Annotated in this window: 44 protein-coding genes, 1 pseudogene and 1 riboswitch (1 of these 46 running past the window's edge); of the genes and pseudogenes, 15 read left to right on the top strand and 30 right to left on the bottom strand. The window is 63.2% G+C overall.

The features are described 5' to 3' along the window. On the top strand, positions 1-187 hold a 187-nt coding region (locus tag P0D73_RS10695), incomplete at its 5' end, for a hypothetical protein (protein ID WP_408431323.1). 469 nt (positions 188-656) lie between these two features. After that, positions 657-2,654, top strand: coding sequence for an RNA polymerase sigma factor RpoD (gene rpoD / locus P0D73_RS10700; RefSeq protein WP_132383981.1), 1,998 nt, complete (start codon positions 657-659; stop codon positions 2,652-2,654). Positions 2,655-2,711: 57 nt separating this feature from the next. On the opposite strand, the gene P0D73_RS10705 is transcribed toward rpoD, so the two are convergent. Continuing rightward, a complete protein-coding gene (locus P0D73_RS10705; protein ID WP_408178618.1) occupies positions 2,712-3,098 on the bottom strand; it encodes a hypothetical protein in 387 nt (128 codons plus the stop codon). Positions 3,099-3,613: 515 nt separating this feature from the next. On the opposite strand from P0D73_RS10705, the gene P0D73_RS10710 reads away from it, so the two are divergent. Beyond that, entirely contained in the window at positions 3,614-4,090 is a 477-nt protein-coding gene (locus P0D73_RS10710) for a PRC-barrel domain-containing protein (protein ID WP_408178617.1), read from the top strand. 186 nt (positions 4,091-4,276) lie between these two features. Here P0D73_RS10710 and P0D73_RS10715 read toward each other — a convergent pair whose 3' ends face one another. From P0D73_RS10715 to P0D73_RS10770, 12 genes are all read right to left on the bottom strand, one after another. After that, a complete protein-coding gene (locus P0D73_RS10715) occupies positions 4,277-5,338 on the bottom strand; it encodes a M48 family metallopeptidase (RefSeq protein ID WP_408178616.1) in 1,062 nt (353 codons plus the stop codon). A 13-nt stretch (positions 5,339-5,351) separates the two neighbouring features. Beyond that, positions 5,352-6,458, bottom strand: coding sequence for a YjgN family protein (locus P0D73_RS10720; RefSeq protein WP_408178615.1), 1,107 nt, complete (start codon positions 6,456-6,458; stop codon positions 5,352-5,354). 290 nt (positions 6,459-6,748) lie between these two features. Next, positions 6,749-7,564 (bottom strand): YfaP family protein, encoded by an 816-nt coding sequence (locus P0D73_RS10725; RefSeq protein ID WP_408178614.1) that lies wholly within the window; start codon positions 7,562-7,564, stop codon positions 6,749-6,751. Positions 7,565-7,586: 22 nt separating this feature from the next. Beyond that, positions 7,587-8,393, bottom strand: coding sequence for a YfaP family protein (locus tag P0D73_RS10730; protein ID WP_408178623.1), 807 nt, complete (start codon positions 8,391-8,393; stop codon positions 7,587-7,589). Positions 8,394-8,473: 80 nt separating this feature from the next. Continuing rightward, the gene (locus P0D73_RS10735) at positions 8,474-10,249 is read right to left on the bottom strand and encodes a DUF2300 domain-containing protein (RefSeq protein ID WP_408178613.1); all 1,776 of its coding nucleotides are present in this window, start codon (positions 10,247-10,249) and stop codon (positions 8,474-8,476) included. A gap of 16 nt (positions 10,250-10,265) precedes the next feature. Continuing rightward, positions 10,266-15,083: an alpha-2-macroglobulin family protein gene (locus P0D73_RS10740; protein ID WP_408178612.1), complete on the bottom strand. Its 4,818-nt coding sequence runs from the start codon at positions 15,081-15,083 to the stop codon at positions 10,266-10,268. Next, positions 15,080-15,736, bottom strand: a complete 657-nt coding sequence (locus P0D73_RS10745; protein WP_408178611.1) for a DUF1175 domain-containing protein — start codon at positions 15,734-15,736, stop codon at positions 15,080-15,082. Before P0D73_RS10745 ends, P0D73_RS10740 begins: the two co-directional genes overlap by 4 nt. Before the next feature lie 45 nt (positions 15,737-15,781). Beyond that, positions 15,782-17,566: a DUF2138 domain-containing protein gene (locus P0D73_RS10750; RefSeq protein WP_408178610.1), complete on the bottom strand. Its 1,785-nt coding sequence runs from the start codon at positions 17,564-17,566 to the stop codon at positions 15,782-15,784. A gap of 457 nt (positions 17,567-18,023) precedes the next feature. Next, positions 18,024-19,220 carry an aminotransferase-like domain-containing protein gene (locus tag P0D73_RS10755; protein WP_408178609.1) on the bottom strand — a complete coding sequence of 399 codons (1,197 nt, stop codon included), beginning with the start codon at positions 19,218-19,220 and terminating at the stop codon, positions 18,024-18,026. Between the two features lie 122 nt (positions 19,221-19,342). Beyond that, complete coding sequence (locus P0D73_RS10760; protein WP_408178608.1) at positions 19,343-20,515, bottom strand: NAD(P)/FAD-dependent oxidoreductase; 1,173 nt, start codon at positions 20,513-20,515, stop codon at positions 19,343-19,345. A 130-nt stretch (positions 20,516-20,645) separates the two neighbouring features. Further along, the gene (gene amaB, locus P0D73_RS10765; RefSeq protein ID WP_408178607.1) at positions 20,646-22,145 is read right to left on the bottom strand and encodes an L-piperidine-6-carboxylate dehydrogenase; all 1,500 of its coding nucleotides are present in this window, start codon (positions 22,143-22,145) and stop codon (positions 20,646-20,648) included. A gap of 340 nt (positions 22,146-22,485) precedes the next feature. Continuing rightward, a complete protein-coding gene (locus tag P0D73_RS10770; protein WP_408178606.1) occupies positions 22,486-23,373 on the bottom strand; it encodes a LysR family transcriptional regulator in 888 nt (295 codons plus the stop codon). Between the two features lie 447 nt (positions 23,374-23,820). On the opposite strand from P0D73_RS10770, the gene P0D73_RS10775 reads away from it, so the two are divergent. Next, on the top strand, positions 23,821-24,189 hold the full coding sequence (locus P0D73_RS10775; RefSeq protein WP_132383951.1) for a response regulator: 369 nt from the start codon (positions 23,821-23,823) through the stop codon (positions 24,187-24,189). A 177-nt stretch (positions 24,190-24,366) separates the two neighbouring features. On the opposite strand, the gene P0D73_RS10780 is transcribed toward P0D73_RS10775, so the two are convergent. The 6 genes from P0D73_RS10780 to P0D73_RS10805 all read right to left on the bottom strand — a co-directional run bounded on the left by P0D73_RS10780 (position 24,367) and on the right by P0D73_RS10805 (position 31,490). Then, positions 24,367-25,746: an MFS transporter gene (locus P0D73_RS10780; protein ID WP_132383949.1), complete on the bottom strand. Its 1,380-nt coding sequence runs from the start codon at positions 25,744-25,746 to the stop codon at positions 24,367-24,369. Positions 25,747-25,990: 244 nt separating this feature from the next. Continuing rightward, the gene (locus tag P0D73_RS10785; RefSeq protein WP_408178605.1) at positions 25,991-26,803 is read right to left on the bottom strand and encodes an HpcH/HpaI aldolase/citrate lyase family protein; all 813 of its coding nucleotides are present in this window, start codon (positions 26,801-26,803) and stop codon (positions 25,991-25,993) included. Further along, on the bottom strand, positions 26,800-28,188 hold the full coding sequence (locus tag P0D73_RS10790; protein ID WP_408178604.1) for an MmgE/PrpD family protein: 1,389 nt from the start codon (positions 28,186-28,188) through the stop codon (positions 26,800-26,802). Before P0D73_RS10790 ends, P0D73_RS10785 begins: the two co-directional genes overlap by 4 nt. A gap of 68 nt (positions 28,189-28,256) precedes the next feature. After that, a complete protein-coding gene (locus tag P0D73_RS10795) occupies positions 28,257-29,435 on the bottom strand; it encodes a CaiB/BaiF CoA transferase family protein (RefSeq protein WP_408178603.1) in 1,179 nt (392 codons plus the stop codon). 18 nt (positions 29,436-29,453) lie between these two features. After that, positions 29,454-30,617 (bottom strand): acyl-CoA dehydrogenase family protein, encoded by a 1,164-nt coding sequence (locus P0D73_RS10800; protein WP_408178602.1) that lies wholly within the window; start codon positions 30,615-30,617, stop codon positions 29,454-29,456. 30 nt (positions 30,618-30,647) lie between these two features. Then, a complete protein-coding gene (locus tag P0D73_RS10805) occupies positions 30,648-31,490 on the bottom strand; it encodes an HTD2 family dehydratase (RefSeq protein ID WP_408178601.1) in 843 nt (280 codons plus the stop codon). 289 nt (positions 31,491-31,779) lie between these two features. Between P0D73_RS10805 and P0D73_RS10810 the strand changes: the two genes are divergently transcribed. After that, positions 31,780-32,598 carry a 2OG-Fe(II) oxygenase gene (locus tag P0D73_RS10810; protein ID WP_408178600.1) on the top strand — a complete coding sequence of 273 codons (819 nt, stop codon included), beginning with the start codon at positions 31,780-31,782 and terminating at the stop codon, positions 32,596-32,598. 313 nt (positions 32,599-32,911) lie between these two features. Next, complete coding sequence (locus tag P0D73_RS10815) at positions 32,912-34,831, top strand: FUSC family protein (protein WP_408178599.1); 1,920 nt, start codon at positions 32,912-32,914, stop codon at positions 34,829-34,831. Positions 34,832-35,032: 201 nt separating this feature from the next. Here the strand turns inward: P0D73_RS10815 and P0D73_RS10820 are convergent. From P0D73_RS10820 to P0D73_RS10845, 6 genes and pseudogenes are all read right to left on the bottom strand, one after another. Then, positions 35,033-35,285, bottom strand: a pseudogene (locus P0D73_RS10820) (PAAR domain-containing protein). Further along, positions 35,285-36,046 (bottom strand): hypothetical protein, encoded by a 762-nt coding sequence (locus P0D73_RS10825; RefSeq protein WP_408292551.1) that lies wholly within the window; start codon positions 36,044-36,046, stop codon positions 35,285-35,287. Before P0D73_RS10825 ends, P0D73_RS10820 begins: the two are co-directional and overlap by 1 nt. Beyond that, positions 35,955-37,286 carry an N-acetylmuramidase family protein gene (locus P0D73_RS10830; protein WP_408178597.1) on the bottom strand — a complete coding sequence of 444 codons (1,332 nt, stop codon included), beginning with the start codon at positions 37,284-37,286 and terminating at the stop codon, positions 35,955-35,957. The genes P0D73_RS10825 and P0D73_RS10830 overlap by 92 nt, the downstream gene beginning before the upstream one ends. Before the next feature lie 100 nt (positions 37,287-37,386). Next, on the bottom strand, positions 37,387-40,143 hold the full coding sequence (locus P0D73_RS10835; RefSeq protein ID WP_408178596.1) for a type VI secretion system Vgr family protein: 2,757 nt from the start codon (positions 40,141-40,143) through the stop codon (positions 37,387-37,389). A gap of 915 nt (positions 40,144-41,058) precedes the next feature. After that, a complete protein-coding gene (locus P0D73_RS10840; RefSeq protein WP_408178595.1) occupies positions 41,059-41,799 on the bottom strand; it encodes a CbtA family protein in 741 nt (246 codons plus the stop codon). Between the two features lie 11 nt (positions 41,800-41,810). Then, entirely contained in the window at positions 41,811-42,032 is a 222-nt protein-coding gene (locus P0D73_RS10845; protein WP_408178594.1) for a CbtB domain-containing protein, read from the bottom strand. A gap of 2 nt (positions 42,033-42,034) precedes the next feature. Further along, a riboswitch (adenosylcobalamin (AdoCbl) riboswitch) is annotated at positions 42,035-42,188 on the bottom strand. 88 nt (positions 42,189-42,276) lie between these two features. On the opposite strand from P0D73_RS10845, the gene P0D73_RS10850 reads away from it, so the two are divergent. Then, the gene (locus tag P0D73_RS10850) at positions 42,277-42,864 is read left to right on the top strand and encodes a histidine phosphatase family protein (RefSeq protein WP_408178593.1); all 588 of its coding nucleotides are present in this window, start codon (positions 42,277-42,279) and stop codon (positions 42,862-42,864) included. 18 nt (positions 42,865-42,882) lie between these two features. On the opposite strand, the gene P0D73_RS10855 is transcribed toward P0D73_RS10850, so the two are convergent. The 5 genes from P0D73_RS10855 to P0D73_RS10875 all read right to left on the bottom strand — a co-directional run bounded on the left by P0D73_RS10855 (position 42,883) and on the right by P0D73_RS10875 (position 47,973). Next, positions 42,883-43,323 carry a hypothetical protein gene (locus P0D73_RS10855; protein WP_408178592.1) on the bottom strand — a complete coding sequence of 147 codons (441 nt, stop codon included), beginning with the start codon at positions 43,321-43,323 and terminating at the stop codon, positions 42,883-42,885. 66 nt (positions 43,324-43,389) lie between these two features. Further along, positions 43,390-44,394 (bottom strand): alpha/beta hydrolase, encoded by a 1,005-nt coding sequence (locus tag P0D73_RS10860; protein ID WP_408178591.1) that lies wholly within the window; start codon positions 44,392-44,394, stop codon positions 43,390-43,392. Between the two features lie 19 nt (positions 44,395-44,413). Beyond that, positions 44,414-45,772, bottom strand: coding sequence for an MFS transporter (locus tag P0D73_RS10865; RefSeq protein WP_408431331.1), 1,359 nt, complete (start codon positions 45,770-45,772; stop codon positions 44,414-44,416). Continuing rightward, positions 45,769-46,845 (bottom strand): alpha/beta hydrolase, encoded by a 1,077-nt coding sequence (locus P0D73_RS10870; RefSeq protein WP_408178588.1) that lies wholly within the window; start codon positions 46,843-46,845, stop codon positions 45,769-45,771. The genes P0D73_RS10865 and P0D73_RS10870 overlap by 4 nt, the downstream gene beginning before the upstream one ends. 75 nt (positions 46,846-46,920) lie before the next feature. Then, positions 46,921-47,973, bottom strand: coding sequence for a porin (locus P0D73_RS10875; protein ID WP_408178587.1), 1,053 nt, complete (start codon positions 47,971-47,973; stop codon positions 46,921-46,923). A 164-nt stretch (positions 47,974-48,137) separates the two neighbouring features. On the opposite strand from P0D73_RS10875, the gene P0D73_RS10880 reads away from it, so the two are divergent. The 8 genes from P0D73_RS10880 to P0D73_RS10915 all read left to right on the top strand — a co-directional run. Next, positions 48,138-49,040 carry a LysR family transcriptional regulator gene (locus tag P0D73_RS10880; RefSeq protein WP_408178586.1) on the top strand — a complete coding sequence of 301 codons (903 nt, stop codon included), beginning with the start codon at positions 48,138-48,140 and terminating at the stop codon, positions 49,038-49,040. A gap of 84 nt (positions 49,041-49,124) precedes the next feature. Then, positions 49,125-50,642, top strand: a complete 1,518-nt coding sequence (locus P0D73_RS10885; protein ID WP_408178585.1) for an ATPase domain-containing protein — start codon at positions 49,125-49,127, stop codon at positions 50,640-50,642. Positions 50,643-50,645: 3 nt separating this feature from the next. Continuing rightward, positions 50,646-52,304 (top strand): response regulator, encoded by a 1,659-nt coding sequence (locus P0D73_RS10890; protein ID WP_408178584.1) that lies wholly within the window; start codon positions 50,646-50,648, stop codon positions 52,302-52,304. A 117-nt stretch (positions 52,305-52,421) separates the two neighbouring features. Beyond that, positions 52,422-53,024: a MarR family winged helix-turn-helix transcriptional regulator gene (locus P0D73_RS10895; protein WP_408178583.1), complete on the top strand. Its 603-nt coding sequence runs from the start codon at positions 52,422-52,424 to the stop codon at positions 53,022-53,024. Between the two features lie 6 nt (positions 53,025-53,030). Continuing rightward, a complete protein-coding gene (locus P0D73_RS10900) occupies positions 53,031-55,133 on the top strand; it encodes an FUSC family protein (RefSeq protein ID WP_408178582.1) in 2,103 nt (700 codons plus the stop codon). A 55-nt stretch (positions 55,134-55,188) separates the two neighbouring features. Further along, on the top strand, positions 55,189-55,398 hold the full coding sequence (locus tag P0D73_RS10905; RefSeq protein WP_115778589.1) for a DUF1656 domain-containing protein: 210 nt from the start codon (positions 55,189-55,191) through the stop codon (positions 55,396-55,398). After that, positions 55,395-56,405 (top strand): efflux RND transporter periplasmic adaptor subunit, encoded by a 1,011-nt coding sequence (locus P0D73_RS10910; protein WP_408178581.1) that lies wholly within the window; start codon positions 55,395-55,397, stop codon positions 56,403-56,405. The genes P0D73_RS10905 and P0D73_RS10910 overlap by 4 nt, the downstream gene beginning before the upstream one ends. Beyond that, positions 56,402-57,671 carry the 5' portion of an efflux transporter outer membrane subunit gene (locus P0D73_RS10915; protein WP_408178580.1) on the top strand. The gene runs 257 nt beyond the window's last position, so the window shows 1,270 of its 1,527 coding nt (coding positions 1-1,270); the start codon lies at positions 56,402-56,404; its stop codon lies off the right edge, out of view. Before P0D73_RS10910 ends, P0D73_RS10915 begins: the two co-directional genes overlap by 4 nt.

Consider the following 57,671-nt stretch of genomic DNA (forward strand, 5'->3'; position numbering starts at 1 on the left):
TCCCGAAGGACCCACCTCGCGTCGCGCATCAAGCGCCCACACTTATCGGCTGTTAATTTTTAAAGATCGGTTACGCATTCACCACCGGACCGGCACCGCGCGTCGTCAACATCACAACCACCCGGCACCGCTTCGTTCTGCGTCGCTGCATCAGCAGCAGAGAAACGAGATTATGGAGAACGACTGACACGTCGTCAACCCCCTTTTGTGAATTTTCTTTTGACCAGACGCCGATCGACGCCAGAAACAGGCGTCCCCTATATATAGGGAGAGTGGTGCAAACGCGACCCCGTCGTGTCAGGACGACCGAACTCCTCTATAGTGAGAAGCTTGAAATCAGCGAATGTGCACGCACCTAGATGCATCGAACCGGCGACCGCTCTACGCCCGACCAGCGGCCCAAGGACGAACCTGCGACAAACGCGCATGATGAAATGATGTGCACAGGATGAGCGCGAAGCCCCAAGCTCGTATATAATGCGAGCCGCGCGAATTTCGCACATTTCTATCGGCCCGCTTCGAGCGGGCTCATCTTTTTTGCTCCCCAGAGCACAGCCAAACAACCGCGTTGAGTCACTCAGGTGATGTTGAGCCATGCTCGAAACGCCTGACGGTCGCGTCTTGCGTCTCATAGCGAAGCCTCTAGAGGAGAATACGTGAACCCTTTTGATCGCGAAGATTCGCAACACGAAACCGCCGCCTACACCGCCAAAGCCCCCTCGGGCCGTACGGCCAAGGGCAAGGGCGCCGGTAAAGCGATCCCCGTGGCGGCCGAACTGCCGCCGCAGCAAGCCGAAGAACGTCAGCGCCAGATGCGTGCGCTGATCCAGCTGGGTAAGGAGCAAGGCTACCTGACCCACGCGCAGATCAACGACCATCTGCCCGACAACTTCGCGCAAACGGCCGCGATCGACAGCATTGTCAGCGCGTTCAACGACATGGGCGTGCAGGTCTATGAACAGGCCCCGGACGCCGAAACGCTGCTGCTGAACTCGAACGCCCCCGCCGTGGTGTCGGACGATCAGGCGGACGAGGAAACCGAAGTCGCCCTGTCGACCGTCGATTCCGAATTTGGCCGCACGACCGACCCGGTGCGCATGTACATGCGCGAGATGGGCGCGACCGAGCTGCTAACGCGCGCGGGCGAAATCGCGATTGCGAAGCGCATCGAAGACGGCCTGCATGAAATGGTGCAGGCGATTGCCGCTTGCCCGCTCGCGATCTCGGCTATTCTGGCGAGCGCCCAGCAGGTTGCCGACGGCGAGCTGCGCATCGACGAACTGGTCGACGGTCTGAATGAAGACACGCTCGCCGCCGAAGAAGACAGCGCAAGCGCAGACGCATCCGCCGACGTCGACGCGGACACGGACAGCGACGACGAAGAAGACAGCGACGACGACGTCGGCCCGGCCGACTCCTCGGCCGCGGACGAAGCGCGCCTGAAGCAACTCACGAGCGACTGCCTCGAAATCTTCGCCCAGGTCGGCATGCTGTCCGACCAGATGAACGCGTCACATACGCGCGGCGATGTCACCTCGAAGGCGTATCAGCGCGCGCGCGAAGAGATCCAGCAGCACCTCGCGAAGATCCGCTTCACGGCGCGCACGATCGATCGCCTGTGCGGCGACGTGCAGCAACAGGTTGCGCAAGTTCGCGCGATCGAGCGCAACATTCTGCAAATCGTCGTTTCGAAGAGCGGCATGCCGCGCGAGAAGTTCATCGAGTCGTTTGCCGGTCATGAGGCCGACCTCGGCTGGACGGAACGCGCCGCGCGCCCGTCATCGTCGTACGGCGCGGCGCTGGAGCGCCATCTGCCGGCAATTCAGTCCGAACAGCAAAAGCTGATCGAAATCGAAGCAACGGTTTCGCTGCCGCTGAAGCATCTGAAAGAGATCAACCGCCAGATGGTCGCGGCCGAATCGAAGATGCGCAAGGCGAAGAGCGAGATGATCGAGGCGAACCTGCGTCTCGTGATCTCGATCGCGAAGAAGTACGTGAACCGCGGCATGCTGTTCCTCGACCTGATCCAGGAAGGCAACATCGGCTTGATGAAGGCGGTGGACAAGTTCGAATACCGTCGCGGCTGGAAGTTTTCCACGTACGCAACGTGGTGGGTCCGCCAGGCCGTGACGCGTTCGCTCGCCGACCAGGCTCGCACGATCCGCGTGCCGGTGCACATGATCGAAACGATCAACAAGCTGAACCGCATTTCGCGCGAAATCCTGCAGCAGACCGGTCAGGAAGCGCATCCGTCCGTGCTCGCGGAACGCATGGAACTCTCGGAAGAGAAGGTGCGCGGCATTCTGAAGATCGCGAAGCAGCCGGTGTCGATGGAAACGCCGGTCGGTGACGACGGCGATGCCACGCTCGGCGACATGATCGAAGACTCGGCAGCGTCCTCGCCGGCCGACGCAGCGATGCAAGCCGACTTGCGCGCCGCCATCGACGACGCGCTCGACTCGCTGTCGCCGCGCGAAGCCAAGGTGCTTCGTATGCGCTACGGCATCAACACGAAGTCGGACCACACGCTCGAAGAAGTCGGCAAGCAGTTCGACGTGACGCGTGAGCGGATTCGTCAGATCGAGAGCAAGGCCATGCGCAAGCTGATGCATCCGAGCCGCGCTGATCGCCTGAAGTCGTTCCTCGACCGCTAAGCCAGCAATAGCGCTTGTCGTGCGTCACGCACGGCAAGCGCATTCTTTCTCCCTCTCTCAAGCAAGCAGCGAAATGATCCCGCCGATCGTGATGCCCGCTGCCAGCCACCGCCCCGCCGTATAGAACGCGTTGTGCGCTTCCTGAGGCTGATCCGGACGCTCGAGCCCGAGCGTGCCGTACGCAAACGATTTCACCGCTGAGACGCCGGATGCCGGTGTGCCCTCGCTTGCAGAATCGCTGACTGCGTCGCCCTGGCCCGTATTGCCTTCTTGAGCCGCCGTCGCCGTCGCCGCGCCTTCCGCGGAGATATGGACGGCGTCATCCTGCGTGGGTGCATCCACCGTCGATGTCTGCATGACGGCGTCGTCCGCTGCGGACGGGCTTTTCGTCGTCACGCGGTCCGGTCCCGGCAGTGTCGACGACAACGCACTGTCGATTTGCATAGCAACCTCCGTTGATTTCGCTTATTCGATGCGCCGGCCGCCTTCCGCTAGCGGCGAATCGAGCACCTATGCAATAGCGCCGCAAACAGCTTGTGGACGACGCACGGCCGGCTACAACACCTATCGACCCCAGTGCGTCGAAACTTGAGCTCCGGTAAGAAAGGGTAAGCGCTTTCCTTTGGATCGCTGCGTCCTCGCGCCGCCGGGCTCGGCATCCCACCTCGCGCTGAACAGCCCGACAAGATCCGTTTGCGCAAGCTACGCGGCGAAACGCGGCTCGGCCCATTGCGTCGAGCCGTGGCGTCACCCGCCGCGGTCGCGCAACGTTCGCCGGTCACGCTTCCCACAATTGCGTGATTCCAGGTGCGCACCGCCGCATGGCCGAGCAACCCACGCCTGCCGGGCGGCAACGGGCGGCGGCAACCGTCAGAAGGCGCTCCCGCGCCAACCATTCCCCAGGTAACAGGCATAGTCGTTGCGCGCTCCCCATGTACACTTTTTACGAGGAGCACATCATGACCACGTTCGATCCCCAAGTCCCGGCATCCGCCCGCGCACAGGGCGCAAATATTGTTGGAGTCGGCATCGGTGATGGACCCGGACCGGATGTCATGGCGGCATCGACGCTCGATGGAAACAAGGTGATGTCGTCCGACGGCGAACATGTCGGCAAGATCTCCGACATCATGCTCGACGTACGCGGCGGCCGAATCGCTTACGCGGTGCTATCCACCGGCGGCTTTCTAGGCATAGGCGACACGCTTCACGCGATTCCCTGGAGCGCGCTCACGCTCGACACGGACGACAAGTGCTTCGTGCTCGACGCAAGCGCCGAACGCATCAAGAACGCGCCGGGCTTCGATAAGGATAACTGGCCTTCGATGGTGGACATGCAATGGGGCACGTCCGTGCACGAGTACTACAACCGTCCGCCGTATTGGGCGGCCACGCGTGACGTCATCGAAGAGCGGAGATTGGACTCCGACCTTTGATCGTCCAACGACGTGCATCGAGCATCACGAGCCGCCTTCTTGCTGAGGGCGTGCTCGCGATCGAACCAAGTCCACAGCATTTGTCCACAGAAACTGTTCGCAAGGCTGTGGACAACCTGCGCATGACTCCTCCAACTCCTTGAACGCATTGGCTTTCATCGCTGCGCTCTCAATGAGTCGCGTGGCTCACGGCTTGCCGCACATCGAGCGGACAGCGGCCCATTCGCTCGGCGTCAACGCGCTGTCACCGAGCGGTGACCCTTGGCTTTGCTTTTGCCGCTCGCTCGTCCGCGGATGATCCGAAAGGAATTCCACCGCAGCGCCGGCATTGCCGTTGCGCGGGCCGTTGCGCGTGTCAGTCAGCGCAAAAAAACCGGCGAGCCCGTCGCTGCGCAAGCCGCTTGCTTGCAGATAGGCGACGCCGTTCGCATCGGCGAGACGCTCCATATCGCGGCTATACGACAAACCCACAAGTCGCCCAGCCAGCGACGACACATCGGCAAAGCCGAGATTGATGCCGAGCGTTGCGCTGATCACGCCGATACCAGCGCCGCGAAACAACGCGACCATCGGATCACGCCGCGCGATATGTCCGGTCTCGTGCGCCATCACGCCGGCGAGTTGATCTGCATTGCCGACTCGCTCGATCAAACCGCGCATGATCACCATGCGTGCGCCAGGCAGCGTCAGCGCATTGACCATCTTGCGGTCGACCACCTCCAGGTGGACCGGTTGCGCGATACCCGCAGCATGAGCGAGCCGCGCTTCGAGTCGCTCTAGCGCGCGCTGTCCCTCTTCACCGCGACACACTTTGTGCTTGCCGACGACGACCGCCTCCACCATCTCGCCGAGCCGGTTTTCGGCGCTGCGCGGCACCAGCGCCGCGCCCACCGCCGGCAGTCGCACGACGAGCACGAACGCGAGCACCAGCGCCACCACGCCGACCATCAGCCAGCCGAGATAGTGCCGCCACTTCATGCGCCGCGGCATGATCTGCGCCGGCAACGTAGCAGCATCGGTCGACACGCGGCCCGGCTCGCCTTTGCACGACAACGCGACTCGTCCTTCCGGATCGGGTTCGCCGACGACCAGCCGCGCTCGCGGCCACACCGCCAGCTCACCCGCTTCGCCGTCGATGGAGAGAAACGCGTCGCTCCAGCGCAGCGTCACCGCATGAGCAGCGGCACTGCGACCGTCGTAAAAGCGCGTGCCCGTCGAGTGCGTGCCCTCTGAATCGGAGAAGGTCAATGCCGCCTCAGAATCAGAACGCGCCGCCGTGATCGAGCAGGTTCAGCATGCCCTCGCCGGTACGCGGCGCCGCCTGATCGCTTTGAGCCAGCGTCTGCGGATCGAGCTGACCGGACACTTGCAGCGTATCCGCCGCGAGTCGCATCACCCGATGCAGCACGATCGGCAAACCCAAGCCCAGCGTGAACACGACGATGGCCAGATTGCCGAGGATCATGCCGAGCAGACGCCCCGCGGTGATGCTGCTGCCGAAGCGCAGTTGCGAGCCCAGCGTCGTATTGCCCATGACATGGCGCGTGAGCAGCGCCAGGTAGAAGCACTGAATCAGCAACGCGCCGACGATGAACAGCACGTAAAACAGAAACACCGAGCCGACAGCGGCGAGCGCCGCGGGATCGTTTCCCTTCAGCGGAGCGTGGCCAATCGGCAGCAGCGCCATGAAGCTCTTGAAGAAGATCGCCCCGAGTACGACCAGCAGCGCGACCACGCCGACAAACGTACCGACGAACGCGGCATACAACGCGCGGGCGCGGCCTTCAAAGTGAAACGGCAAGCTGCCGAAACTGCTTGCGTTGATGCGGCGTTCCGCGAGGCGCATCGACACCCACGGCACCAGCTGACCGAGCGTGACGATGCACAGCAGGCCATACAGCAACACATACACGCCGTAGACGAAGGACGAACCGGTCATGCCGCCGCGAATCCCGCACCACTGCGTGCGACTCAGGCGATAACGCTGCGCGCTGAAATACGCGCCCGCCGCGACCACTGCGATCACGACGTAAAGCGCAAGAAACGGCAACGCGCCCAGCAACGCACTTCCCGTAACGGCGCGCAGAACCGCGCTGAGAATGCCCGCGCCGATAACCGCGCCGATCATAATCGCGATCGCCAGCAAAAACCCTTTGAACAATTCACCGCCGGTCCCGGTGTATTCAAACCGCTCACCTTGAAAACGCATGCGCGACCAGATATATCGGCGAGTATTGGTGGTCGCCCAAAATCGATAAATGCCTAACGTGATGATCTGCAGCAGCAGATTTTTGATGAAGATCCCGTACAACTCCCCAATCTTGCCGTCATAGGTCAAGAGCGGCTGCTTCTGGTCGAGTGAATTCATTTTTCTTCTGCCCCATTCGCGAACTGACGTTTTTATGGCCCGCGCTGGCGTAGGCGTTGCGGGCTAGCGACGGCCCCGCGCAAAACTGGCTTACCTCGCGCAAGCATTTGAAAACCGGCTGACGAAAAAGCAAGCCGATGAGCGCGATCATTACACGCTTTTGTTGATTTATAAACACTCTTCCTACTTAATGAAAATCTCGCCTTTATTAAGTGAAGGTTTATCAACAAATTAAGCCATTTCGCATCGTCGCACTCAGAAAAATCATAAGCCGCTCGCGTCCGCTGCTTTTACGGCAAGACAAACGTTTTCACGAGCGTCAATTCACCAGCCTTGCGCATGGGCACGCGAATCGTTTCGCTCTTTTCGTTCGGCGTATTCTCGTTCGTGATGATGGTCACCTGCGCGACGGTCATATCAGCGCCGCTATTACCGCTGCCGTAGTAATTCACATAGACCAGATACGTGCCCTTCAACGGCGCCGCGGACGAGTAAATCTCCGGCCCATAGCCCGTCGTCACGTCGACGTCGAGCGCGCCGCCGTTCGGCGCGACGCGCTCGCCGTACCAGGTGTGCGCGCCGTCGGGCGAGACGACGTGCAGATCCAGATCGGTGCCATCGGTGTCCCACGCGAGCAATACGCGCAGCTTCGGCTGGGTCTTGCCGCTGTAGGCGTCGTAGAACTGCACGCGCTTGCGGCTGCCGTCCGGCGCGCGCAGTTCGACGCCGTTGCTGCCAGCAGGAAACGCATACGGCCGCGAGAACTTGCCGTCCTCTTCCACTCGCTGCGGCAGCGGCGTGCCGTCGACCACCAGCGTGCCCACCGACGTGCCCTTCTTCTTCGGCGTGTTGCGGATCTGCCCTTCGATCAGCGCGAATTTGGACTGCCCCTCCGGCGTCGACACCGCCACCGCCGGGTAGTGCACGTCCTGCGTATAACGCTCGCTATCGCCACTCGTGTTGCGCCAGCCGTTCAACGGCGCGGCGAAGTCGATGTCGCTCGCGTGCGCCGCCGGCGCTACCAGCAAGCAGGCCAAACTAGCCACGCAGGCCATTGCGAGCCAACCGCGGCTCGCCATCATCCAACCCGTCGTCTCGACCTTCATCGTCACTGCTCCCATCCCGCTGTCAGAGTCGCTCGCTTTTCACGAGCATCAGGTCGCCGATCTTGCGCAGCGGCACGACCATCGTTTCACGCCGTTCGTTCGGCGTGTTTTCGTTGAACACCAGCGTCAACGTCGCCGCAATCACGTCGCGATCGTGCGCGGCGGCGTCGAAGTTGTAGCCGGTCGAATCGAAATTGCCCCAGTAATTCAGAAAGAACAGCCACGTGCCATGCTCGGGTGCCGCCGAAGAAAAGATCCCCGGCCCCGCGCCGTCCACCGAATCGACGTCGAAACCGCTGCCGTCTTCAAGCGTCGGGTTGGCGAAGAAGGCATGCAGGCCGCCCGGCGTGATCACATGCAGATCGACCTGCGCATGCGGATCATCCCACGTGACCATCGCGCGCAGCTTCGCCTGCGGCTTGCTGCGGTCGGCTTCGTAGAATTGCATGCGCTGGTGCTGTTTGCCGTCGGCGGAAATCAGCTCGATGCTGTTCGAACCCGCGCCGAACGCCCAGGGCCGCGCGAACGAGCCTTCGTCGTCGGTGTAGAGCGGTGTGGGATTGCCGTTGACGACCAGCGTCGGTGGTTTGCGCGCGTGTTTGTCGATGTGCTTCAGGCGTCCCTCGATCAGCGTGCGATAGCGCTGCGCGCCGCGATCGACCGGTGGCCGCGGATAAGCCGCGACGAAATGCTCGCCCTCGTTCGTCAGCCCGCTGTGACGCCAACCGCCGAACGCGCCGGTCAGATCGGCGAGCGCGCCGTTGGCGTCGGCGGCTTCGGCATTCGGCGCAGCAGTGCAGAGCGCAAACGCAGCCCCGACCGCGGCCAGCGTTACGACGGCGCGAACACGGATGGCGAGCCGCGAAGGCGACCAGCGCAACAAGGATATCGGCGAGCGCGAGACGGTATTCATTGGATCGGATTCTCGGTACGAATCAGCGTGCGCGCGGTGCGCTCGACGAACGTCTCATCGAGCCCACGCGGATGATGCTGGAACGCGAGGTGGATGTATTCATGCGCCAACGCGATACGGTCCTCTTCGGTCTGCAAGCGATACACGTACACGCGATTGCGCTGCGCATCCGCATACGGCCGACCTTCGCGCACGGCGCACACCGCGGGCAGATCGGGCGTTTCGTAGCCCGCCGCGCCGTCCATGCGCCGCGCCCACAACGGCACGTTGCGTTGCAGCCATGCCTGCGCGCCGGCCACCTCGACGCAGTCGCCCGAAAGCGGACTCTGGAACGAAGTCAGCGTCGCTTGCGGCCAGGTGCGCGCGAGAATCGCGTCGAACGTGAGACCGGTTTGCGCGGAGGCCTTCGCGGCCTGCCAGCTCATCTGTCCCGGCGCGGCCTTGTCGTGGTGATACTGAACCGGCACACCGGTCAGCACCAGCGCATCGGTCACATCAGCGACATGGCGCGCGGCGGCCGTCGGCGCGCGTGGCAGGACGCGCTGCGTGCTGCTGCTGTCGTCGATACGGAAACAGCCGTGATCGTGGTTGCCGTGCTGTACGACGTAGGTGCGCGCCGCGACCGCCAACGCCTTCGCCGCTTCCGCCTGGCTCGTGTCGCCTTCGCGCTCGACCACACGGGCCACATAGTCGTTCATGCCGAATCGGCCGACCACTTGCGGCGCGCCGGCCGCATCGCGATCGAGTCGCAGCTCGCCGCGACTCGTCACCCGCGCCCAATTGCCATTGACGAAGCCGACCCGGAAATCACCGCGCAACGGACCCTCGGACGCAGCGGCCGGTCCTTTATCGCCGAGCACTTCGCGAATCGGATAGCGGCTGAAGAAATCGACCAGCACGCAAGCGCCGTCGTCCGGCACGGTGACCTGCGTAAGCAGTGGGGCGATGCGCGGCGCCGCGGCGGCCAGCACGCGCGCGCTGCCGCCCGGACCACCCAACCATACCGGCGAGCCGTCGGCGAGCCAGCCCGCCGCGCCGCCGATCGAAGCGCCCGGACGCGCCGGGTCCGGCATCGTCCACGTCTTGGCGCGCAGCACGCTGCCGTAAAGCGACACCGTGCCTTCACCGCGTCCGCTGGTCAGCACCGACACCAGCGTGCTCGCCGCCGCTTCGCGCGGCCGGACGGGCATCGCCTGCAAGGCGGCGAGCAGTTCGGTCACCGGCACGCGGCGCGTGGGCGTCATGGCATGCAGATCGCGCAGCCATGCGGGCGCGTGAGCGGCCGTCCAATACTTGCGCCAGTCGGCGGAATCGAGCTGCAGGCGCGCGGGTTCGAAAAAGAGCCCGCATGACTGCACCAACGCATGTTCACGATCGATGTGACCACCCGTCATGCAGCAATACACTTCTTCCGGATCGCCGCCGTTGCAGGCGTAGTCCGGTGTGGCGATGTTGCGGTCCACCAGATAGCCGTAGACGAACAGCTTCCATACGCTGCCGAGCGGCGTCTCCAGCGTCGCGGGCAAGACACCCGCGCCCTGAAGCGAGAAGCCGACCGCGGCGCCGCTGCCGTCGACTTGCCAAAGCTGGCTCTGGCCGTCGCGCAGCCAGGCGAAGCGCAGCATCTGCGAACCGGACACCGTTTGAGATGAAGTCGCCGCATACGCGAGCGAGCCGTTGCACACACAGCAACCGAACCCGACGCCCACGGCAAGCGCGATCCGCAGCCTGGCTGCCAGACGATCGCGTAGAGGCCGAAGCGTGCGGAACATGGCGGTCTCGTCTCGCTTACTGAATACGCAACGTCGTCACGCGATCGCTCTTGCCGCCTTCGAACGCCTTCGCGTCCGGCTGATACATGCGGAAGTAGCGCGCGGGCGGCAGCGCGAACGTGCCCGGCAACGCGAAGCGCACCAATTGCCGCAGCGTGACCGGCCGGTCGAGCAAGGGCACGGGCTGGTGATAAGCCAGCTCGCCCATCTCATACGACGCAACGCGCTGGAACGGCTGCGGACCGCTGGCACCATCTTTCGCGCCCGGCAGACCGTCGATCGATACGCCCCAGCTCGTCGCCTCGACATTGCCGCCCGGCGGCAGCGGCACGTCGAGCAGACCGTAGTGGTACGCGTTGCCGGAGCGCGGCGTGAGCGTGACTTCGTCGACGTACAGCGCGTTGCTGTCGATCGCGTCGTTCTGCTTCACCAGACGCGCGGTGAATGTCGAGCGGCCCAACTGGCTCTCGCCGCCTGCTGCTCCCATCTTCGGATCGACCGCGATCTCGACCGGTTCGAGCTTGTAGAAACGGCGCTCGACGGTGATGTTAAGACGGCTGTCCTCGCTCGTATGACTGCGGAACGAAACCAGCGCGTTGACGTCGGTACGCGAGGTGCCTGCGTCGAGCGTGGTCGGCAGTCCCGCGCCGGTCCACTTGTAGAGCGGCGTGCCGGTCGGCGTCGCGGCGCGTGTCCAGCCCGCGCCTTGCAGCGACGGCAACGACGCGGCCGGCACATCGCCGCCTAGCGCCTTGCGCAACCACAGCAGCGTCAACGCACGATCGAGCGTCGGATAATCGGCGCTGCTCTTCGCGAGCAAGGCAGATGCATCGACCGCCGCGCCGCCGTCGCCGCCCGACATGACCAGCAGACTTTGCACGAGCGGCGCCGGATCGTTGCTCAACGCGGTACGCGCGGCGCTTGCCGCGGCGTCGAAGCCATCCGGCAATTGCGCGCTCGTGCTGCGCGCCATGCTGGCGATCAGCAGCGTTGCCATCTGCTTGCCGCGCGGCGAATCGGCTTGCGCGAACACGATGCTGTCCGACACGCCGTACGTGCCGCTGCGCGCGGGCGCATTCGCCGTGGCCGCCGCATCGCTCATCAGGTCCGCGGCGACGCCCGACACCGGCGTCGCAACCGGCAAGCCCATCTGCTGCATGAACCACAAAGCCAGCGCACGATGCAGCAGCGGCTCTTTCGCCCCGGCGTCGCGATAGACGTCCATCGCGTGCTGCCAGTTGTCGGCGGGAAGGCTGATGCCGAGGCTGCGGCTCGCGAGCCAGTCCGCGTAATACGCATAGGCCGTGATCAGCGCGCTGCCGCCCGTCGTATCGCCCCACCAGCCGAACGTGCCGCCGACGCCCGCAAGCATCGCCAGACGCTGCCGTTGATTGCGCAGCAGCGCTTCGAGCCCTTGCGTCGAACTCGCGCTATCGTCGTAGCCACGGCCGTGGCCGATCGCATCATGCGCGAGCGCCAGCGGAATTAGACGGCTCGAGGTCTGCTCGGCGCAACCGTACGGATAGTTGATCAGATCGTCGGCGACGCGCATGAACTGGCTTTGCGCGCCGCCGATGAACCGCACGCCGACATCCTGCGCATCTTGCGGCAGATTGAGCGGCTTGTTCGAGCCGTCGAGCGCCACCGTGTTCTGATGCAGATCGAGCCACCCGCTCGCGTCGAGATGAATCGTGGTCTGCAGACGATCGACATCCTTGCCCGCGCTGCGCAGCGTCGCATTGATCACACCATCCTTCAACGCGCCGCTCGGCAGACGCAGATAGTTCGCGCCACGCTTGAGCGTGACCTTCTGATTGAGCGACAGCCCGCCACCCTCGACCACCCACTGCGCGTCCATGTCCGCGTCGGTCTGATTGAAGGCGATCATGTCGATGGCCGGCTGATCGTTGACGCGAAAGTGCGACGGCCCGCTCCACTTCAGATACAGCGCCTTGTCCGAACGCACGTAAGCGGTGCGCTGACCGACCATGCCGTCCGGCGCCGCCGCGCGCACCGTGATGCGCCAGCGCGCCAGCGAGTCCGGCATCTTGAACGTCATGGTGGCATGGCCGTTCGCGTCGGTTTTCAGATTGCCTTCCCACGCGGCCGTGTCCTGATCGTCACGGCGCGGCCGTTCGAGCACTTTCACGCCGCGCTCGTTGTAGTTCGCTCGTTGCGGTCCACCCGGTGCGCCCTTCAGCGGCGAGCGCGCAAGGTCATAAGTGATGAACGACAGGCTCGACGAAGTCCGCACGTTATTGCGGCGCGGGTGATAGAAGAAGTCGACGATATTCGGCGCGATTTCCGGCTGCAACACGTAGACCATTTCATCGACCACGCTCACCGTCAGATTCGCCGCTTCCGGCTTACCGTTCAACGTGCTGTCGAAATTCAGCGTGACCGTGTCGCCTGGACCGTACACCGGCTTGTCGCTCTTCACGTTCAGTTCGATCTGCGGCTGCGCGACCACAATGCCTGCGTTCTGGAACACGTATTCGCCGGCGTGCACGTACAGCACCGAGAACGTCATGTTCGGCGCAAAGTCTTCGCCCACCTTGATGCGCGCTTTCCATTGCGACGGCGCCACACGCTGCAATTGCAGCCAGTCGCCGCCCGCCGTGAGCAGCGCGCGACGCTCGACGTTGTCGCGTTCGAGCGTGAGCAACGCGTCGTCCACCGGCATCGGGAAGGTAATCAGGGCTTCGGCGGTATCGCCGATCTTGTACTTGTCGCGATCGAACACGATCTCGACGCTGCCCGGAATCGCCTTCAGGCCATCGCCCGCGACCCAGTGGCTGGACGCGGCGAGCAGGTTGCCCAGGTCGTCCTTGACTGACAACATGTAGGAGCCCGGTTCGTCGAACGTCACCGGGAACGACAGCTTGCCGCCCGCGCTCGCGCCCTTCAACGCGCCTTCGCCATGCGTTTGCGATTCGAGGCGCGTCCATTCCCATTTCGACGGCGCATGCGACGCCGGATCGACCGCGCCGAGCGCCTGCAGATCGAAGCTGACTGCTTCCTTCGGTTGCGAGAACGACTTGGCGGTGGTCAAACGATAGGGCGTCGCGCCGCGCGCAATCAGCACTTCGCGCGTCACGCGCACCTTGTACGCCGCGCCGTCCTGCGCGAACAGCGTCAACGCATAGCGGCTCGGCTCCTTCGCGGCCGGCAGCGTGAGACTCGCGTTGCCGTCGCTATCCGTCTTCAGTTCCTGTTGTTCGAGCTTGACCGGGAACAGACCCGCATAACGCAATTCGCCGTCGACGATCGTCACTTTCTGCGCGCGCAGCGTGACCGAGATCTTGCTGTCGCGCACCGGCTTGCCGTCCGGATAGCGCAACTGGATCTTGCCCTTCAGCGTCTCGCCGGTCGCGTAGTCGGCTTTGTCCATCGACAGGTTCACGTCGAAGTGCGGCTTCACATATTCGGCGACGCGAAATGCGCTGCCGTATACATCGCCGTTGTAGTCGAAGCGCAGCGTGTAGCCGCCGGCGGTGGCGTCGGCGGGCAGTGTGAACGCGGTATCCGCGCCCGTGTCCGACGCGAAATGCACCCTGCTGGTCGCCACCGGCGCGCCGTTCGGATCGAGCACGTCGAGCTTGATATCGGCCTCTGCCGGCGCCGACGATTGCGTCGCGTTCTGGAACGTGCGGCCGATGAACTTCACATGCACCGGATCACCCGGCCGGTACATGGGCCGGTCGGTCACTGCATAGATCTTCGTGTTGTAGATCTCGCTGTCGTAGTAGAAATTCTCGGAGACGAACACGCCGCCTTGCGGATCGGTGCCAAGCACATAACTGCGCTCGGGGCTCACGTGTTGCAGCACCAGCGCGCCGTCGTTGCCGGTCGTGCCGCTTTGCAGGACGCCCACGCCGTCGGTCCAGTTCACTTCCGTATTCGCCACGGGCTTGCCGTTATCGCGCCGCGTGGTCCACACCAGCATGCCGCTCGATGCCGCTTTCACGACCGCCACCGTGTCCGACACGAACAACAGCGCGTGCGCACGATAGTTGCCGATCACCGCCTCGACGATATACAGCCCCGGCGGCAGCTTGCCGACCGGAATCATCACGTTGCCCGAACTGGCTTCGATAAAGTTGCTGCTGCTGCCCGCGAGGTTCACGCCCTTGGGCGGTTCGATCACTTTCGCATCCCAGATCGGATAGCGGAAACGCGCGACCATGTCGTAGCCTTTGAGCGGTGCGAATTGCGAGTTCGGCTCGAATTGCGTCGGCTTGCCGGTCTGCTCGCCGAGTTTGAATTGCGGCGCCGCTTCGGTCGCCTTGCTGCGGGTGGCGAACGACAACACACGCTGCCATGCGCGGCGTGCTTCGGTAAACCAGCGGTCCCACAGATACGCGAGCGTGTTCGCCAGCCCTTCGCCCTGATAGTTCGGCGCGACATTCAACCGATGCAGATTCTTTTGCGCCTTCAGAAAATCCAGCGGCTTCGGCACGCGATACACGACGATGTCCGCGCCGCCAAAAGCCTGCAACGCGTCCTTGAAATCGCGGCCGGGCGCTTCGAGCCGCACCTGCGCCAGTTGATCGCTGCCGAAGCTCGCGTCCGAAAGCAGGAAGAACGGCTGACCGTCGACCTTCTGCGAACTGAAGTTGCTCGACGGCGCTGTCTGCAGCGTCGGATTTCCGGCGATGTTGGCATCGGCGGCGGCGGCACTCGAGGCGTCGTCGTCGGCATGGGCGGCCGGTGCGATGGCGAGCATCATGGCCGCGAGCAGGACCGGGAGCAATGCGGCGAACGTGCATGCCGCGCGACGGCGCACATTGCCCAACCAAGCACTCGATGGCGTGACGGAAATCATTCGGGTCATGGTGTCAAAAAGTCCAAACGAAACACGCCGACGAAATTCGGATTGCCGTCGAGCGGCTGCCAGCGGGAATCTTTCCATTGCATCAGGTCGGAAACGGCGACGGCGCGCAGACCGGTATCGGTCGGCGTGACGGTGCCTGTGTGATAAGCGATGTAGCGATCCAGCCAGATCATCAGATGCTGGTCGTCGCCCTGGTCGAAGAACAGCAGATCACCGGGCAACGCCTGGTTCACGTCCTTCGAAACAAAACGGCTATTGCGTTGAATCAGTGCGATCGCCGATGCGTACGCGCCGGTGGAACCGTCGAGCTGGGTCCAGCGGTTGGCGATCGTGCGCTGCGACGCGGACAGTTGCAGCTCGGGCGGCATGCTGCTGGTGTCCGCGAGACTGGTCATGCCGTTGGCGCGCAGCCATTTGGTGTCGTGCGGTCTGAGTGTCTCGCCGACGGCGAAGCGCACGAGACCCGCGCAATCGCGTTGCGTCCAGCGCGGGGTCGGTCCGCGCCGCATCTGCTGGTCGACGATGCGCGCGAACCACGCGCGAAACGCCGCGGATTGTTGCGGTGAGAGTGCGTCGGCGTCAGGGGATGCGGCGGTGGTGGTGAGCGCGTGTGCGCAGGGTGCGAGGCTTGCCAGCGCGCATAGTGAAGCCATGCGCGCGAGCCATGCGCGGCGCGAGGAGACGCGAAGGTGGCGCACTCAGTCGCCCTCAGTGCCGGGCTGATCCGCGGGCGTATCGGCAGCGGTGGTATTCGCACCGGCATCGGCCTTCGCGCGATCGAACCACCACTCCACCGGCACCCAGCCCGTCGAGCCCGGCAGGTCCCGCGGCAGCGTCAGCGAAACCGGCGGGTAATGAGCGAGCGCGCGCAGCTTCGGCACCAGGTGCGTGCGCGACGCGTTGCGGAACACCGCTTCCTGATCCGCCGGCAACGCCGCACCCGCTTCGCGTTCGATCAGCGCGGCAGCCGACGACGGCGTGAGCGTCAGAATCGTGCGCGGCAGACGTTGCGGCGCGAGCGTATCGGCGAGCGCCGGATAGCGCTTGTCGAGCACCGCGAGCGTGTCGTCGACGAGCCGGCCGTCCGGCGAGAAAATCAGATAACCGTGCGCGAGTGCGAGCGTAACCGGGAAATAGCGTTCCGCCGACAACTGCGACGCGAACGACGCCTTGCTGCTCACCGCCGTGCCCAAACGCGCGCTAACCGGACGCTGCCACACGGTGACATCCGCGCCTTGGTCACGCATGGTGACCGGCAAGCGGCGATAGCCCGAATCGGCGCCGTCGGCTTTGGCCGCCTTCGCTTCATAGGCGCCGATCACGTTGCCGAAAGTCTTGCCGAGCGCGGTCTTCAATGCGGCGATGCCGGCCGCGTCCTGCTGCTTCACGCGCGCGACGAACACCGGCGCGACCAGCGTGGACTTCGCATACCAGCATACCGCCGCGGGACCGGTGAGCTGGTCGCCGATCGCGGCGGCGTTGTCCGCGCCGCCGTCGGTCACCTTGCCCAACAGACCCGAGGCCTCTTTCCAGTCCGCCGGCAAGCTTGTACAGGCCGCCGCATTGGCTGGCAAAGCGCGCCACAGGTCGGCGCCGTTCCATTGCTGCGGCAACTTGCCTGGCTCGATCAGCGCCGAGGTTTGCCAGTTCGCCGCGGCGTTGCCGTTCGGCGAGAAGTCGAAGCGCAGCGCGTCGATACCGGAGAAAAACGCCTGATAACCAAACGACAGGTAATTCGCCGACACCACCAGCCGATGGCCCTTCGGCGCGTCGCCGGACGCGTCGAGCCGATAGGCATGCGCGGCGTCGTCACGGCCCGACGAAAGCATCTCGGACACGGCGTCGGCACGCTCGCTCAGCAAACCGCCCTTGCCGTCGAGCAATACACCGGGTGCGGACAGCACCACCAGGCGGTCCTCTTTGGTGGCGAACAGCAGCGTGCGGCCGACCGCGAGTTTCAATGCATAGACCGGCACGTCGCCGGAGAGCTTCGCCACCTGGCTCAGTTGCGCATCGCTCGTGGCCACGTTGCCCACGCCTTGCAGCAGCTTGGCGAAGCCGTTGCGATGCATCGACATCACCCAGTAGCCGAGGCGGCCGTCGGGCGAGCGCCACAGCAGCACGTGCGCGGGTTCGTCGAAGACACGGCGGATCAGTTCGTCGCGCCAGTCGAGTTGATGTTCGAACGCGAGACGCCGCAGCGCGCCTTCGGCGGACAGCCGCGTATTGCTCGATTCGTAGTAGTCGACGAAGTCTTGCGTCAGCACGTCGTGCAATAGCGGCACGCGCAGAATGTCGCGCGGCAAACGCGAGAGCGCTTCGCTGTCGATCACCGCGTCAGGGTGATGAATATCGAGGACGACTTCGCTGTTCTCGGCGACTTTGCGATGCGCAAATGGACGCCACACCGCCTGAATGATCACGCCGGCCACGACCAGAAGACCGACTACCAGGATTGCAATCTTTTTGCGCGACATCTTCATCTGATTTCTTCTGGTTCGATGCGACGGTATTAACGCGGATGCCCGGCGGATTAAGCCAGCGGGATCAATCTCCGAAGGCAGCGATGATAACCGATATTTTTAACCGAAAACCAGCGACGCTTCCTATTTAACAGTCGGACTTGCTTGAGGAGTTTGACAAAAATCGGACATGTGCTTGATTAAGCCATTAGGAAACGGGTTCGTTGGGTGCGCCGATTCGATTGATTAAACCGACGCAACCCAGTGCGGCGCTTATAGACAGGAACACGCGGCACATGGTCCGACGCTTTGCGCATAGGGCCCATCGGCATACATGGCATTACTCGTCCGGAGCCTTTATGCTAAATCCGCTTAATTTAGCGTACGCGTAAAAAAACCCGGCTGCATGCTGTGTGCTCGCCGGGTTATTTCAGGCATCGTGATTACTACTTTGACGCGAGTACTGCCTTAGCCGTCGTCAAAAATGCTCGAGCGCCAGCTTCATTCTCTGCACGCCGGTTTCGATATCGGCCACACCGGGCGCGGCAAATGACAAGCGCAATGCCGACGAATCGATATTATCTTTATAGAACGCGACGCCCGGCACAAACATGACATTACGCTCGATACAAGCGCGCAGATAATCGGACGCATTCTGACCGGCCTTCAATCGCGCCCACACGAACATGCCGCCCGCAGGACGATGAAACGCGATCTGTTCCGCCAGTTGCGCGTCGAGCGCATCGCACAGCGTGCGGCATTTCACGGCGTAGGCGTCGACGATGCGCGGCAAATGACGCTCCAGCGCACCGCTCGCGAGGTACTCCGCGGCGATCGCCTGGGTCCACGGCGAACTGCACAGATCGACGGTCTGCTTGGCGACGACGCAGCGCCGAAGAATCTCCGCGTGCGCGAGCATCCAGCCGACACGCAAACCCGGCGCGACGATCTTCGACAGACTGGAAAAATGCACGACCCAATCGCGTGAACCTGGCACCTGCTCGCTCAGGGCGAGCAGCGAAGGCAACGCTGTGCCGCTAAAGCGCAGATCGCCGTAGGGATCATCCTCGACGATCAGAAAGCGGTGACGTGCCGCCAGTTTCAGCAAAGCCGTGCGGCGTTCAAGCGAAAGGGTCGCGCCGGTCGGATTGGCGAACGTGGGCACCGTGTACAACAGCTTCGGTGCGCGGCGCAGTGTGCCAGCCTTGAGCAGCGCGGCGAGCGCGTCGACATCGAGCCCGTCCTGATCGACGGGAATGGTAACGACGTCGGCCTCTTGCAGCTTGAGCGCTTGCAAGGTCGCGGGATAAGCCGGCTGCTCGACCAGCACGACGTCGCCGGGCGCGACCATCACGCGCAGCAGCAGATCGAAGCCTTGCTGCGAACCGGTCGTCACCAGCAATTCCTGCGGCGTGCACGACACGCCACGGCGCGCCATCAGCTGCGCGAGTTGTTCCTTGAGAACGAGGAGGCCGTCGGTGGGACCGTATTGCAGGCAGAGCGTGGTGTGTTGCGACGCGCGTGCCGCAGCGGCGTCAAGCCCTTCACAATCGAACAGATCGCTCGCGGGATAACCGCCGGCAAACGAGATCATGCCGGGTTGCGCCAGATACTTGAAAAGCTCGCGGATCGGCGAACCGGTCGGCGCTTCGAATGCGGGATTGAACGTGAACATGGTGACGGGCCGCTTGTTTCGAGAGGGAAGATCGGCGTCGATTGTGGCCGTCGTCAGGATGGGCGGCAAACGATATCTACGCACTACGTATTGCGTTTTCCGCATCACCCCGGCGCGCGCGGCTACACCACGTTCTTCTCCACGATGGGCCGGTTTTCAAGCACGCGCGTGAAGCTCAACGAATCCAGATCGAGTGTGGTGTAGCGGCCATGCAGAATCAGTTCGCTGATGCCGCGCCCCGTTGCCGGGCCTTGCTGCAAACCGTGTCCGCTAAAACCGTTGGCGAAAATGCAATTATCGACATCCGGGTGATAGCCGATGATCGCGTTCTGATCCAGCACGTTGTATTCGTAATAGCCGGACCAGCAGTTCTGCACACGCAGCGCCTCGAATTGCGGCACACGATGCGCGAGCGTCGGCCAGATCACGTCGTCGAAGAGAGCATGATCGACCTCGTCGAGTGGCAGATCGTCAGGGTCGTTATCCGCTGACGGCGACGTGCCGCAGATAAACGATTTGCCTTCAGGACGGAAATACACGCCGCTCGGATCGATCAGCAACGGACACCGTTCGAGCTGCCCCGGCGACGTGACGTTGAAAATACTGCGGCGCCGCGCGTAGACGGGGATGTCGATGCCGACCATTTGCGCGACTTTGCGCGACCACGCGCCGGCGGCATTGACCACCACGTCGCAAGCATAGGTCTCGCCGTTCGCGGTCTGCACTTGCGTGACGCGTTTGCCATCGCGATGGATGGCGGCGACATCAGCGGCGACGTAGCGCGCACCAAGTGACTGCGCCTTCTTGCGCAGCGCCTGCACGAGTCCGTAGCCGTCGAACCAGCCCTCACCACTTTCACCGTATGCGCCAGCCACGAGGTCTTCCGTGTTGAGCCAGGGAAAGCGCGCTTGCAACGCGTGGCTGTCGAGCAGACTGATATCGGCGCCGAGACTCGTTTGCAGCGCGTGGTTCTCGCGCAGCGTCGTCTCGCCGGCGGGCGTCGCGAGGAATAGATAGCCGCCTTCGTGCAGATCGATCGACGGCTTGGCGCCGTCGACCTCGAGCCGTTCGCCGATCGAGCGCAGAAACTCGATGCCGAACAACGACATCTGAATGGACAGCGGTGTGGAGAATTGCTGACGGATCGACGCCGCCGACAATGCCGACGACGAGCGCGCATAAGTCGGATCGCGTTCGATCACCGTGACGCTGACTGTCGGATCGGACAGCCGCAAGAAATACGCAATCGAGCTGCCGATCACCCCACCGCCGACGATCACGACTTTGGAACTCACGTCTTACTCCACGAGTAGCGTGGCCGCTCGCAAACGCCGGCGGCGCAAACGGATTGCTGAAGAAGGTTGTGTAAAGCCGCAGCGGCGCAAGAATGCGCCGCTGCTTTTTTGGCCGGTCGAGCGAACGGTATCAGCCGATATTGAAGTCGATACCCTGCGCGAGCGGCAGCGCCGACGAGTAGTTCACCGTGTTGGTGGCACGGCGCATATAGGCCTTCCACGCATCCGAACCCGACTCGCGGCCGCCGCCGGTTTCCTTCTCGCCGCCGAACGCGCCGCCGATTTCCGCGCCGCTCGGTCCGATGTTGACGTTCGCGATGCCGCAGTCGCTGCCCGAGTCGGACAGGAAGCGCTCCGCTTCGCGCAGATCGGTCGTGAACACGCATGACGACAGACCGTGCACCGCCGCGTTGTTCGCCTCGACTGCGTCGGCGAAATCGGTGTAGCGCAACACGTACAGAATCGGCGCGAAGGTTTCCTTCAGCACCACCGACGTTTGCGACGGCATTTCGACGATCGCCGGACGCACGTAGTAGCCGTTTTCATAGCCCTTCACGTCGACGCGTTCGCCGCCGAACACTTTGCCGCCTTCGGCCGTGGCCTGTTGCAGTGCTTCCTGCATGCGGCCATACGATTGCTTGTCGATCAGCGGACCCATCAGTGTGCCCTTTTCGAGCGGATTGCCGATCGGCACCTTGCTGTACAACTGCTTCAGACGCTCGATGGTTTTGTCGTACACGCTCTCATGCACGAACAGACGGCGCAGCGACGTGCAACGCTGGCCCGCCGTGCCCACTGCCGAAAACAGAATGCCGCGCATGGCGAGTTCGTGATCCGCGGTTTGCGTGACGATGCCCGCGTTGTTGCCGCCGAGTTCGAGCAGCGAGCGGCCGAAGCGCTTCGCCACTTCCACGCCGACCGTGCGGCCCATTTCCGTGCTGCCCGTCGCGCTGACGATCGACGCGCACGGATCGGCCACCAGCTTCGCGCCCACGTCGCGGCCGCCGTTGATCAAGGCGGTGAGGCCGGCTGGCGCGTCGCCGAACTCTTGCAGCGCTTCGCTGAGAATCTGATTGACGGCGAGCGCGGTGAGCGGCGTCTTTTCCGACGGCTTCCAGATCACCGCATTGCCGCAGACCAGCGCGAGCGCCGCATTCCACGACCACACCGCGGCCGGAAAATTGAACGCCGAGATCACGACGCAGGTGCCCATGGGATGCCACGTCTCCGCCATGCGATGCCCCGGACGCTCCGAGGCGATCGTCAGACCGTACAACTGACGCGACAGACCGACCGCGAAATCGCAGATGTCGATCATTTCCTGCACTTCGCCCAAGCCTTCCTGAAGAATCTTGCCGGTCTCGAGCGTGATGATGCTGCCGAGCGCCTGCTTTTTCTCGCGCAGACGATTGCCGAGCAAACGCACCAGTTCGCCGCGCCGCGGCGCGGGGACGTTGCGCCAGGCGGTGTACGCCTCTTTCGCCTGGGCGAGGGCCGTGTCGACTTCCGCCACCGTATTGCTGGCCACGCGGCCAATGAGGTCACCGGTGATGGGCGAGTGAACCGCGATGTCGCCGGCTTGCGCGGCGTGGGCGATGCCGAGGTCGGCGAGGATGCTGGAAGCGTCCATGAGAATCCCTTTAATTTCCGATGCGAAACAAGAGTAAGTTCGGAAACTATACACGCGGGTTTTTGCGGCGGCAAGGGTATTTGCCCGGAGCCGGTCGGCGGAAAGCTCGGGAAGGCTTGCTCTGCATGGACTGGCTAGCACGTCGAGCCCGACGCGCCGTACGTTGCCGGCACCGGCACGAACCGCGCGCCAGCACGCCAGCACGCCAGCCCTGCCGCGCTCGTTTCTTATTGGAAATACGAGGCCTCTGACTTCGACGCGTTCGCACGGGCCGCGCTGGCGGCGCCTTGGCGCAACCGGGCCGACAACGCGCAGGAGTGAACGTCAACGGACGTCGGCCTCAAATGCCCGCCATCAGCCTGTCGACCAGCACACGCGCGAACGGCGGCAGGTCCTTGAGGCTGCGCACGCAGATCTTGAGCTTGCGCTCCGCCCACGGGTCGTTCAGTCCGACCGTGGCGATCTGCATCGTCTTTTTGTGCCGCAGCGCGACCGATTCCGGCACGATGCCGATGCCCACGCCCGCTTCGATCATCCGGCAAGCAGCTTCGAAATTGCCGACCTGAATGCGCAGTTTCAGCCGCGCGCCGAGCGCATCGGCGGCACTGGTGATGAACGCGTGGATCGCGCTCGACGTCGGCAAGCTCACGAAATTGGCCGTGAGCACTTGCGCAAAGTCGACCGACGCCAGACGTGCCAAAGGATGATCGCGTGACGTGACCAGCACGAGCCGGTCGTCGCGATACGGCAGCATTTCCAGATGCTCCGCATGCACATTGCCCGCGACGATGCCGATATCCGTCGCGCTGTCCGCCACGCCTTTGACGATTTCGCCGCTCAACACTTCGCGCAGATCGATGTTGACGTCCGGATGATCGCGCAAAAAATGGCTCAGCACGGCCGGCATGAACTCGCTGATCGCGGTGGTGTTGGCCCAGATGCGCACGTGTCCCTTGATGCCTTCGCCGTACTCCTGCATGTCGCCGGCCAGATGCTCGACCCGTTCGAGCACGAGCCGCGCGTGATGCACGAAGGCTTCGCCCGCGGGCGTCAGCGTCACGCCCTGGCTGGTGCGATAGAGCAGCTTGAAACCCAGTTGTTCCTCGAGATTCTTGACCCGGTTGCTTGCCGCCGGCGCCGACAGATGCGAGCGCTCCGCCGCGCGCGCGAGGTTTTGCGTGTCGGCGATATTGAGGAGCAAGCGCAAGTCCACGAAATCGAAATGCATGATGAAGGCCTGGGTTGAAGCGCCGCTGGGCGCTCGCAAGACAAAGGCCAATCTTAACCGGGCGTGAAGGAAGCGCTAAACCGTTTCGGCAGAGCCGCCGGTCTCGCCCGCAACTTCATGCATTAGACGCAGCGATACAGGTAAGCGTTGAACCGCTTACCGCTCGCGCTCCGACCTTCATGCCCGGATCGGCGCGCGCGAACTTATCGATTCCCTGCAATGCGCTCTCCCGCCCCCTCCGCGCTGCGTTGCACGGATTCTGGGCGGCGCATCTGACGCCCCGCAAGACGCGTTTACGCGCCGCCACACAGTGTCAGGCATAGCACTTGCTTTAACTTGCGGCTCGACAGTACGACAACCCATGGCAATTTAGCCCACGTCCCTGTCACGGCCGGCGCCACGAATACCCGAGGCCCAGTCCAACCGAATATTTCAGGCATAAGCAATATGAGTCGCGTATTACTGGTCGACGACCAACCCGAGGCATTGTCCGCGCTGCGCGCCGTGCTGGTCGGCCGCGGTTACACGGTCGCCACGGCGGCGGACGGCGCCGAAGCTTTTGAACGACTGCAACGCACGCGCGTGAGCGCCGTGGTGTGTGACTGGCGTATGCCCAACATGGACGGCGCCGAACTGATCGAATCGATGCAGGCCCGCAGTGAACTGGCGTCCGTACCCGTCATTCTGACGAGCGGCAGCGGCGAAGCGCCTGCCTTACCCGTCAAAGGCTTTCTCAGGAAACCGTTCGCACTGGACAAGCTGCTTTCGTTGCTGGCCGAATGCGAAAGCGATGCGGCGGCACCGGCCGTCTGCTGAACGCTTTACGTCCGCGGCGCAAGCGTCGTCGATACACGCGCCAGCCAGAAGCGCGCACAAAAGCGGGGCACGCGCTGGTCCGCGAGCGCAGTGGTGCGGCATCGAGGTGCGGTTCCTTTGGAGCGCGATCGCGTCTGAAAGAGCGAATCGACGGACCGCGCTCATGCGCTCAATTGCCTATACCGACTTCTCGAACAACTCTCCCGCTGGCGTCAGATCGGCATCGGGCGAGATGTCCTCGAGCGTCTGCTGACTCGTCTCGATCCGCAGCGCGAGGATCGCCACGCTCAGCAACAGCAGCACCCCGCCGACCATAGTCAGCACGCCGGTCACGCCGAAGTGCGTGTACAACAACAGCGCCACATAAGGCGTGGACATGGACGCGGCGCGTCCGCATGTGCCGGCGACACCCGTTCCCCGCAGCCGATGCGCAGTCGGAAACAACTCCGGGATGTAGCCGAACAGTCCCAGCGTGCAGACCGTATAGATCGCCGTCACCAGCGCGAACCCAACCACGGAAATCGCCGCCGGCGTCCGCATCTGCACGTACACGAAGCCGAGCGCGATCGTCACGAGCGAGAACAGCACGATGCCGTTGCGCCGGCCAATCCGATCCGTGACCAGATACCCGACCACCGCGCCGGCCGGCGCGCCGAACGACATCAACAGCACGAATCCCAGCGACTGCACGATCGTCAGCCCTTCCTTGACGAAGAACGTCGGCAACCACGCGACGAACCCATACAGCGACATGTTGATCGCCATGCAGGTCAGCGCCGCCACCAGCGTGCGGCCGATCATGCCGCGCGCGAACAGCGCCGAGAACGGCGCGGCCGGCACCTCATGACTCATCACGCGCGCCACCGGCGGCAACTTGCCGACACGCGCTTCGACTTGCCGCTCGATCGCCGACACCGTCGCCTCGGCCTCGTCGAGCCGTCCGACCGTCTCCAGCCAGCGCGGCGATTCCGGCATCCGATGCCGCAGAAACCACACGACGAGCGCACCGATCCCGGCAATCGCAAACATGTAGCGCCAGCCCAGATGCGGGATCACCCAATAGCCGATCGCCGTCGCGCCGAGCAGGCCGGAATTGATGATCAACGCAAGCAGCGAAGTCCAGCGTCCGCGCGTGGCCGGCGGCACGAATTCGCATAACGTCCCGGCCGCCACCACCAGTTCCGCGCCGAGCCCCACGCCCATGATGAAACGCAGCAGAATCAGCCAGTAGATATTCGGCGCAAAACACGCGGCAATCGACGCGAGGCCGAAAATCGCCAGGTTCGCCTGATACGAATAACGCCGGCCGAACCGGTCGCCGAGATAACCGGACAGACCCGCGCCGATCATCATGCCCATGAAGGTCGCGGAGATGAAAAACGAACCGAGCCTTAGATCGGTGAAGCCGCTCTTGACCATCGCGGCTAACGCGCCGTTGGCCAGATAGATATCGAATGCGTCGAGGAAAGCGCCCGCGCCGATCAGGCCGAGAATGTTCCAGTGGAAACGGGTGATGGGCAGGCGGTCGAGCCGCGCGCCGGAATTGACGGTTGCCAAATTGTGTCTCCTCGTGGTCCGTGCGCGGCTGGACCGCGCACGCAAAACAGTTATGCATGGCTGTCTTTATATGGCGACGGCTCTATGCATGGTCTTGGGTAACGCGGCGCGAGTGCGCCCCTCCGCGTGACGTCAAGATTGCGTCACGCCGCTTCTTCAGGGAATTGGCATTATTGGAAGCCGATGTTTCGTCGCGGTTAATGGCCAGGCCGCGCCTATGCATCGGCGATTCGCTGGCCTCGGCCTATGCGCCCGCCAGGATCCTTCGCGCCTTCAGAATCACCGGCATATCGACCATCTTGCCGTCCACCGCCACCGCCGCGCCGTGACTTGTTTCCACCGCGGCCAGCACACGTTGCGCCCATGCCTTGTCCGCTTCGCTCCACGCATAGGCGCGATGCACCGCATCGATCTGCTTCGGATGAATGCACAGCTTGCCGCCGAAGCCGAAGCGGCGCCCGCGGCGAGCGTCGGCTTCGATACTGTCGGCGTCGCTGATGGTGGTCGATACGCCGTCCACCGGCGCGCCGATCCCGGCAAGCCGCGAGGCCAGCACGATCTGCGAGCGGAACAGATGCAGTTCCTCGCCGTCGCCGTCGATACCGAGATCGATCTGAAAATCCAGTGTACCGAACACGATGCGCTGCACGCGCGGCGCGGCGCACAACACCGCGAGGCTCGCAAATCCGCGCGCCGTTTCGACGATCGGCAACACGCTCAGTGTGGAATGCGCCGTCGCCAGCACTACGTCGATCTGTTCACGCGTCTCCGCTTTAGGCAACACGATCCCGGCGACCCCCGGTTGCCCGGCGAGCGCGGCGACATCCTCGTCGAACCACGACGTGTCCGAGCCGTTGATGCGCACCCATGCAGGCCGCGATGCATCGCCCGATACAGCGGCCAGCACTGCCGCGCGCGCCGCCGGCTTTTCATCGGGCTGCACGGCATCTTCGAGATCGAGAATCACCGCGTCCGCGCCGGCCACGTGCGCTTTTTCGAAGCGCTCAGGGCGATTGCCCGGCACGAACAGATAGGAACGCGGCAGCGCGACGCTCATGCGGCCACCGTCGCGTTGGACTCTGCTTCGAAGACCGACCCGACCTGCGTTTGCCCCGCGATTTGCCACGCGTTGCCGAGCAATCGCGCGGCCTCGCCTTCGGTGGCCGCGCCCGCAAACGCCGCCAGTCGATGTAGTTTGGTGGCGATCTCATCGCGTGACAGCGTATTGCCTGGGTCGCCTTTCGGTTCGTCGACGCGGCCCGTGAACGTGCGGCCGTCGGTGGTCGTGACCGTCACCTTGCCGATCCAGCGCGCGGGATAGGCGGCATCGACTTCGGCGTCGAAGGCCATCTCGACGTTGTCGCGGAAGGCGGCGATCGCGTCCGCGTCGAAACCCTGCTCGAATTCGGTCACGCCCGCATAACCGTGATGCGCGACGAGTCCCAGCACCGTGCCCATGTTGAACTTCGCCTGATGCACCGTGCGCGGCGTGACGACCGCGCCGAGCACGTCGATCGCGCCTTGATGGACGTGCGCCACGACCTTCGCGATATCACGCGGTGCGAGACGGTGTTCCTGCACCACGGCGAGCAACGCGTCGGCGGCGGGATGTGTATGACGGCACGCCGCGTGATATTTAAACGACGTCTCCGCCGTCGCCCACCGGGTGCCCAGGCGGTCGACGAGGCGCGCCGGATCCGCGTCGCTCGACATGCCCGCCGCCATGCCTTGCGCGCCTTCGAGAATGTGCGTCGCGCCCTTGAAGCCGTCGGCCGCGAGTTGCGCGGCCATCAGTCCGTTGGCCGCGGCCATGGCCGTGTGCAGTTGCTTCGAGTCGGCGGCGTCGCGCAGAAACTCCCACAGGCCGCTTGCCTGCGTGCCCGCCGAGCCGAACGCGTCGAGCATCTGCGCCGGCGACAAACCGAGCAGCCGTCCCGCCGTGGCGGCCGCCGCCAGCGTGCCGGCCGTGCCAGTAGTGTGAAACACCTTGTAGTGCGAGCGACCCAGAAACTCGCCGATGCGGATGCCGACTTCGTAGCCCGCGACCGCCGCCGCGATCAAATCGCGGCCCGACGCGCGACGAGCTTGTGCCAGCGCGAGCGCCACCGGAAAGACGACCGTCGCGGGATGAAACACCGAGCCGTTGTGCACATCGTCCTGTTCGGCGAAGTGCGACGCCGCGCCGTTGATCATCGCCGCGAAATACGGCGTGGTGCGGCTGCGGTCGATCAACACTTCGCTCGGGCCGTCGTTCGACGCGCCGCCAGCCTGGCGCGCAAACCGCGCGATCGTCTCGACCGGCCGCGCGCCCTTGCCGGCCAACGCCGAACCGAGCCAGTCGACGTAGAGGTTGACGGTGCGCTCGACCACTGCGTGCGGGATGCTGTCGAAGTCGAGTTGAGCGGCGAAGGTGGCAAGCGTCAGACTGGGATGGTCGTTCATGATGAGGTCGCGTGGTATTCGTTCAGGTCGCCGGGGTGGCATCGCTCACGCGCCGGCACAGCAAACATTCAGATCGTGCCGGCGGCTCGCAGCGCGTCGATACGCGCGCTGTCGTAACCGAGTTCGCGCAGGATCGCGTCGGTATGCTCGCCGAGCGCGGGAACCGGGTCCATGCGCGGCTCGAAGTCCGCCGGCAAACCTGGCGGCAACAAGGCGGGCACCACGCCCGCCGCCGTGCCGACTTCATGCCAGCGCTCGCGCGCCTTCAACTGCGGATGCGCCCATACGTCGCCGAGCGTGTTCATCTGCGCGTTGGCGATGCCGGCGTCATCGAGCCGTTCGATGACCTGCGCCGCGCTCAGTTTCGCAAAGGCCGCGACGATCACCTCGCGCAAGGCGTCACGCGCGGACGTGCGTTTCGAGTTCGAGTTGAAGCGCTCGTCCGCGGCGAGTTCCGGCTGCACCAGCACGCGCTCGCAGAAGAGCTTCCATTCACGTTCGTTTTGCAGACCGAGCATCACCGTCTTGCCGTCGCCGGCGGGGAACGGTCCGTACGGATAGATCGTCGCGTGTGCCGCACCGGAGAGCGCGGGCGGCGGTTGACCGTCGATTGCGTAATAGAGCGGATAACCCATCCACTCGACCATGCTCTCCAGCATCGACACGTCGATGCGGCAACCGCGCCCCGTGCGGCCGCGCAAGAGCAGCGCGCTCAGAATGTTCGAATACGCGTACATGCCCGCCGCGATATCGGCAATCGAGCATCCCGCTTTGGCCGGCTCGTCCGGCGACCCGGTGATCGACAGAAAACCGGATTCGCTCTGGATCAACAGGTCGTAGGCTTTCTTGTCGCGGTAGGGGCCGTCGGAACCATAGCCGGAAATATCGCAGACGATCAGCTTTGGATACTTCGTGCTCAGCGTGTCGTAACCGAGACCGAGCCGGTCCGCGGCGCCGGGCGCGAGGTTCTGCACCAGCACGTCCGCGTCCGCGACCAATGCGTCGAGAATCTCCGTCGCGGCGGGCTGCTTCAGATCGAGCGCAAGACTCTCCTTCGAGCGATTGGTCCAGACGAAATGCGACGACAGTCCATGTACGCGCTCGTCGTAGCCGCGCGCAAAGTCGCCGACGCCGGGTCGCTCGATCTTGATCACCCGCGCGCCGAGATCCGCCAGTTGGCGCGTACAGAACGGCGCGGCGATCGCATGTTCGAGCGTGACGACTTTGATTCCGTCGAGTGGTCTCATGGTGTTTGCGCCCGAAAGTCAGAATGAACGCGGCAGCCCGAGAATATGCTCGGCCACGTACGAAAGAATCAGGTTGGTGGAAATCGGCGCGACCTGGTAAAGACGCGTTTCGCGGAATTTGCGCTCGACGTCGTACTCGCACGCAAAGCCGAAGCCGCCGTGAAATTGCAGACACGCGTTGGCCGCTTCCCACGAAGCATCGGCGGCGAGCAGCTTTGCCATGTTCGCCTGGGCGCCACACGGTTCATGCGCGTCGAAACGGCGCGCCGCCTCGAAGCGCATCAGGCTGGCCGCCTCGACATTGATGAACGAGCGCGCGATCGGAAACTGCACGCCCTGGTTCTGGCCGATCGGACGGCCGAACACGATGCGCTCTTTCGCGTATTCGGTGACCTTGTCGACGAACCAGTAGCCGTCGCCGATACATTCGGCGGCAATCAGCGTGCGCTCCGCATTCAGGCCGTCGAGGATGTACTTGAAGCCCTGCCCTTCTTCGCCGATCAGATTCTCGGCGGGGATTTCAAGGTTATCGAAGAACAGTTCGTTGGTCTCGTGATTGACCATGTTCAGAATCGGCTGCACCGTCATGCCGTGTCCGATCGCTTCACGCAGATCGACGATAAAAATCGACATGCCTTCCGATTTCTTCTTCACATCCGACAGCGGCGTGGTACGCGCGAGCAGAATCATCAGGTCCGAATGCTGCACGCGCGAGATCCACACCTTCTGGCCGTTGATCACATAGCGGTCGCCGCGTCGCTCGGCGGTGGTCTTGATCTTCGTGGTGTCCGTGCCGGTGGACGGCTCCGTCACGCCCATGGATTGCAGACGCAAGTCGCCGCACGCGATCTTCGGCAGATACTTTTGCTTCTGCTCTTCGGAACCATGGCGCAGCAGCGTGCCCATGTTGTACATCTGGCCGTGGCAGGCGCCCGAGTTGCCGCCGGCGCGATTGATTTCCTCCATAATGACCGACGCTTCCGTCAGCCCCAGCCCCGAGCCGCCAAAGTCCTGCGGAATCAGCGCGGCCAGCCAGCCGGCTTTGGTGAGCGCGTCGACGAATGCTTCCGGATAACCGCGTGCTTCGTCGATCTTGCGGAAATACTCGCCGGAAAATTGCTGGCACAGATCGCGTACGGCTTCGCGAATGTCCTGGAAGGAATCCTGCTGCGTGGTTTGCATTAATCGAATCTCTTGTAGGTCAGGCGAAGCTCAGGCAATGGCCGCCGTGGCGCGCATGGTCAAATAGCCTTCGTGGTCTTTGGCCCATAGCTCGATGAGCTTGCCGTCCGCGGAAGGCTTGCCGCACACCGTGAAAGGCTGGCCTGCGAAGGTCGGACGCACTGCCTTGAAGGCGAAACTTTGCAGCGTGGCGTCCGGTTGTTCGCGGCGCACCAGGTCGACCAGCAGCGTTGCAATCAACGGACCGTGAACGATCAGGCCTGGATAGCCTTCGACTTCCGTGACGTAAGGATAGTCGTAGTGGATACGGTGGCCGTTGAAGGTCAGCGCCGAGTAGCGGAACAGCATGACAGCGTCGGCGTCGATCGTGCGGCGCCAGGTTTCGCCTTCCGGCGCGAGTTGCGGCTGCGGGGGCCGCGCGCCTTCCTGCGGCGCGTCGCGATAGACGATGTCGTGCTCTTCTTCGAGCTTCAGTTCGCCACCTGCTTCGATGGTGTGCTGCACCGTGACGAACACGAGACGGCCGGACCGGCCGGTCTTGTCTTCGATATTGGCGATCGTCGAAGTGCGCGTGGCATGCTCGCCCACCTTGAGCGGCGCGTGAAAGGTCAACCGGCCGCCGGCCCACATGCGACGCGGAAGCGGCACGGGCGGCAGAAAACCGCCGCGCTTCGGATGGCCGTCCGGGCCGACTTCGGACATCGGCGCAACCGGCAGAAAGTACAGCCAGTGCCAAAGCGGCGGCACGCTGTCGCCGTTTTCCTCGCGATCGAGCGTGGCGGCCATCGCCTTCAGGGGAAAGGAAGTGATGTCGTCTTTGGCGACCTCCTCCTTGTCAAGCCAGTCGTCGAGTTTCTGCGGGGAAGCAGACATGGGCACAGTCTCCGGATACGCGCATTGGGTTTAATAGGGTCCTACTATGAACGACGCGGCACATCCCGCGAAGTTTGCATTTTCGAAGCGGGCGTTTGGATTTGCTTAAGGCTCGCGGGGCCGCCGTGTGGCGGGCGCTGCCGCCGGATCGCTCTGAACATGATGCGCTCGTTGCCGAGGCGCCGGCCGTGAACAGCACGGAATTGAAAAGCAAGAGTCGGAGTGCGCGGCATGGCGCGCGTGCTTACACTCAATCATCGTTCTGGTGATTGCTTTATGGAGATGGCTTATGGACACGGTTGCGAAGGGTACGCAGTCCCACTCGCTGGCATTGGATTTGGATTGGAAACCCGGTGCGGGACGGAAGCCGGACGTGAAAGGCGCTGAGGCACCAGCGCACCGCTCGCTTGCGCAGCGTGTCGGCGCGATCACCTGGTTCGATGTCGAAGAAGGCTTGAACGCGTATGGCTGCGCGATGTTGCGCAATCTGTTCAGCTCAGAGGAATGCGACGCGCTGACCGCGCTCTATCCGCGCGATGCGCTGTTTCGTAGTCGTGTCGTGATGGCGCGGCACGGTTTCGGCCGCGGCGAGTACAAGTACTTTGCGTATCCGCTGCCGTCGTTGATCGGCGATTTGCGCACCGCGCTTTATCCGCGTCTCGCGCCGGTGGCGAATCGCTGGAATGAGGTGATGGGTATCGATGTCCGCTATCCCGCAGCGCACGCGGAGTTTATCGAGCGCTGTCACGCGGCCGGGCAGACGCGCCCCACGCCGTTGATGCTTCAATACGCCACCGACGACTACAACTGCCTGCATCAGGATCTCTACGGCGAACACGTGTTCCCGCTGCAGGTCGCGATTCTATTGTCCGAGCCCGGCGCGGATTTCACCGGCGGCGAATTCGTGATGACCGAGCAACGTCCGCGCATGCAATCGCGTACGGAAGTGGTGCCGCTCGGCAAGGGCGATGCGGTGGTGTTCGCGGTCCATCATCGGCCGGTTCAGGGGACGCGCGGCCCCTACCGCGTGAATCTGCGGCATGGTGTGAGCCGCTTGCGCTCCGGCCAACGGCACACGCTCGGCGTGATTTTCCACGACGCGGCCTGAGGTTTGACTTAGCTCGGCTTGACGTGCGCTACTGCGCCGCCTGCTGCTGCGCTGCGGCAAAAATTCGACAATCGCAATTTTGACCCGGTATCATCCGGGAAAACCCGAATCCGCTGGATGCGCTGCGCCACCCTTTGCAGCGCATTCGGCGTGTCTGTTCGCGTGTTATCGCCCGTCGTCGGATGGGGCTTTCAGCCGGTGATCCCGGCATGGCGGCCCAGTTCGACGATACGAAGGTGGCGGGCCCGCGCGCCCGCCCTGTCGCAATCGGCCAAAAGCCGGTGGCGGCCATTTAGCCTGGATATCATCGATCATGATTGCTGCCGCGTTTTCGCGCGTCGCCGACCGCCTGCTAGTTGCGGACCCGGGACTCGTGCGTCTCCATACCGCGCTGCGCGTTGCGCTCGCCTGCCTGCTCACCGGCGTGGTCAGCATCGCGTGGACCGTCTTCCAGGATCAGCCCATCACGCTCGCCGCGCCCGGCATTCTGTTTGCGATGGTCGCGCCGCTGTTCGTGCGCGAGGCACGGCGGACCGCCTGGTTCCGCACGCTGTTCTACCTGTATCTCTGCGCTTGCGTGTGCTTCGCTACGGCGAGCGTACTGTGCCGCTATCCGCTGGCCGGCGATGCGGGCTTCCTCGTCGTGATGTTCGCCGGCATGCTGTGCCAGGCGTACGGGCCGCGTGCATTGGGTTGCGCGATGCTGGGCGTGGTGTGCTTTTACCTCGGCCTGTATCTGCATCCTTCGACGACGCATCTCGCGCAGTCGCTCCTGCTGTCCGCGTTCGGCCCGTTGATGGTTGCACTGGTAGGCCGCGTGATCGTGCCGATGCGGACGGCGGCGAGCTTTCGACTCGCCGTTCATACGGTGACGCTGCGCGCGTCGCGTGTGCTTCACGCTCCGGCTGCCGCCGCGCATCTCTCCGCGTTGAACGAAGCCGCACTCTCACTCGAAGAACAGTTGGCGCTGCTGAATCCGTCGGATGCTGAAACGATTCGTGAACGGATCGTCGAAGTGGAAGTGGCGGCGGGGCAGCATGCGTTTGCATCAGGACCCGCGGATGGCGGCGTCAAGGCGAGTGCCGATGTATTGCGTCACGCGATTGCGCAGCTCAGGGAGATTGCGCATCGAGGCGACACGCGACGCGCTTCGTCTGCACCGGCGAGCGGTGCGGTTACGCGGACTGCGGCGCAGCGCTTTGCCGACTTGCGTAGCAAGCTCTGCTGGCTTCCCGCCACGCGCGCCACGACAGCTGCATTGCTCGCGATGCTGATCGGCCACTCGCTTTCGCCAGAGCGTTGGTTCTGGGCGGTCATCACGACGTTCGTCGTGTTTCTCGGCACGCGGTCGCGAGCGGATACGGTGTATCGCGGGGCGCAGCGCCTCGTGGGGACGTTGGCCGGCGCGCTCGTCAGCGTGTTGCTGGTCGCGCCGCTGCACGACTCGCCGGTGTTGCTCGTGGCGGCGATGGTGCTGTGCGTGTTCGGCTGGGCTTACTACATCCTGAGCGCGTATGCGCCGGGGGTGTTTTTCATCACCGTGCTCGTCGGGTTGGTCTATGGCGAACTGGGGTTCGCGATGGGGCCGCTGGTCGAGTTGCGGATCGAAGAAGTGCTGGTGGGTTGTCTCGTGTCGTTCGCCGTCGCGATTCTGATGATGCCGCTTGCAGCGACGCGGCACGTCGAGGCGAGACTAGGCGCGGTGTTGGGCGCGTTGCGGGAGGTGGTGCGCTTGGCTGGGTCGGGTGCGCGCGCGGGTGATGCGGTTGCCGCGGTGCGCAAGCTCGATCGCGGTTGGCACGATCTGCGGATCGCGCTGCGGCCCCTGCAGACGCAGCGGGTGGTGGTGTGGAATCCGGATGTCGAGTTGGCGACTGGTTCGTTGCTGTGTTGCCTGCATTGGGCGCGCGTGTTGAGTGGGTCTGCACGACGCGGTGGGTTGGAGGATGAGATGGCGCTGAATGCGGCGGAAGTAGGTGCGGCTCATGTCGCGTCGATCGTGGCGCGGCTTGATTCGTTGATTGCGCGTTATGGCGACGCGGCGGCGGGTGCTGCGCGTGGTCGGTCAGATGAGCATGTGCCGGTGATGCCTGCCGTTGATTTCGACGTGAACCAGGCATCGGCACTTGCGCAATTGGATGGCGCGGTTGCGCAGTTGTTCGATCGGTTGATGCAGCCGGTTTTGGATACGCGGCGGGTGTTCAATTGGGCGTTGAGGGGGAGGAGTGCGTAGGGCAACGCGGCAGGACTGCTTGGCTATTTAAGCGGAGAAGACCCAATACAAGAGTTTTTTCCGTTTGCATTTCCCGCTACCGGTCGAGCCCATCCACGATGAAGGCACCGGCGCTCATGTCCGAGCAGGAAACTCAAGGTCATGAACCACACCCTGTGATTTCCATTTCTGGCAACGACTCTCCAGCATCGAGGCAAGGCATCAGACAAGACTCGAAATCAGGCTGCACCCGCACGTGGCGTGATGCCCCTGCCGCGCGACGGGCGTGCCGCGATCCGTGATTTTCCTGTCGCCTTCGAGGATCATATTAGGCTGGACTTCGGGATGCAGCGGGCACTTCACGAGATCGCCCACGCGGGCCACGCGCCGTCCGGCGTAGCGCATGGTTTGCGAAGGCGGTGATGACTTCGCCGCCGTGGTCGGTGGTGTCACCGAGTCGGATTGGAGCGATCATTACTTGCCCGCTGATGGGAATGGGTTTACGAGATCGGCAGAGCGGACCCAGCCTGTTGTGACTCGTCCTCCTGAGGTCAAATCAGGATTCGCATAGCGTACGTAGGAATAAGTGCTCGATGTCGCGAGAACGACTACTACATCTCCCTCCACCAGGTACGCGCGCGTGCTATCAAAGCGTAAGCCGATTTTTTTATAGAAAGTTGATTTTTTTGAAAGTGCACGAATACCAATTGCTTCAGTTTTCTTCTCAATGGTATAGCGAACGACATACTTGTCACCTGGTCTCTTCCCAAATGAACCAACCGCCCAACCGACGCATCCAGGCGCGGGATTGTCAATACGAACTATCCGCTGGTCTTGCAGGCTATATACCGCCCCAGCCGAATCAAAGCGCCCATCTCGATCCTTATATCGATATGATTTAGGGGGAAAGGCGAAGGAAAAGGAACTTATATCACGTCCAGAATACTCCCCCTCTTTGAATGAAGACTCTCTAGCCTGGTAGAAGAAAAATTCACAATTCTTGTCACCTTCGACCGACCCATAGTAACCAATAACTCCGTCGCGCTCATTTAGCATAATCATATTTGGCGAATCGAAAATCAACAATTCAGCAGCGTTAGCCGCGCCTGAAAACGACAAAATGACTGCAGCCACCCGAGTTAATTCATTTAAATGTTGTATAGAAATCCTCCAGATTTTTTGCATAGTCCGGATTTTTTTTACGCCAGCCACCGCCGTTGTAATAAGTTGCGACATCCTCCCACCTCTTATCCTTTAAAGCCTTAACAGCTTGCGGTTTCACGTTCTTCATGAACGCCTCAAATACCTTAACCTGCTCGTCTATCCCTTTCATGTGTTCGCTTGCGAAATCCACGGCGGAAGAAAACCCACACCCGTCGAAAGCCTCACCAAGTATCTGAAACGCGCCCCACGAAGTCGACTTAGCGGCGGCCTCCATATCCAGGCTTGCAGCGCGACAGAATCTTTCATACTGGTGCAATCCGTCCTTTCCAAATCCACCTGATGCAGGACTGCAGATGTCCGGATATTTATTTGCATATGGATTTACTGGTTTATTTTTTCTATTTTTACTCTCCCCGGGCATCGTATAGGCGTAGAATTTATGCCGCTCATATAGAATTTTTGGCAAACCATTTTTATCAAAACCATGATCCGGCTCCCATTTCCCCTTACCAACAACCTCCTGCTTCGAGAGCGCCTTAATAGCCGCAGCCTCACAGCCAAGCGAATTTGCCAGATAAACGAAGTGCTCATCCGTGAACCACATTGATTTCGGGAAATTCAACCTGGAACCAAGCAAATTAAATGCAACTGTTTGCGGCTTGCCATTGTCCACCACCTTTAGGTGGTGCTCGATTGTGATTTTTGTCTTCTTTTTATGAGTTTTCTCATCCTCAGTTACGTCCTTCTTGCGTGTCGGAAAATCCTTTTTTACCTTGCCCTGTTCAGTGACCTTCTGCGACCATCCAATGTACGGTCCAAACTCATGAACCAGGCGTTCGACGGTCATGACCTCACCCTCTTTCACAACTGGAAGGTTGAGGTTCTGCTCCAGTTCCTCTTTTGGTGTCAGTTTCGTCGTCGCTTCCAGGTGGTACTCAGGACTGACAACGGTGAAGGCGCTGATGTCCTTGCTCGGGGTCACGGTCGCCTTCCATATGTACTCGCCGCGCTGGTTCTTCACCAGCACATCAATCGGCTGATTGCGCGCGGCGTTCTGGATCGTCAGGGCGTAGCCGTCCTTGTCTGTCGCTACCGGGTCGGCCTTGTTATTAACCATCGGCATAGTCGGACTCTCACCGGCGGCCGACGCCACCCCCAGTGTCGGCGCCGGAGCTATCGCAGGCGGATCATCGCTGTCTGGTCCAAGTTTCCATGCAGGCGCTTGCGGCGCACCCGTGCCCGCCCTGATCTGCACGGACAACCCTTCAATCGGTTTCTGCAGGGTATCCCTGAATACGAAGGTCACTTCCACATAGGGCGATGGCGGAGCCTTTGGGGTCGCGGGTTGATGCGTATGATGTCGATGAGGCATCTGTTACCTTTTACAAGTCACTTTAATGAGCAGGCTCGCTTCAGGCCTGCCCAGCGTCATTTTCCAGTTCGTGGTGATCGTAGGCATCTTCGACCACGCTCCAGTTACCCGCCCCGATCTCGCAGCGGACCTTCGCTGGCTCCGCCGTGCTGACGGTCAGCGTCGCACCATCGGTCAGCATCCCCTGCTGTCTGAGGGTGCCATCTGGCAGATAGATGCGATACGGCTGGTCGGCGACTGTCTGCCCGTCGCCGAAGTTTTCAGCAACCGTGCTCACATCAAACTTCTGCGTGTAAAGCTCGGCAGGGTTCTGCGCCAGCGGCGTGATGGGCATGACTGGCAACGGCATGCGCATGGACGAGGCAGTGGGTACGTCCCATGAAGGCGTCCTCTCCAGGATCGGTCCCGGCGACCCGTTAATAATCCCGCTGCCGTTGATCTGGATATATGAACCGCCCGCGCCGATCCACACTTCCTTTGACGCCGTGATGATGACTTTCCCGTCCGTGCTGCTGATAGTGAGGTCCTTCAGCGCCGCCAACGCCATCCCGTCGCCCTGCGCCTGCAACTCGATCTTGCCTCTGGCCGCGTAAAACTTCATGCCGTCCTGATAGGCGAACAGCGAGATCGAGCCCCGCACCGAAGCGTGGTACGAGCGCCCCGCTGACAGGCTGTAGTCGCGGCCCGCCGTGATCGCGTGATCGTTCATGCTGGCTTGATGCGTGCTGTCCGCCGCTGTTGTCGCCAGCCCTGCTGCGCTCGCCAGCAGCAGGTCAGGGCGGGTCATTTCCGGCGACGGATTGTCATGGGTTTGCGCGCCGCCCCTGACTGCATCGTTCTGCGTCTTGATGGTTTGCGTTGCATCGCGCTGGCTCGCCCGAGCATCCTGCGCCTTGTGCTGCTGCGCAAGCTGCGCCAGGTCCTCATGCTGTTCGCGCGCCTGCGTGAGCCGTTGCACCGTCTCGCCCATGTCCTTGACGGGGGCCGTTGCGCCCGCGCGCGTTTCGGTACTGATGACCATGCCCTGATTGGCGCGCAGCACGCCCCATGCGTCCGTCGCCAGTTCCCAGCCTTCGCCCCGCGCTTCCTTGCGCCCCTTGTTGCCGTCGATACGCGTGTTGTAGCCGACGATCAGCCGTGACTGCGCATGATCGCTGCTGACCTGAACCTGAAGTTTGCCGGGCGTGTCGTCGGCGACGATCTGGTTAGCCTGGAACCCTTTCAGTTCCTGCGTCCGCGTGCCGCTCAGTGCGTAGTTGGCTGGCAGTAACCACGGTGGCTGCCTGAGCCGGTTGACCATCCGGTCGGCAATATAGGGCTTGTCAGGGTCGCCTTCGTGGTAGTTGATCGTCACTTCCTGGCCGATACGGGGCACGTAGATCGAGCCGAACGAATTGCCCTGCCACGGCGAGGACACGCGTACCCAGCAGCTCGCGTTCTCGTCCTTCGGCCTGTCCACGTCCCACAGGTAGCAGATCTTGACCCGACCGTACGCATCGACCCAGGTCGTCTGGTCCTTGGGACCGACCACCACGGCCGTCTCGGCGTAACAGCGGGGCTTCTTCTTCGGCCTGTTCCTGAAGAACCGGTTAGGCGACTGCAGCACGAAGTCGGTCACGCACTCGAACCGGCCCGCGCCTGGTGTCTTGCCCGATATCGTCGTCTCGGTCACGTTGCGGATATCGAGTGTGGTCGACACCACCAGGTACTCGGCATTCACGTCTGCCTCCGGGTGATCCGTGAGAAAGAATGTCCTGCCGGTTTTCAGGCCGAGCAGGTTGCCCTGGCCCCTGATGCGTTCGTTGCGCGAGAAAAGCGCATGGGCGCGCACACCCGCAAGATAGTGTGCTTCCTCCAGATAGTTGTTCGGCTGGCCCGACAGACCCGTTGCGCCGGCAAGGGGCTGCGAGTAGTCGCCCCAGTGGCGTTCCTCGGCCTTGTGCAGTTCCCCGAACGCATCATGTTCCTCGACGAACTTCTGCGCTCCACGCGTATAGTCGTAATCGACTACGGTCACTCTGGCCGCCGTGACCCTGCGCGACGCCTTCAGTCTGTAGATGGTTTCCTCATCGATGCGCCCACCCTCGCGCGCGTGATAGCGGATCGAGTCATAGGCATTCCTGTGCGGCTCGTGGACACCGGGTCCGTCGCATAACACCAGCCTGTTGTTATCCTCAAAGTAGTAAATCCCCCATTCGCGCCATAGCCGGGTCAGAAAATGGAAGTCGGATTCCCACACCTGCCGTACGAAGTCGCGCAGCGGGTAGCCGCCTTTTAATCCGTGAGCGGACACCTTCACATCAAACAGGACCGGGTGCTCGCGCAGCACGTCCCGCGTGATATCCAGCACGCTCCTGTTCTGGAATATGCGGCTGCGCGAGGTCTTTGTGGTCAGCCACAGGGCGGGACGCACGACAAGGCGGTAGTACGTGTGGCGATCATCGACGCCAGTCATCTCGACTCTGGCGATGATCCCGGAAATCGTCCTGACGCCCGCTCCGACATTTCCGGCGCCGCTATCGCCAGGCATCCCCGGAATGAATGTTCCCTTCCCGTCGAACTCGATCGAGATGGTGATGTCCTTGCCGACCAGCTTGGTGGGGACGATCTGAAACCTGGTGTTGTACTGGGAAAGCCCCGGCGTGTACGTTGTCGCCATGTCCAGCGTGTATCTGTACAGCTTGCCGAGCGCCTCCGTACCCCGTAGCCGCACGGGAGACAGGACCGGCACACCGCGATCAATCGGGAACGCATTGCACGACACGCTCAGGGTGCGTGACTGGTTGGGGCTATACATGGCCCCTCCCTGGACTGACCTGATACAACCGGCTTCCGCATGACTTCATACGCCGCCCCCGTTCAAAAATTCACGTTCTCCATTATCAAAGTGACTTTTATGATGCGTATATAAGACGACTGTAAAATCTGGTCAAACCGATTAAATAGATAGGTACTTCGCATAACCAGGAAAATGCTTAATGGAAAGCAGAAATTTGGGTAACTTTTTTTGAGGTATGCGAGGACGATTCTGTGCTAGGTGAGTGGAGTGCGCCACGCCGAATTTTTCAACTACGGAAAGGGCAATCCAGGTTGTCCCAAAGGTTCATGCAGTGCCCCGGAAATCACACCCAGCGATATTCTGTCCAGTCAGCGCAGAAAAAAACTCGCACGAGGCGGGCCAAGGCAGCCATGCTTGGAACGCGCAGATACGACGGGGGTTGCTGAGGGAGCTGGATAGTCCTCAGGGACAAGTGACTTTGCAGACAGAAAGGGGGAACCGGATTCGCCCGGAAGGTTCACGCGATATGGTTGCGGGTACTAGCGCTGTCGCGCGGACATTTCTGTGGGTCGCTGCTCAAGGACTTCAATCCAAGTGCGTGCCGGGTGTAACGCGTCCCTTGCTGACGTGATGAAAGAAAGTCCAGTTGAGCCACGGCTAGGCGGCAATGTGGTCAAGTACTCTCCACGACAAACTGCCGGTTCAGCATCCTCTCGCCATCTGGTTGAAAGTATTCATTTGGGCGCAGTGTCGCGCGCGCAAAGTTATCAACAGAAATTGTTCGCAAGCCTGTGGATAACCACCCCACAACCGCCCCAACTCCTTGACGCAGAACCCTTCTTGACCACTGCGCGCAAAGCACGGAGAGCGAAGTGCGAGAGCAAGACGCGGAGCGCAACCACCAAACCTGTTGCGCTCACCAAATCCAAAGCATCAAACCGACTTCACCGCCGACCTTCCCCCCACCCGCATAAACGCACTCCGCTCAACCAGCGCCCCAAACAGCAGCCCGATCGTCGCCCACATAATCGCCTGCATGCCCAGCGCCGCGACGCGGAATTTCCACAGCAGCACCGCCGGGAAAGCCTCCGGCACTTCGTTGATCGTGGGCATCGACAACTGCACCGCGGCGATGATCACGATGAACACCGCCGCCCCCACAATCGAGCCGTTCCACGCGCCAAGCTTCATAGCCGCACGGCGCCGCACCTTGAGCGAAAACACCATCGCGGCCAGCGATATCGCAATCATCAGGAAGAACAAACCCGTCCGCGTCCCAATCGTTTCAGGGTCGCCGACCGAAGGCGGGTTCGCCGGATACTTCAGATTCGGCACGACCGCCAGCGCAATGAACGCGCCAAGCGCAAGCCACGCGGACAACGCGCGCGGGCTCAATGCGCCCACTCGTCCATAGGCGTACGCGAACACCAGCGAGAACAGCCCGCCGAATGCCGCGCCGTAAGTCACCACGCCAGTCAACAGGCCGATACCCCGCTGCGTATCGCGGCTCACAATCTCGGGTTCAGCGGCCTCGCCCTTCGCGGCGTCGGCTTTTTCTTCAAACGAAATCGCCTGATTCACCTGCGGCTCGCCCACCACCCGGGCAAAGCCGAACGTGAGCAGTCCCGCGGCGATGCCTGCAAGCATCCCGCGTACCAACAATTTACCAACCATGGTCGACTCCGTTAGTGGCAGGGAAAGCCGAGCAGATGGCGGCCGTCGTGCACGAACTCATGCACGTACATGCCCGGCACCAGCGAGGTGGCGCCCTGTTCCGCACCCACGAAGTAAAGCGCGAGCAACAACAGCAAACCGCCGAACACGACCCAGGGCAACAACTCGCGCAGCGGAATCGGCGTGGGTTGAGCAACAGGCTGGTTGGCGGGATCGAAAACAGCGTCGTTCATGATGGACATCTCCTGGGGTAACGCGCCCCGATAGTCATTGCAGAGGATTGGTGCGAAGCTCAGGTCTGGCTTTCGGCTTGTGCTGCCGATTACAGTGGCGCGACCGCGCCGGGCTCTCACCGGCTTCCGCGCTTCGCAGTCCCGCTATTCTACGCGCTAAACTTCGGCACCCGGCAACGCAAAACGTACGCTTCATCCCGCTCGCGTTCGCCTTCGGGGCGCGGCTTCACAGGACATGAACAGAATGGACACTCGGCTGTTACTGATCAGCCACGCATCGACCGCCGCCCAGCGCGCAGGCCGTTTTCCCGCCGACGACCCGCTCGACGCCCGCGGCCTCGCCGAAGCCCAAGCGGCGCGTACGCGTCTGGAGATCGCGGACGACGCGGACGCTTTCGTCAGCCCGGCCGCCTGCACGCGCGAGACGGCAGCCGCCCTGGGCCTCGCGGCATCGGTCGACGCCGGTCTGGCGGATATGAACTACGGCGCATGGCAGGGGCGGCGGTTGGCCGACCTCGCTGCCAAAGCGCCGCAAGACCTCGCCGCATGGGCGCGCGATCCCGACGCCGCGCCGCACGGCGGCGAGTCGTTCAGTCAACTCGTGAAACGGGTAGGAGAATGGCTCGACGCGCTAAACGGCGCGAAGGATCGTGCACCGAATCATGCGCTCGACGTGATCGCCGTCACCCATGCGCCGGTGCTCCGGGCAGCGATCGTGCATGCGCTAGGGGCATCGCCCGCCGTGTTTCCGCGCATTGAAATCGCGCCGCTTTCGATGATCGAGTTACGGCGCTCGTCGCGCGGCTGGACATGGTGGCCGGCGTCACACTAGCCACCTTCGTGCGGCGGCTTACTTACCCGACACCACCAGACGCAGCTTGTTCGAACCGGTCGGCGTCAGCGTGATGTCGGTCCGCTTGCCCTTCGCACCCAGATAAAAGTGCTGACGTCCCGGCGAATTCTGATCGTGCGTGGCGTCCGGCAGACACGACGCGATGTCCGCTGCGACTGCTTGCAGCGCGTCGGCATTCGAACCGGCGTCGTGATGCGGCGTCCAGCTGCATTGATACGCACCGCGGCTCGCCGAACATTGCGCGTCGTCGCCGTAAGGTTGCGCGACGCCCTTGCCATCGTCCGGCGTCAATGAAGCGAGCCCGCCAGGGGCGGCCGCGACGATCCGTTTCAGTGAGGTACACGGGCTAGGCGCATCGTCGCCATATGCGCTGCCGGTCAGCAACGCGCCTAGCGATGCAGCGGCAAGCGCGGTGGCAAGTATTCGGATTCTATTCATGTCGGCGCGGTCCTTGAAGTCACTCACAGGTATTAGCGCGGTAGCACGCTTCGTGCCCATGCGCACTCACAGCCCAGTACCAAACAAAGCCGCCAGCCCCTGCGCCGAAGCAAAAATCCCCTTGGCATCGTGCCCGACACCATCGATCACATACGTCCGGTGCTTCGCCAATCCTTCCGGATGCCGCAACGCCATATAGCGCGCATAAGCCAGCCCGCGCCCGAGCCGGTGTTCCCCTTGCGTCAGCGCGGCGCATGAACGGTCGAGCGCCGGATGCTGCGGATCGCAATCCGCGCCGCCGAGCAGCACGGTGACGTCACGCTGCGCGTAACGCGCTTCGAGCGCTGCGGCAGAAGCCGCGTCGCCCGCATAGCCCGGCAAATCCTCGAGCCCATATTTCCAGCGATTGAACGACGGACACATCGCCCGATCGAACGCCGCGAATTCGCCGGACGCAACCGGCCGCATCGCATCGAAGTACACATACGACGAAGGATTCGCGACCACGTAGCGCAGCGCGATGCCGCGCGCCGCGAGCGGCGCCTCGTCGCGCGCCACCACCGCATAGCGCTGCACGACTTGTGCGCCGCCCGAGTGCCCCGCGATCACCACCTCGGCAAGCGACGCGAACTGCTCGCGCGAAGCAAGCGTATGCAGAATGGCGTCGAGCACATCGAACGAACTGATCGGCGCGGGACCTTCCGCGTTCTCCCCGCCCATCCAGCTCGTCCAGTCCCAATGCAACGTGGACGGCGGCACCTCGTGCGCCTCGACATCCGCCGTCGCGAGAAACTGCGGCACGATCAGCAGCGTATCGGCCGCACTGCCGCCGGCGAGCGCGCACGAACGCTGCGCGAGTTCGAAATACGTGTCGCCGTTGCGCAGGCGGCCATGAATCAGAATCACGGCGCGTTGGACTTCGCGCGTCGGCGCTAGCCAGTCGCCGTTCGAAAACACGGGCACGGTGCCGCTGCCGGCTTGCGTCGTGACGCTCAGATGCCGGCTTGCGACAACAGCGACCGGATGTTCATTCGGCGCGCGTTCGTCGTCTGTGATGAAAGGCTGGGTCATGCAATAGGCTCGTGGTTGATCAATGGGTGGCGGGCCTCGCCGCCGCGCCGCCCGACATGCGTCCGGCGCGCGTGAAGTACACCATCGCGAGCGACACGAAGCCGGCAAAAATCAGGTAGAACGCGGGCGTGAGGCTGCTGCCGGTCACGCGCGTCAAGGCGGTGATGGTGAGCGGCGCCATGCCGCCGAACAGCGTCACCGCGATGTTGTACGAGAGCGCTACGCCCGCCGAACGGCTGCGCACCGGGAACAATGTCGCGAGCATGCCGGGATGCGCACCGGACATTGCGGCGAGGAACACCGTGGCGATCATCTGCGCGATGAACAGATGCCCCGGCGTCGGGTTCGTCACGACGAAGTGATACAGCGGATACACGCAGAGCATCCACGCGATCACGATCGGATAGAACAGCCTGTACGCGCCATAACGATCGGCGAGCTTGCCCGACAGCGGAAACAGAAACAGATTCAGCACGCCGGACACGAACGCGCCGAGCAACGCGGTGGAGAGCGGCAAATGCAATTGCCGTTCGACATACAACGACAGATACGAGTGCCACACATAATTGGTCGCCGCCCCGATGATGATCACGCCCATCGCGCAGATCGCCGCATCGCCGTTGTCGCGGAAGAACTGACGGATCGTGACGCGCGGCGGTTTGTCCTTGTGATCGAGCAGCCGCTCGAACTCCGGCGATTCGGCCACGCGATGCCGGATGTAAAAGCCAAACGGCCCCGCCAACGCGCCGAACAGAAACGGCAGACGCCAGCCCCACGCCACCAGTTGCTCATGCGTGAGTTGCGTGGTCAGCAGATAGCCGACCCCGGACGACAGCAGCAACGCGAACGCCTGCGCCGACATATTGAAGCTGCCGTAAAACATCTTCTTGTGCGGCGGCGCATACTCGACCAGCATCGCCGATGCCGTCGCGAACTGTCCGCCCACGGAGAGCCCTTGCAACAGGCGCGCGAGCACCACCAGCAGCGGCGCCGCGATGCCAATGCGCGCATAGCCCGGCGTGAGACCCATCAGCAGCGTGCTGGCCGCCATCGAAATGATCAGCAGCGAAAGCGCTTTGCGGCGCCCCGCGCGGTCCGCGTAGATGCCGAGCAGAATGCCGCCGATCGGCCGCACGATGAAACCGACGGCGAACGTGGCGAGCGTCAGCATGATCGACACGAATCCACTGCCGCCGGGAAAGAACACTTGCGCGATGATCTTCGCGAAGTAGCCGTAGATCAGAAAGTCGAACCACTCTAAGCCGTTACCGAGGACGGAGGCGAAGATCGCGCGCCGCACCATCGACGGACTCAAGCCGTTCGACGCGTCGCCTTCGGACGCGGTACCGGCGCGCTGATTGAAGGTCGCTTCGCTCATTGCTCGCATCCCGGAGTGTCGAACATCGCCGCCAGCGCGCACACCGACGTCAGCATGCGCGCGCCGTTGTGCCCCACGCCCGGCACGATATGAAAGCGCTGCTTCAAACCGTTCGGATGACGCGACTGGATATACCGGTAGTACGCCTCGGCGCGCGCGACGCGTTGCGGCCCTTGCGCTTCGGCGGCGCAGGTTCTGTCGAGCGCGCTTTGCTGCGGATCGTCATCCGCGCCGCCGACGAGGTAGTCGATCCGGCGCGCCGCATAGGTCGCTTCGAGTTGCGCGGGTGTTCGGTCGTCGAGATAGGGCGGCCGGTTGTCCATGCCGTATTTCCATTGATTGAAGTCGGGACATTGCGCGGCATCGAACGGCGCGGCAATGCCTTGCGCGTTGGGCCGTTGCGCATCGAAATAGGCATACGTGGACGGGCTCGCCACGACGTAACGCACGTCGATGCCCTCGCCGGTCAGCGCGGCGATGTTGCGCGCCGCGACGGCGTAGCGTTGCACGACTTGCCCGCCGCCCGAATGCCCGGCAAACACCACGTGCCGCAGATTGGGAAACAGCTTGCGATCGGCGAGACGCGCGACGATCGCGTCGAGCACCTCGTAGGAACTGATCGGCAGCGGCGCGCGCGCCGCTTCGCCGCCCATCCAGGCGTCGCCGGTCCAGCGCAGCAGATCGGCCGGTTCGTCATGCACGCGCGTGTCGAGCGTGGCGAGGAATTGCGGCGCGATCAACAGCGTGGCGTCGGGGTCCGCGTGTGCGGCATCGCGAGCATTCTGCGCGGTGCGAAAGTACACGTCCGCGTTGCGCAGCTTGCCGTGAATCGCGATCACCGCGCGCGTCACTTGCGGCTGCGCGACGTTCCAATCCTTCGACAGATACAGCGGAAATTCCGCGTGCCCTTGCGGCGTGTCGATCGTGAAGCGCGTATCCGAGATCGTCGCCACCGGCTTCAGATGCGGCTCGTAAGCATGGACCGCGAGCGCGGGTTGCGCGAGCGTCGCTAGCAGGGCAGCGGCGGTTGACGCACACAGCACCCCAATACGTCGTGAAAGATTGAAAGTCATGCAGCTTGCTCCTGATCGCCGTGTACTGTCTTGAACGCGGCGCATCGTCGAATCCGTCGTTGAAAAACCGAATACTTAGAACCGGTGGCGAATACCGAGCGTCACACCGGTCTGGTTCGGACCGAATGCGGTGTCGCTCGTCAGGCCGACGGGCGTGTACTGGTCGTTAGCGTAGTGCGTGGACGCGGCATACGCGACCGTTGCGTACACATCGGTTCGCTTCGAAAGAATATAGTCCGCCCCCAGCACGCCCATCAACGAGTTCGACACGTTGTCCGCCTTGTTGCTCTGGTAGTACGCGGCGGCCGTCAGGCGGAAAGCCGGCGCGATCAGATAACGCACGCCGCCGAACCACAATGCCGACGACACCGACTTGCCCTTGGTCGGGTTAAACAAATAGTGCTCATAGCCGCCCATGAGCGTGACGTCGCCGAGCTGCTCGCGCGCCGAGGCGCTCCAGTTGCGCGACTTGGTCCACATGCCGGTCGAGTTGATCGCGCCGTTGCGGTAGTCGTAGGCCACCGCGGCGGCAAAGCTGCCCATGTCGTAATCGAGCGCGCCGCCGTAGGCCGCGCTGCTCTGAAACGAATCCGCCGAGCCGCCGAAGCTGTAATCCGCCGTCGCCGTCAAACCGCCGAAGCGGCCCACATATTTGACCGAGTTGTTCACGCGCGCCTTGAACGAAAAGCCGTCGACGGATCCGGTGGTCGGCATCCACGTGTATTGCTGGCCGAACACCATCGGGTCGTATTTGATGAGCGTGTCGTACATCGCCGTGTACTGCAAGCCCGCCGACAGTGCGCCGTAGGCATTCGAAAGTCCCACTGCGGCCGTGCGGTTGAACAGCACGCCGGCGCTCGCGTTGGTGCCGTCGTTGCCGTTGAAGCCCGCTTCGAGAATGAAGAACGCTTTGTTGCCGCCGCCGAGATCTTCGGCACCGCGAAAGCCGAAGCGCGAATTACTCAAGCCGCCGGAATTCTCGCGGACCAGCGAGCCGCCGCCGGCGCCGGCATGGTTGAGAAATTCGAGGTTGGTGTCGATCACACCGTATAACGTGACCGATGCTTGCGCATGCGCGCCGGCGCAACTCATGACGGCCAGGGTGGCCACCGCACATTGTTTTTTCATTGACGTCTCCACGTTTTGTTTTATTTCGCGTTCATTTCCTATGCGATGGACGAGATCGTAGGATCGGCCGTGGCAAATGTAAAATACCTGTTTTAAGCACAACCCATATTTATTCGATATGGCAGCGAGCCGACCTTCGAGCGCTGTCCGGGAGACGAAACACCATGGAGCTGCGGCATCTGCGTTACTTTCTGGCGGTCGCCGAAGAAGGCCAATTCACGCGCGCGGCAGAGCGGCTGGCCATGCAACAGCCGCCGCTCTCGCAGCAGATTCGAACGCTGGAAGAAGAGATCGGCTTCGAACTGTTCGTGCGCATGCCGCGTGGCGTCACCTTGACGCCGGCCGGCCAGGCCTTTGCGGAAGACACGCAACGCTTGCTGCAGAATCTGCAGCAGTCGGTCGAAAAGGCGAGCCGGATTGCGCGCGGCGAGCTCGGCACGATTTCGATCGGGCTGACGAGTTCCGCGGCCTTTCATCCGTTCACGACCGAGGCGATCCGCGCGTTTCGCGCGGTGTGCCCCGAGGTCGCCGTCGAGCTTGCCGAACTCAACGCGGCGGAGATCATCGAGCGTCTGGCCGCGGGCCAGATACAGGCGGCGTTTCTACGCAAGCCGGTCGACGCGCGCGAAGGCGTGGCGTTCGAGTTGCTGCTCGACGAGCCGATGGTCGTGGTGTTGCCGGTCGGTCATCCGTTGCTCAAGGGCAAGAAGCGGCCGCAAGTGTCGCTGAAAGCGCTGGCGCACGAAGACTTCATTCTGGTCCGCCGCCCAGGCGCACCCGGCATGTACGCCGATATCCTCGCCGCGTGCCGGCAGGCCGGCTTCGTCCCGCGCATTGCCCGTGAAGTGCCGCGCATGGTGTCGGGCATCAACCTCGTTGCGGCAGGTCTGGGCGTGACGCTGGTGCCCGCTTCCATGCAGCGTTACGACCAGGTGGGCACCGTGTATTGCACGCTCGCGAACCCCTCGAAACTCAGCGCGCCGCTGCACCTCGCCTATCCGACGGCGTTGCATAACAGCGCGGCCACGCGCTTCATTCAACTGGTGAAGGAGCGCGCTGCTGGATGACCGCGTCGATGGGCACAGATATTGCGTTCTCGCCGTACCGGCTGAACAACCACCAGCCATTCATCGACGCCAAAACGCTACGCCATGTCAAACAGACAAGCCGCCGCCAAGCCGGCCCGCCTTTCCTCGGGAATCGAAGGAATCGACGACATCCTGGGAGGCGGTCTCACGCCGCACCGCATGTACCTCGTGGAAGGTGCGCCCGGTACAGGTAAAACTACCCTGGCCTTGCAATTCTTACTCAAGGGTGTCGAAGAAGGACAGGGAGGCTTGTACATCACCTTGTCCGAAACCCGCTCCGAACTGATCTCGGTAGCTGAAAGCCACGGCTGGGACATCGGCGGCTTCAGCATTCTCGAGCTGGTGTCTGACGAGGGTCTCGACCCGCAGTACGAGCAGACCGTGCTGCACCCGGCCGAGGTCGAACTCGGCGAGACGGTGCGCAACGTCATCCAGCAGGTCGACGAACTCAAACCCGCACGCATCGTGCTCGACAGCCTTTCCGAGTTGCGTCTGCTGTCGCAGAACCCGTTGCGTTACCGGCGGCAGATTCTCGCGCTCAAGCGCTATTTCGCCACCCGTGAATGCACGGTGCTGCTGCTCGACGACAATTCGGCCGATCCCGGCGACGTGCAGCTGCACAGCATCGCGCACGGCGTGATCAGCCTCGACAATCTCGTGCACGACTACGGCGGCAACCGGCGGCGCGCGCGCATCGCCAAAATGCGCGGCATCAAATTCCGCGAGGGGTACCACGACTTCACGCTCGACACCGGCGGCATCCACGTGTATCCGCGCCTCGTCGCGGCGGAACACCACGCGACGTTCGACACCGAAGCGGTCAGCACCGGCACGCTGGGACTCGACGCGTTGCTGGGCGGCGGTCTGATCCCCGGCACCAATGCGCTGATGATCGGCCCTTCGGGCGTCGGCAAGACCACCACGGTGGTGTCGTGCCTCGTCGCGGCGCTCGAACGCGGCGAGCGCTGCGTCTACTACGTGTTCGACGAGACCCTCGTCACGCTGATGATCCGCTGCGCGACGCTCGGCATGCATCTGGCGCCGCACGTGGAGAGCGGCCTGCTGACGCTGCGCCAGATCGATCCGGCGGAAATCTCGCCCGGCGAATTCGCCAGCGACGTGCGCCAATCGGTCGAGAAGAGAGACGTCAAGTACGTCGCGATCGACAGCCTGAACGCCTATCTCCAGGCCATGCCCGGCGAGCGCTATCTGCTGCTGCAAATGCATGAACTGCTCGGCTATCTGAACCAGCAAGGCATCATCACGATGCTCGTGCTGGGACAGCACGGCATTATCGGCGAGGTGCAGAACGATATCGACATCAGCTATCTAAGCGACGTGGTCGTGCTGTTCCGTTATTTCGAACACCACGGCGAAGTGCTCACCGCCGTGACGGCCGTTAAGAGCCGCGCCAATGCCCACGAGCGTTCGATCCGCCAGTTCCGGCTCGGCGGCAACGGCGTGGAAGTGGGCGAGGCGCTGCGTGACTTCGAAGGTGTGCTCTCCGGACTGCCGGCTTATCGCGGCAGCACCGCGCTGCTCGGTGCGACGAACCGCGTCATCGACACGTCTGGGCAGTAAGTCATGGAGCAACGCGTCCTCATCCTGGCGCCGTTTGGCCGCGACGCCGATGTGATTGCCGAAGTGCTGCACAAAGATAAGCGCCTTTGCGTAGCGTGCCGCGATGCCGACACGCTCACCGCGGCGCTGGACGCGGGTGCGGGCGCCGCGTTGATCGCTGAAGAAGCGCTCGCGGGCAACCATGCGATCCGGCTTTTCACCTGGCTCGAACAACAGCCAGCATGGTCCGATTTCCCGTTCATTCTGCTCGCCGCCTCACGCCTCGGACATCGTTCCGAACGTGGCCTGGAAGTGCTCGAACGGCTCGGCAACGTGGTCGTGCTCGAGCGCCCGCTGAATTCGGAAACGTTGCGGCGCGCGGTAGCGTCGTCATTGCGGGCACGCGCGCGGCAATACGAATCGCGCCGCCATCTGGCCGAGCGGATCGAAGCGCAAGAGGCGTTGGTGCAATTGAACGACTCGCTGGAAAGCCGCATCGCCGAACGCACTCACGAACTCGCCTCCGCCAACAACAGGCTGATGATGGAAATTCACGAGCGCGCCAAAGTGCAGGCCGTGCTGGTGCAATCACAGAAGATGGAAGCACTCGGGCAACTCACCGGCGGCATCGCGCACGACTTCAACAATCTGCTGAACGTCATCATGGTCAACGCGGAGTTGATTGCGCGCGTGAGCAGTGACGAGCGCCTTCGCGGCATGGCCGCCACCGTCAAACGCGCGACCGAACGCGGCGCAAAACTGACGGGACAGTTGCTCACTTTCTCGCGTAACAGCAACCTCGATCTGAAAGCGGTGGACGTGGTGGCGTTGCTGCAAGGCATGCGCGACATCATCACGGTGTCGCTCGGTTCAAGCATCCGCTATACCAACGAGTTCGATGGCGAAGAGATGTGGACACAGGCCGACGCCAATCAGCTCGAACTGGCCGTTCTCAATCTCGCCATCAACGCGCGCGATGCCATGCCGGGCGGCGGCCAGCTCGGCATTTGCGTGAAGGTGCGCGAGGCGCCCGATCAGACACTCGATGAAGGCCGCTACGTAGTGGTCGAAGTCGCCGATTCCGGCTCGGGTGTGCCGGCCGATGTGGTGTCGCGCGTCTTCGATCCGTTCTTCACCACCAAGCCAATCGGCAAGGGAACCGGGCTCGGCTTGAGTCAGGTCTACGGCATTGCGAGGCAAGCTGGCGGCACGGCGCGTCTGTTCAGCGAGGAAGGCGTGGGCACCACGGTCGAGATCTGGCTGCCGTTGCGCGAGCGCGTGGCGCCGCAGGCCGAAGCGGCGTCCGATGCGGAAGCGAACGTGGTCGGCGAAAAGCGCGTCCTGGTGGTCGAAGACGACGGCGAGGTGCGCGCCATGCTGGTCGAGTCGCTGAGAATGCTCGGCTACACCGTGACCGAAGCCGCCGACGGACGCGCGGGCCTGAATCGTTTGCAGGACGACAACCCGGACTTGCTGATGGTGGACTTCGCGATGCCCGGCATGAACGGGATCGACGTGATCGCCGAGGCGCGCAAGATGCGCGAGGATTTGCCGGTGATCCTCGCAACGGGTTATGCGGACGTGGACATTTCCGGGCTGGCCGTGAAGCGCTGCACGATTTTGCGCAAGCCTTTTCAACTCGATGATCTGGCGCGTACGGTAAGGCTCGGACTCGCGGCTTGAGCGACGTTTGCATGGCGAACCCCGGCGCCTGTCAACGCACGCGGCCACATCGCGCCGTCACAAAAAATTCCAATTCAATAGTTTGCTAACGAATTTTTTGGAAATACAATACCGGCCATGTCGAATCTCGATACCTTGCGCCGGACAGTCAGCAGCACGCTGGTCGTCGCCGCCCGAAAATGGCGGCGCACGAGTCACGGCGTGCTGGCGGCCTTCAATGTCTCCGAGGCGTGCGCCACGCCGCTCCTGACCGCCAGCCGCCTCGGCGCGGCGGTGCGCCAGGTCACGCTCGCCGATCACATCGGCATCGAAGGGCCCTCGCTGGTGCGGTTGCTCGATCAACTGTGCGCCGCAGGTCTGATGCGTCGCGACGAAGACCCCGAAGACCGCCGCGCGAAAACCGTGGTGCTCACCGAAGAAGGCCGCGCCGTCACCGCAAAAATGGAAGAAGAACTGGTCACGTTGCGGGCGCTGGCGTTGAAAGACGTCTCGCGCAGCGATCTCGAAGCGACCTTGCGCGTGCTGGCCGCGTTCACGGCCGACGCCGGCGAACGTGCAGATCAGAACAGCGATCCCAGCGGCGATCCGGACCGCGATGAAGGCGTTCAACGCGCGTCGGTCAAACCAACGCAGCACGCCAGCCAACCCCGCAAGGCTACCAAAGCGAACAAAGGCAAAGCAGACACCGCCGCGCCGCACAGCGCCAACGATCCGGCGTAACGGTTTATGGTCTACCCTTCCCTTCGCGACTGGCTGTTCTCCGTCAAGACGTTTGCCGCGGCGATGATCGCGCTCTACATCGGCCTCGCGCTCGAACTGCCGCGGCCGTATTGGGCGATGGCGACCGTCTACATCGTGTCGAACCCGTTTGTCGGCGCGACGCGTTCCAAGGCGCTTTATCGCGCGCTCGGCACCATGCTCGGCGCCTCGGCCGCGGTGCTGCTGGTGCCGCCCTTCGTCGAATCGCCGTATCTATTCAGCGTGATCGTGGCGCTCTGGACCGGCACGCTCCTGTATCTGGCGGTGTTCGACCGCACCGCGCGCAGCTACGTGTTCCTGCTGGCCGGCTATACGATGCCGATCATCGCGCTGCCCTCGGTGACCAATCCGGGCGGCGTGTTCGATCTCGCGGTCAGCCGTACCGAAGAGATCACGCTCGGCATCGTTTGCGCGAGCATTGTTGGCGGCGCGCTGTTTCCGAGCCGGCTTGCGCCGACCATCATCGAGCGAACCGACGCATGGTTTCGCGACGCCGCCTTCTATGCGACCGAAACGCTCTCCGGGCGGATTGCCGGCTCGGCGATTTCGGGTGCCCGGCAGCGCATCGCGGCCACCATCAATGGTCTGGAATTGCTGCTGAGCCAGCTTGCCTACGATCACACGCGGCCCGACGTGCTGGCGCGCACGCATGAACTGCGCGGACGCATGCAGTTGCTGCTGCCGATCATGTCGTCGCTCGCCGATCCGCTGATCGCGCTCTACAACAGCGGCCGGCAGACGTGGCCCGAGGCTCTGGAAAGCCTGCTCGCCGACGTCATCAAATGGTTCAATGAGCCGATGCCCACCGTGAGCGAGGGCGATCACCCCGACCCGACCGCCGACGCGCTGCGCGAGCGCATCGCGGCGATGCAGCCGCCGCCGTCCGCACTCGCGGGCTGGGACGGCGCGCTGCTCTCGAACGCACTGTGGCGCATGAAACAGGTGATCGACGTCTGGCAGGACTGCCGCTCGCTGCGCATCATCATCACGCGGGAAGAAGGCTCGTGGCGCCCGCGCTTCCGTCATTGGCGGCTGGGCGGCACCGAGCGCTTCTACGATCACGGCATCATGCTGTTCTCCACCGGCTCGGCGGCGGCGGCCGTGATTCTCGCGTGCAGTTTGTGGATCAGCTCAGGCTGGAACGACGGCGCGAGCGCGGTCACGCTCGCGGCCGTGGCGTGCTGCTTCTTCGCCGCGCTCGACGAACCCGCGCCGTTCGTGTTCCGCTTCTTCGTGGCGACCGCGATCAGCGTGGTGGCGGCGGGCGTCTATCTGTTCGTCGTGCTGCCGCACGTGCATGACTTTCCTATGCTGGTGATCATGTTCGCCGCGCCGTTCATCTTCGTCGGCACGCTGATCCCGCGCCCGCAGTTCAACCTGGCCACGGTGCTGGTCGCCGTGAACACGGCCACCTTCATCAGCATTCAGGACGCGTACGACGCCAACTTCCTGGTGTTCATGAACAGCAATCTCGCGGGCCTCGCCGGCTTGCTTTACGCGTATCTGTGGACGCGCGTGACGCGGCCGTTCGGCGCCGAACTCGCGGCGGCCCGTCTGCTGCGTTCGAGCTGGGCCGACGTCGCGCTCACGGCATCGACGCGGCCGATCCACGATCCGCGCAACCTCGCCGCGCGCATGCTCGACCGCCTGATGCAATTGATCCCGCGCCTTGCCGCGACCGACGACCATCGCCATCCGTCGATCGAAAGCTTTCGCGATCTGCGCATCGCCTTCAACGCACTCGATCTGCGCCGCCTGACCCACAAGCTGGGCGGCGAAGCGCCCGCCGCGATCGATCACGTGCTCGACGACGTGCGTCAGTACTATGAAAGCTGCGTCAATCGCCGCAAGCGCGAGCCGGTGCCCGACAGCCTGATGTCGTCGATCGACGCCGCCGTGGCGCGCGTGACGGCACAAGGGCTCGCCAACGCCGATGCGCCGAGCGCGACCTCGCAAACCTCGGCACGCCGGTTGCGTGAAGCGCTGCACGCGCTGGTCGGCTTGCGTCTTTCGCTGTTTCCGGCCACGCTGACGACACCGACGCCGCCCGAACCGGAGGCCGCTGCCTGATGCGCCCAACTCGTCGCGACTTTCCAGCCCTCTCCACCCTTTTCCACTTCCCGCGATGATCGGTGAAATCGATATCTTCGGCGTGTTCGTGCCGGCCGTGCTCGTGCTGATGTTGGTCGCGTATCTGATCAACCTGGCCATTCGCACGGTGCTCGCGCGCGTCGGCTTTTACCGTTTCGTCTGGCATCGCTCCATCTTCGATCTCGGCATCTATGTGCTGGTGCTGGGCCTTGTCGTTGTCGTTTCGCACAGACTAATAACGTGAAAAAAACCTGGTTCTCCGTCGGTCAAATTCTGCTGACCTTGATCGTCGTCGTCGTCGCCGCCTTCGTGCTGTGGAAACTGGTCGGCTACTACATGTTCGCGCCCTGGACCCGCGACGGACACGTGCGCGCCGACGTGATCCAGGTCGCACCGGACATCTCGGGGCTGATCTCGTCGGTCGAGGTAGTGGACAACCAGCAGGTCAAGCAAGGCCAGGTGCTGTTCGTGATCGATCAGGCCCGCTATACGCTCGCGCTGCGCCAGGCGCAGGCCACCGCGCAACAACGCCGCGCCACGCTCGATCAGGCGCGCCGCGAAGACGCGCGTAACCGCAAGCTCGGCAACCTGGTCGCGGCGGAGGTGTCGGAAGAAAGCCGTTCGCGCGTCGAACAGGGCGAGGCCGCGCTCGCTGATGCGAATGTGGCTATCGATACGGCGAAGCTGAATTTGCAGCGCGCCACGATCGCGAGTCCGGTCGACGGTTATCTGAACGACCGCGCGCCGCGCGTTGGCGAATATGTCGCGGCGGGGCGGGCGGTGGTTTCGGTGGTGGACATGCATTCGTTCCGTGTCGATGGCTATTTCGAGGAAACCAAGCTGGGTGGCATCGACATCGGTCAGCCAGTCGATATCACGGTGATGGGCGAGCCGGCCGTGTTGCGTGGACACGTGCAGAGCATCGTCGCCGCGATCGAGGATCGCGACCGCACGCAAGGCTCGAATCTGCTGCCGAATGTGAACCCGGCGTTCAGTTGGGTGCGGCTCGCGCAACGGATTCCGGTGCGTGTGGCGCTCGATGAAGTGCCTGCGGATTTCCGCATGATTGCCGGGCGCACGGCGACTGTGTCGGTGCGTGATCTGTCGCCTGGCGGTAAGAAGCATCCGGATGCGGGGGCGTCGGGTGCGGTAGCGGCTTCGGCGTCGGCGTCGGCTACGTCTGCTGTTCCGGCTGGCTCGGCTGCACAGCCGGCGTCGGCGGCGGTCTCATCATCGGGCGCCTCGCAATGAAGCTGTCGCGCGCCCTGCCCTTATTGCCGTTGCTGCCGCTATTGCCGTTGGCAGTCGCGCTGAACGGCTGCATCAACGTCGGTCCCAACTACTCGTTGCCGCAACAGGCGCTCGTCAACGCGCCGCTCGCCAATGCGCCGATCGAAGGCGCCGATACGTCCCTGACGACGCGTCAGAACGTGCCGCCCGTGTGGTGGAAGCTATACGACGATCCAGTGCTGAACGGACTCGTCGACCAGGCGCTGCAATCGAACACCGACTTGCGCGTCGCTGCCGCGAATCTGGCGCGCTCGCGTGAAGCGCTAGGCGTCGCGCAAGCACAAGGCGGATTTTCCGGCAAGACGTCGGCGCTGATCGAACGCGCGCAGGAGTCCGCCGAACAATACCTGCTCACCGAGAAACTGCCGGTCGTGAATGAAGGCGACATCGGCATCAGCGTCTCGTATGAAATCGATCTGTTCGGCAAGCTGCGGCGCGGCGTGGAAGCGGCGCAAGCGGACACCGAATCCGTGCAGGCCGCGGGCGAACTCGCGCGGATCACCGTGGTGGCGGACGTGGTGCGCTCTTACGTCGAGCAGTGTTCGGCCGCCGAGGAACTCAGGATCGCGCAACAGTCGCTGGCCTTGCAGAAACAGCGCGTGGACGTTTCGCGCCGCCTGCGCGACGCGGGCCGCGGCAATCAGCCCGACGTGACGCGCGGGCAGACCCAGGTCGATACGTTGTCGGCCGATATTCCGCGGTATACAGCGCGCCGCAAGATCGCGCAGTACCGCCTCGCGGCGCTGCTTGCCCGCGCGCCGTCCGACCTGCCGCCGGCCGTGCTCGCTTGCGACAGGCTGCCGCAAATCCGTCAGCCGATTCCAGTCGGCGACGGCGCCGCGCTGCTCAAGCGCCGACCGGATGTGCGCGAGGCAGAGCGTCAACTGGCGGCGTCCACCGCGCGTATCGGCGTCGCTACCGGGGCGCTGTATCCGACGGTGAGCATCGGTGCGTCGGCGGGTTTGACAGGCATTCTGGAAGACCTTGGCACGTCGCCCACGGCGCGCTGGGGCTTCGGTCCGCTGATCAGCTGGACGTTCCCGGCGAACGGCGCGCGTGGCCGCGTGCGTGAAGCACAGGCGTCGAGCCAGGTGGCGTTGGCGAAGTTCGACGGCGTGGTCCTGACCGCGCTGCGCGAGACCGAAACCAGTCTCGCGACCTACGCGTCGGACTACGCCCGCGCCGACGCGCTGCGTGCCGCGGTGAGGTCGGCCACCGAGTCGGCGG

Source organism: Paraburkholderia sp. RL18-101-BIB-B (genome assembly GCF_046026985.1).
Classification (GTDB): domain Bacteria; phylum Pseudomonadota; class Gammaproteobacteria; order Burkholderiales; family Burkholderiaceae; genus Paraburkholderia.

Bases quoted from the DNA above. Each gene is read 5' to 3' on its own strand.
- P0D73_RS10705 (WP_408178618.1), bottom strand. From the start codon at position 3,098: ATGCAAATCGACAGTGCGTTGTCGTCGACACTGCCGGGACCGGACCGC.
- P0D73_RS10710 (WP_408178617.1), top strand. From the start codon at position 3,614: ATGACCACGTTCGATCCCCAAGTCCCGGCATCCGCCCGCGCACAGGGC.
- P0D73_RS10720 (WP_408178615.1), bottom strand. From the start codon at position 6,458: ATGAATTCACTCGACCAGAAGCAGCCGCTCTTGACCTATGACGGCAAG.
- P0D73_RS10725 (WP_408178614.1), bottom strand. From the start codon at position 7,564: ATGAAGGTCGAGACGACGGGTTGGATGATGGCGAGCCGCGGTTGGCTC.
- P0D73_RS10735 (WP_408178613.1), bottom strand. From the start codon at position 10,249: ATGTTCCGCACGCTTCGGCCTCTACGCGATCGTCTGGCAGCCAGGCTG.
- P0D73_RS10740 (WP_408178612.1), bottom strand. From the start codon at position 15,083: ATGACCCGAATGATTTCCGTCACGCCATCGAGTGCTTGGTTGGGCAAT.
- P0D73_RS10745 (WP_408178611.1), bottom strand. From the start codon at position 15,736: ATGGCTTCACTATGCGCGCTGGCAAGCCTCGCACCCTGCGCACACGCG.
- P0D73_RS10750 (WP_408178610.1), bottom strand. From the start codon at position 17,566: ATGAAGATGTCGCGCAAAAAGATTGCAATCCTGGTAGTCGGTCTTCTG.
- P0D73_RS10755 (WP_408178609.1), bottom strand. From the start codon at position 19,220: ATGTTCACGTTCAATCCCGCATTCGAAGCGCCGACCGGTTCGCCGATC.
- amaB (WP_408178607.1), bottom strand. From the start codon at position 22,145: ATGGACGCTTCCAGCATCCTCGCCGACCTCGGCATCGCCCACGCCGCG.
- P0D73_RS10770 (WP_408178606.1), bottom strand. From the start codon at position 23,373: ATGCATTTCGATTTCGTGGACTTGCGCTTGCTCCTCAATATCGCCGAC.
- P0D73_RS10775 (WP_132383951.1), top strand. From the start codon at position 23,821: ATGAGTCGCGTATTACTGGTCGACGACCAACCCGAGGCATTGTCCGCG.
- P0D73_RS10785 (WP_408178605.1), bottom strand. From the start codon at position 26,803: ATGAGCGTCGCGCTGCCGCGTTCCTATCTGTTCGTGCCGGGCAATCGC.
- P0D73_RS10790 (WP_408178604.1), bottom strand. From the start codon at position 28,188: ATGAACGACCATCCCAGTCTGACGCTTGCCACCTTCGCCGCTCAACTC.
- P0D73_RS10795 (WP_408178603.1), bottom strand. From the start codon at position 29,435: ATGAGACCACTCGACGGAATCAAAGTCGTCACGCTCGAACATGCGATC.
- P0D73_RS10800 (WP_408178602.1), bottom strand. From the start codon at position 30,617: ATGCAAACCACGCAGCAGGATTCCTTCCAGGACATTCGCGAAGCCGTA.
- P0D73_RS10805 (WP_408178601.1), bottom strand. From the start codon at position 31,490: ATGTCTGCTTCCCCGCAGAAACTCGACGACTGGCTTGACAAGGAGGAG.
- P0D73_RS10810 (WP_408178600.1), top strand. From the start codon at position 31,780: ATGGACACGGTTGCGAAGGGTACGCAGTCCCACTCGCTGGCATTGGAT.
- P0D73_RS10815 (WP_408178599.1), top strand. From the start codon at position 32,912: ATGATTGCTGCCGCGTTTTCGCGCGTCGCCGACCGCCTGCTAGTTGCG.
- P0D73_RS10825 (WP_408292551.1), bottom strand. From the start codon at position 36,046: ATGTCGCAACTTATTACAACGGCGGTGGCTGGCGTAAAAAAAATCCGG.
- P0D73_RS10835 (WP_408178596.1), bottom strand. From the start codon at position 40,143: ATGTATAGCCCCAACCAGTCACGCACCCTGAGCGTGTCGTGCAATGCG.
- P0D73_RS10840 (WP_408178595.1), bottom strand. From the start codon at position 41,799: ATGGTTGGTAAATTGTTGGTACGCGGGATGCTTGCAGGCATCGCCGCG.
- P0D73_RS10845 (WP_408178594.1), bottom strand. From the start codon at position 42,032: ATGAACGACGCTGTTTTCGATCCCGCCAACCAGCCTGTTGCTCAACCC.
- P0D73_RS10850 (WP_408178593.1), top strand. From the start codon at position 42,277: ATGGACACTCGGCTGTTACTGATCAGCCACGCATCGACCGCCGCCCAG.
- P0D73_RS10855 (WP_408178592.1), bottom strand. From the start codon at position 43,323: ATGAATAGAATCCGAATACTTGCCACCGCGCTTGCCGCTGCATCGCTA.
- P0D73_RS10860 (WP_408178591.1), bottom strand. From the start codon at position 44,394: ATGACCCAGCCTTTCATCACAGACGACGAACGCGCGCCGAATGAACAT.
- P0D73_RS10865 (WP_408431331.1), bottom strand. From the start codon at position 45,772: ATGAGCGAAGCGACCTTCAATCAGCGCGCCGGTACCGCGTCCGAAGGC.
- P0D73_RS10870 (WP_408178588.1), bottom strand. From the start codon at position 46,845: ATGACTTTCAATCTTTCACGACGTATTGGGGTGCTGTGTGCGTCAACC.
- P0D73_RS10875 (WP_408178587.1), bottom strand. From the start codon at position 47,973: ATGAAAAAACAATGTGCGGTGGCCACCCTGGCCGTCATGAGTTGCGCC.
- P0D73_RS10880 (WP_408178586.1), top strand. From the start codon at position 48,138: ATGGAGCTGCGGCATCTGCGTTACTTTCTGGCGGTCGCCGAAGAAGGC.
- P0D73_RS10885 (WP_408178585.1), top strand. From the start codon at position 49,125: ATGTCAAACAGACAAGCCGCCGCCAAGCCGGCCCGCCTTTCCTCGGGA.
- P0D73_RS10890 (WP_408178584.1), top strand. From the start codon at position 50,646: ATGGAGCAACGCGTCCTCATCCTGGCGCCGTTTGGCCGCGACGCCGAT.
- P0D73_RS10895 (WP_408178583.1), top strand. From the start codon at position 52,422: ATGTCGAATCTCGATACCTTGCGCCGGACAGTCAGCAGCACGCTGGTC.
- P0D73_RS10900 (WP_408178582.1), top strand. From the start codon at position 53,031: ATGGTCTACCCTTCCCTTCGCGACTGGCTGTTCTCCGTCAAGACGTTT.
- P0D73_RS10905 (WP_115778589.1), top strand. From the start codon at position 55,189: ATGATCGGTGAAATCGATATCTTCGGCGTGTTCGTGCCGGCCGTGCTC.